Origin of the sequence: Pseudoalteromonas espejiana DSM 9414 (assembly GCF_002221525.1) — a bacterium.
In the GTDB taxonomy this organism is placed as follows: Bacteria; Pseudomonadota; Gammaproteobacteria; order Enterobacterales; family Alteromonadaceae; genus Pseudoalteromonas; species Pseudoalteromonas espejiana.
Map to the genome: position 1 here is coordinate 1403774 of NZ_CP011028.1, position 57671 is coordinate 1461444.

Sequence of the window (57671 nt, forward strand, 5' to 3'; positions counted from 1 at the left end):
ATCAAAATAAACTAGCTCAACAGCGTACCAAAGATATTTCTGACTACATGCTTAAATTTGAATATGATGAAAAAGCAAATGGTCAGCTTAACCTAGTAGTAAAATTTGAAGCGCGTAAAATTAATGAGCTTATTAAAGAGCTAAATTTACCGCTTTGGGGCGTACAGCGACCTTTAGTTGCTATTTGGCTAGGTATTGAAGATAACTGGCGTAGAGAACTTGTAACACAAGAAAGTTATCCGCAATTAGAGCAACTTATTTATGATAAAGCAGGGCGTCGCGGCCTACCCGTCGTTGTGCCTTTACTTGACCTGCAAGACCGACGATTAGTCGGGATCCCAGAAGTTTGGGGTAATTTTTCTGAGCCAGTTGAAGAGGCTTCTAGCCGCTATAGCGCAGAGCGAAGTATTACCGCAAGAATGTATCAAGAGCCTGATAGCGACACCTGGATTTTAGATTGGCGCTTTACTAACGATGACTTATTTGATTCAAACCGCTTAACAGGTGATAAACAACAAATAGTGGGTCAAATGATAGATAGCTTAGCGCTAGGGCTTGCTAACGAATATGCAATTGATCCTAACGCTTATTATGAACAAGCTGCAGCAACGCTTACTTTAAAAGGGATTCAAAGCTTTGTAGATATTGAACTTGCTAAGCGTCGTCTACAAAATTTGAGTGTGGTTACTCAAGCTACAATTACGCGTAAAACCCCAGAGTTTGTTGAGTTTAAGCTAAACCATACAGGCACTGTTACTGACCTTAAAAAAGGGTTAGGTTTAGACACTGCATTTAGAGATTATGTTGACCCGCGCGCATTTTACCATGTTGTAGATAAAAACAGCCTTGAGTACCAATGGGTTGGTGAGTAATGTTAAGTGCTGAGCCTATGCAAATGGCGCTACCGGTTACATTACCGGACGATGAAACATTTGCATCATACTTTGGTGGTGAGGACTCATTAGAGGTAAACCATTTAAAAGCAAGCTTTTCAAAACTAGCTAACACGTTTCAATACACATACCTGTGTGGCTTGGGTGACTCTGGTAAGTCTCATTTACTTTATGCGACCTGTATTCAAGCACAAGAACGCGGTTTATCTAATATGCTGCTATCGATGCGTGAAGTCATTGATTTTGGCCCCATGGTGCTCGATGGTCTTGAAGCACTTGATGTATTGTGTATAGACGATGTGCATTTGGTTGCAGGCAATGACCCATGGGAAAAAGCGCTTTTTAATTTTTTTAATCGCTTTAACGAACCGGGTAAAATGTTGGTTGTAACAGCCGACTTATTACCAGATATGCTTAATATAACGTTACCCGATTTAGAGTCTCGCCTTAAGTGGGGCACTACCTTTCAAATTCGTTCAATGAGTGATGATGATAAAGCGCAAGCATTAGTGAAACGCGCACATATGCGTGGGCTTGAATTAAGTGATGAATGTGCACGCTTTTTATTAACCCGTTTGAGTCGTGATATGCGGGCATTATTAGATGTATTAGACAAATTAGATCATGCATCAATGGCTGCACAACGAAAATTAACAATTCCCTTCATAAAATCAACGTTAAAGCTGTAGTAGGTCTAGAATCTAGACCCTGCTTTCAGTTATCATTAACCAACTAAATTGTAATCACCTTCTGTGAAAGATCAGGTATCGAATGAACTTAGAAAATATATTAGCGCAAGCACTTGAGGCGGTAGCCAGTGCCAGTGAAATCGCGCAACTAGAAGAGATCAGGGTTAATTACCTTGGTAAAAAAGGCGAAATCACTAGCTTACTAAAAACACTGGGTAAAATTGCTCCTGAAGAACGCAAAGAAGCAGGCCAAGTAATTAACCAAGCTAAGCAAGATGTGCAAGCAGCAATTAACGAAAAGCGTGAGCTTTTAGCTAGCAAGGCACTTGAAGAAAAACTAGCGGCTGAAACAATTGATGTAACCTTACCAGGTCGTGTAATGCCAAGTGGCGGTTTGCACCCAGTTACGCGCACTATTGAGCGTATTGAAAGCTTTTTCGGTGAATTAGGCTTTGAGGTTAAATCAGGACCAGAAGTTGAAGATGATTTTCATAACTTTGATGCGTTAAATATTCCTGAGCATCACCCAGCACGTGCTGATCACGATACCTTTTATTTTAATCCTAAGTTAGTACTGCGTACACAAACCAGTGGCGTACAAATTCGTACTATGGAAACCGAGCAACCGCCATTGCGTATAATTTCGCCAGGGCGTGTGTATCGTAATGACTACGACCAAACTCATACACCTATGTTCCACCAGGTTGAAGGCTTAATGGTTGATACAGACGTGAGCTTCACAGAGCTTAAAGGTATTTTGCACGACTTTTTACGTAACTTTTTTGAAGAAGATATGGAAATTCGTTTCCGTCCTTCATTTTTCCCATTCACTGAGCCTTCAGCAGAAGTAGACGTTATGGGTAAAGACGGTAAATGGCTAGAAGTATTAGGCTGTGGCATGGTCCACCCTAACGTTCTTAAGTCTGTGGGCATTGACCCAGAAAAATATACAGGGTTTGCATTTGGCATGGGCGTAGAGCGCTTAACAATGCTGCGCTACGGCGTAAACGACTTACGTGCATTTTTTGAAAATGACTTAAAATTCCTAAACCAGTTCCGTTAAGAGTGAAAATATAAAATGAAATTTAGTGAAAAGTGGTTAAGAGAGTGGGTAAACCCTGCTATTGATACGCAAGCGCTTTCGGAACAGCTTTCTATGGCTGGTTTAGAAGTTGATGGCGTAGAGCCTGCAGCAGCCAAATTTAACGGCGTAGTAGTCGGTGAAGTTGTAGAGTGTGGTCAACACCCAGATGCAGACAAACTTCGTGTAACTAAAATTAACGTAGGTGGCGATGAGCTGCTTGATATTGTTTGTGGCGCGCCAAACTGTCGCCAAGGTATTAAAGTTGCCGTAGCTACGGTTGGTGCTGTATTACCTGGCGACTTTAAAATTAAAAAAGCGAAGCTTCGTGGTCAACCATCACATGGTATGCTTTGTGCCTTTGACGAGCTTGGTATAAGCGAAGAAGGCGAAGGCATCATGGAATTACCACTTGATGCGCCTGTTGGCACTGACTTACGTGAATACTTAAGCCTTGATGACAACATTATTGATGTTGATTTAACACCAAACCGTGGTGACTGTTTAGGTATTAAAGGCCTTGCCCGTGAAGTAGGTGTGTTAAACAGCACTGATGTTAATGAGCTACAAATTCCAGCTGTTGAAGCCACACTTAATGACGAAGTATCTATTGAGTTGGTAAACGATGAAGCATGTCCTCGTTATTTAGGGCGTGTAATTAAAGGGATTAACCTACAAGCAGAAACACCGCTTTGGATGGTAGAAAAGCTTCGCCGTAGTGGCATTCGTTCTATCGATGCAGTTGTTGATGTAACTAACTATGTATTACTTGAACTTGGCCACCCAATGCACGCATTTGATTTAAATGCGATTGAGGGGGGTATTAAAGTACGTAATGCTCATGCTGGTGAAGAGCTTGTATTACTTGATGGCAATACAGCTAAATTAAACGAATCAACACTTGTGATAGCCGATCACAATAAAGCCCTAGCGATTGCGGGTATTTTTGGTGGTGAGCAATCAGGTGTAACTGAAAAAACAACTGATATTTTATTAGAAAGCGCGTTTTTCAACCCAGTTGCTATTGCTGGACAAGCACGTAGCTACGGCCTTCATACAGATGCGTCACACCGCTATGAGCGTGGTGTAGATTTTGCTCTTCAACACGATGCAATGCAGCGTGCAACCGCTTTATTGCTTGATATTGTAGGTGGTGAAGCAGGCCCTGTAGTTGAAGCTGTTGCAGCCGATAAATTACCAAAAGTGACCGAAGTACGCCTTCGCCGTGCACGTTTAGACCGTGTTATTGGCCATCACATCGATGATGCTAAAGTAACTGATATTCTGACTCGCTTAGGTCTTGATGTTAAAGTGGAAAATGGCAGCTGGAGTGCTGATATTCCAAGTTACCGTTTTGATATTCGCATCGAAGAAGACTTAATCGAAGAAGTTGCACGTGTATACGGTTACAACAGTATTCCTAATGTAGCGCCTACTGCAAAACTAAAAATGACAACGCATGACGAGTCAACTATTGCACTTAGCAAGTTTCGTAATGCATTAGTAACACGTGGCTACCAAGAAGCGATTACTTACAGCTTTGTAGACCCTAAAGCACAAGCTATTTTACACCCGCAAAGCACGCCGCTTGTATTACCGCACCCAATTTCAATTGAAATGTCGGCAATGCGTGTAAGTTTAATGCCAGGTCTTTTAGCATCAGTTGCGTATAACCAAAACCGTCAACAACCACGTATTCGTTTATTTGAGCACGGTCTTAAATTTATCAGCGATGAAAATGCAGAAAACGGCCTACAGCAAATACCTGTAATTGGCGGTGTTATTACCGGTCTTGAACATGGTGAGCATTGGGTTGAAGAAAAACGCAATGTTGATTTTTACGACTTAAAAGGTGATGTGGAAGCATTACTTGCTATCACTAACGATGTTAGCCGCTTTGAAATTAAAGCTCAGCAGTCAGATGGCTTACATCCAGGCCAGTCAGCAGTTATTTATGTTGATGGCAAAAAGGTTGGCTTTTTTGGTGCATTGCATCCTCAAGCTCAAAAGTCGTTAGATATCAACAACGCAACTTTTGTTTTTGAAATTGAAATGTCAGCAATAGAAAAAAGAAATTTACCGCAAGCTGTAGGGGTTTCAAAATTCCCTTCAAATCGCCGCGACATCGCGATTTTAGTGGCTGACAGCGTTAATTCTGGTGATATTTTAAGCGCAATAGAAAAAGTTGGCGGAAATCAATTGGTTGACCTAAACTTATTCGATGTGTATAAGGGCAAAGGTATTGAGCCAAATTATAAGAGTTTGGCGATTGCTCTAACACTGCAGGCGGTTGATAGAACACTCGAAGAGAAAGATATCAATCTGGTTGTTGATAACGTGGTGGCCGAATTGGCCGAAAAGTTTAATGCATCGTTGAGGGACTAGATATGGCGCTTACTAAAGCCGACATAGCTGAACACCTATTTGAAAAGCTCGGGATCAATAAAAAAGATGCCAAAGATTTAGTTGAAGCGTTTTTTGAAGAAATCCGCTCAGCGCTTGAAAAAGGCGAGCAGGTTAAGCTCTCTGGATTTGGTAACTTTGATCTTCGTGATAAAAAAGAAAGACCAGGCCGTAACCCGAAAACAGGAGAAGACATTCCTATTTCGGCGCGCCGCGTGGTGACCTTTAGACCAGGTCAAAAGCTTAAAACCCGCGTAGAAGTGGGCACAAGCAAAGCAAAATAAAAAAGGGCAGCGTAAGCTGCCTTTTTATTTGCCTAAAATAACTTAGCAATGCGCAATTTTTATAAATTGAACGCAATGCTAGGTGTTTTTTAAAATTCTCGCGGAGATACAAATTCACCATTTTGAATTTGCTCATAGGTTTGTTGAGCAAGGTTGTCGAGTGCGCCTAAATTTTTTCCATCACTCATTAGCTGATGCTCTATCGGTAATAAATCAATATTTTCAATCCCAGCACTTTGTGCAACTTTCGAAAAAATATAAGCATGTTTAAATTTATCGTGTTTATAAAACAGGCTTATTAAAGATGTATACACCTCAGGATTAGGGTCTTGCCCTTGTTTATTGAGTTCCAGCGTTTTATATAGCAGGTCGATAGTTTTTTCATCATCAAATTTAATATAGTAAGACGCTAAATAAAATTGCATTTCGGCACTTTTGGTTACGCTTTCATGGTTTTCTAGTGCTAACAGTTTAGTGAGTGCACTTTGTTCGTTATTACGCGACCAATGATAGTAAAGCAAACCAGGGTGGTTAGTGTTTTTAGTATCTTGATAAAGGCGCGTCATTTCTTTAATGCTAGTAAGTTGCCCTTCAATGCGCGATGTAGTTTTAGATTTTAATTTAATATGCTCTATTTTAGCGGCAAGCGTTATACATTGATTATAAGACTCAAACCCTTTAAGTAACTGGTATTTATTTTCATCAGTCGGGTCTTTATATTCTCTGTAGCGATTTAAAATAACTTCAGAGCGCTCATTTTTACAGTGGCTATCTTTATTGAGGTCGCTACAAAACCCAGGTGTTTCTTCGCACACTTGCGCAAGTGTAAGTGGCTCATCACAGCCCGTTAACGCAAGTATTGAAAGTAATACGCTTGCTCTTAAAATCATCCCTTAACCCTAAATGAATATATACATTGTTATTCTAGCGCAATCATTTGTGCTCTAACAGTAGAGAATAACTTAAGATTAACTTAGAATAGCCGTGCCTGAAGTGCATTACTCTCAAAATTAAGTGCACTTTTAAAGGCTATCCGTTCAAAATGTTAAACTTAGGTAAATAAAATGACCTCATCTCACGAATTAGAATACACAAATAGTTGGCAGGAACGCCAAGATTACGCTGAAAGCATGCAACCTATTATTGGTAAGCTTTACCGTAACCGTGGCATTGAAATCGCTGTATATGGCCGTCCTCTCGTAAATGCTAGTACAATCGATATTATTAAATCTCATAAAACTGTGGCGCAGTTTGAAGGCACTAAATTACGTCTTCGCGAAAGCTTCCCGTTTTTAGAAGCTATCAGCAAAATGGATTTAAACTCTGCCCGTATTGATATTGGTAAACTTGCATACGGCTATTTATTTAACGAAGCGGCTAAAGGCCGTTCAGTTGAAGAATATTTAAATGATGAGTTAGCCGAAATTATTAACTCTAAAGCTAAAGAGCCACGTGATGTTGTGCTTTATGGTTTTGGCCGTATTGGTCGTTTGTTGGCTCGTTTATTAATTGAAAAATCAGGCCCGTATGCAGACTTACGTTTGCGCGCCATTGTTGTACGTGGTGGTAAAGAGGGCGACCTAGAAAAACGCGCCAGCTTACTACGTCGAGATTCAATTCATGGCCCATTTAATGGTTCAATCACAATCGACACTGAGCGTAATGCCATTAAAGCTAATGGTAGCTACATCCAAGTTATTTACGCAAACTCGCCAAGCGAAGTAGACTACACCGCGTACGGTATCGAAAATGCATTGGTTGTTGATAACACCGGTATTTGGAAAGACGAAGCGGGCTTAGGTCAGCATCTTGAGTCGAAAGGGGCTGCAAAAGTATTATTAACAGCGCCTGCTAAAGGGAATATTAAAAACATTGTTTACGGTGTAAATAACCAAGATATTAAACCTGAAGACAAAATTGTGTGTGCAGCAAGCTGTACTACTAACGCAATTACACCCACCCTTAAAGCATTAAACGATAAGTTTGGTATTAATAACGGTCATGTAGAAACCGTACACTCTTACACAAACGATCAAAACCTGATTGATAACTATCACAAAGCAGAGCGCCGTGGCCGTGCTGCAGCGCTTAACATGGTAATTACCGAAACAGGCGCAGCTAAAGCGGTGTCTAAAGCACTTCCTGAGCTTGAGGGTAAATTAACTGGTAACGCTATTCGTGTACCAACACCTAATGTATCGCTAGCAATACTTAATCTTAATCTTGATAAAGGCACATCGGTTGAAGAGCTAAACGCATTTTTACGCGAAACAGCACTTCACTCAGACCTTCGCGATCAAATTGATTACACAGCATCTACCGAAATAGTATCAACAGATTTAGTTGGCAGCCGTTATGCTGGTGTAGTTGATTCGCAAGCAACAATTGTTGAAGGCAACCGCGTAGTACTTTATGTATGGTACGACAACGAATTTGGCTACAGCTGTCAGGTAGTTCGTTGTATGCGTGATATGGCCGAAGTCGCTTTCCCAAGCTTACCTCGCTAGTATAAACCGCTTTACACTTAGCCAGCTTATTGCTGGCTTTTTTAATTATAAATATAAAGTGCTATTTTGCGCAGGGTACAGAGCCTGTGATACGCTTTAATGTATAACTACGGTGTTTTATTTTATCTGTTTAACCCACCGTACATAGCTATTTTGATCAGCAAAATTAGTTTTAGCACTGTTTATTTTAAGCAGTTCAACTTATCCAACCTAAAGGTTTTTTATGAAAATCAGCAGCAATTTTGACAGTGGTAACATTAAAGTTATTGAAGCCACCGATCCGTTAAATATTCAATTAGAAATTAATAACGATCACCAGTCTGAATTTTACCAGTGGTTTCACTTTCGTCTTGAAACAACACCTTACCAATTGCATAAGTTAAATATTAATAATTTAGATAAATCTGCTTACCCAGATGGCTGGGATGGATATCAAGCTGTTGCCTCTTATGACCGCCAAACATGGTTCCGTGTACCTTCAAGCTATGAAAACGGCACTCTTACCTTTGAATTAGAGCCAGAGTGCGGTAGCGTTTATTTTGCTTACTTTGCACCATATAGCTACGAGCGCCACTTAGATTTACTATCGTGGGCACAAAGCGAAGAGCTATGCCAATTACAAACATTAGGCGAAACGCTTGATGGGCGCGACATGAGCGTTCTTAAAATTGGCCAGCCTAGTGAAGATAAAAAAACAATTTGGATCACAGCACGCCAGCACCCAGGTGAAACAATGGCTGAGTGGTTTGTTGAAGGGCTTTTACATAAGCTTTTAGATGATGAAGACCCACATGCAGCAGCGCTTTTATCTAAAGCCGTATTTTATGTAGTGCCAAATATGAACCCAGATGGCAGCGTACGCGGGCATCTTCGTACAAATGCCAAAGGTGTTAATTTAAACCGCGAATGGCAAACGCCGAGCATAGAAAACAGCCCAGAAGTTTACTTAGTGCTTAATAAAATGCGTGAAACAGGTGTAGATATGCACTTAGATATTCATGGCGACGAAGCAATTCCATATAACTTTGTTGCAGGTAGTGAAGGTATTCCAAGTTATGACGACCGCCTAAAAGATCTAGAAGATAGCTTTAAAGCTGCGCTTTTAACAATTACGCCTGAGTTTCAAGACGAGCATGGCTACCCTAAAGACGAACCAGGTGAAGCAAATTTAACAGTTGGCTCATCAGCGGTAGGTGAAGAGTTTAAAGCCTTTGCGTACACAATTGAGATGCCGTTTAAAGACAATAACGACTTACCAGACCCAGATTACGGCTGGTCAGACCGCCGATCGTATCAATTCGGTCAAGATACTTTAGCGGCAATCGTAAATGTCGTTGATAAATTAAGATAAATTAGTATAAGGTAAGGGCAACAATAAAATGTTGCCCTTTTTTATTACAAAATTTACAAATAATAAAAGTGTGCAATAACTAAATTATCGTATTACCTAGTCTCGTTTAAGTAATATTCAATCAACAGTCTCAAATAAAATAATAAGAGGTATTTAGCGTGGATGCATTCGGACAACTTTTAGATAGCCTGGATGGCATGTTAGGGGGCGCAGTATGGTTTCCTTATGTGTTATTGGGGGTAGGCTTATTTTTTACTATTTATTTAAAGTTCCCACAAATTCGTTATTTCAAACATGCTTGTAAAGTGGTTACAGGTAAGTTTGATAAAAAAGACACTGAAGGCGATACAACGCACTTTCAGGCACTAGCTACAGCGCTTTCTGGTACGGTTGGTACGGGTAACATTGGTGGTGTGGCGCTGGCTATTTCAATAGGTGGCCCGGCTGCATTATTTTGGATGTGGATGACTGCGTTTTTTGGTATGACTACCAAATTTGTAGAAGTAACACTTTCGCATAAATACCGTGAAAAAACACAAGACGGCACCATGGCGGGCGGCCCAATGTATTACATGGACAAGCGCCTTAATATGAAATGGCTTGCCATTTTATTTGCTGTTGCAACAGTTATTAGCTCATTTGGTACTGGCAGCCTGCCGCAAATTAATAATATTGCACAAGGCATGGAAGCAACTTTTGGTTTTGCACCTATAGCAACCGGTGCGGTGTTATCAATCTTATTAGCATTGGTTATTTTAGGTGGAATTAAACGCATTGCTGCAATTACTTCACGCGTAGTGCCGCTTATGGCTGTGGTTTATATTGTTGGTGCGTTAGGTGTTATTTTTTACAACATTGAAAACATTGGTCCTTCATTCGCTTCTATTTTTGTTGATGCATTTACAGGTTCTGCTGCTGCAGGTGGCTTTTTAGGGGCCTCATTTGCTTATGCATTTAACAGAGGTGTAAACCGTGGTTTGTTTTCTAATGAAGCGGGTCAAGGTTCTGCACCTATTGCTCACGCATCTGCAAAAGCAGATGAACCTGTATCAGAAGGTATGGTATCTATATTAGAGCCATTCATCGATACCATTATTATTTGTACATTAACCGGTTTAGTTATTTTATCGTCGGGAGTGTGGAACGAAAAGTTTGAAACGCACTTTGAGCGCTCGTCAATGAGTATTATTAAAGGTGATTACTCAGAAACCGACGAAGCACAGCGTCAAGAGCTATACAATTACTTAAATGGTAACGATAGCAATATCGAGCTATTTAATGGCAACATTCAAGTTGTAAATGGTGAGGCAGCAACCAATGGCTTTACCGTATTGCACTCACGCTCTATTGGTGAAGACATTCGCTTTGGTATTACCGACAAGCATAAATACACAGGTGATGTAGAAGTTAAAAACGGTATGCCAACCGATGCTAGCATTAGTTTAATTGGTAAATCGTTAGTCCACTCAGCAGAGCTCACCACTAAAGCGTTTACTCGCGGCTTTTTTGGAGACAGCGGTCAGTACATCGTTTCTATAGGCTTACTACTATTTGCCTTCTCTACAGCAATTGCTTGGTCGTACTACGGCGATAGAGCCATGATTTACTTACTAGGCCATCGTTCGGTTATGCCGTATCGTGTATTTTATGTTGCAGCGTTCTTCTGGGCATCATTTGCCGATACCACATTAGTATGGAAATTAGCCGCGGTTGCAATTGTCGTTATGACCTTGCCTAACTTATTTGGCATTATGTTATTGCGCAAAGAAATGAAACAATCAGTAGATGACTACTGGGTTAAATTCAAAAAAGACAACGAGCAATAAAACAAGTACAATAAAAGGCGCCGCAAGGCGCTTTTTTTATGCGTAGTATGGAGAGTAGTATGGCGATTATTCATTGCCCCAAATGTGCAAAATCAATTTCAGATAAACATCAGCAGTGCCCACATTGCAATAGTAACATTGGCGAGCTTAATTCTGAGCAGGTACAGCAGCTTCAGCGCGAGCAACGAATTAAAAAACAGCAAATGTTTATGAACCATTCTTTTCTGGCGCTCATATTATTCTTAGGTGGCTTTTTTTGCTTGTACTTTTTGCAACCACAAAAAGAAACACTGCAATGGTACGCCTATACCTTAGCAATTGGTGTTGGCTGTATTTGGTATTTAGTAAACCGCGTTATTTTAGTGACTCTCAAAAAGAAAAGATGATATGAATATTGACAACCTAGTAAAAAATATCACCCCAGAATTATTTGAACGTTTACAGTACGGTGCATCTACTGGCAAATGGCCAGATGGCACACCGCTATCTGATGAGCAAAAGCAGCAAACAGTACAGCTTGTTATGCTATACCAAGCAAAAATAGCGCAGTCTAATGAGCAATTTACCATTGGCGCTAATGGCGAAATGATCCAAAAAACAAAAGCACAACTACAAAAAGAATTTAACTCAGAAAACGAAATAGCTAGGTTTAGTGAACATGATCTTTAAACACCTTTTTACACCAAAGTGGAAACACCCAAAGCAACAAGTTCGTCTAGACGCAATTGAAAAACTAGATGTACAGCGCGACGCTTCAATTTTAAATACTTTAGCGCTGGAAGATAACTCAGCTGAAATTCGTCGTAAAGCACTGCAAAAAATAAACGAGTTACCACTTTGGTGGAAAGCTTATAAACAAGATCAAGCACTTAAAGATGTAGCTGAGCTACAAATCTCAAATGCGGTATTAAATAACGAAAGCGCACTGAGTGCACGAATTAAAAGCGAATACATTGACCGTTTTGCTCCAGTAAAAACATTAGAAAAGCTCGCATTTGCTGAAAAAGAATTACAGGTAAGGGTAAAGCTTTTAAAACGCTTAGCTAACCCAAAACTAATTGAAAAAGCATTCAAAGAAGGCAGCGAAGAGCTACAAGTACAACTTGTTGAGCTTATTATTACGCACCAACTTATAAAGCCACTAGTAAAGCACGCTAAAGGCGCTGCATTACAAAGTTTAGAATCGCACCTAGAAAACGAGCGTTTAGCAATAGAAATGCCTGCGCTGGTTGAAAGCGCAACACGCGTTATTTTAGCCAAATTAAATGCGCTACGTGATAAAAACGATTACGCCATTGTAAACCCACAAGCAGGCGATTTAATGGCGCAGTGGCAAGCATTAGAGCTTAAGTGGCTTAGTGAAGAACACGTAAAAACGCTTGATAAAAAGTACATTAGCATTACCGACAAGCTCGATGCCCATATTGAAACTCTTAAAGCTGAACATGAGCAAGAGCAGCAACGCTTAGCAATGCAACAGCGCCAACTGCTAGCACTGGCAACATTAGAGGCGCTAAGTGAAGAAATTGAAAACGCATTACAGTTAGGTTTAGAAACCCCTGAGCAAATTCAGCAAGATTGGTTAGATGCAAAAGTAGCGCAAGCAAAGCAAACGCTAAGCGATGCACAACATGCAGATAACGCACAAACAAAGCTTGTTGTTAACAAGCTAGAAAAGCTATTTAATCAGGTTGCTAAGCTTCCAGAGCTCACCGAGGCTATTAAGCAATACAATAGCGCCTTTAGCGAACTTAAAGAAATTAAGCCTGCCGAGCAGTTAGCTGATTACGACATAGTACTCAACACATTTAATACTATGTTTAAACAAACACGTAGCCACTTAAATGTACTTGATGGCGCCGTTGAGAAAAACTTTAAAGCGCAGTTAAACACGCATAAAAAACAATTTTTAGCGCAAATGAGTGAGCTTACAAAACCACTTGAAAAAAACCAAGGGTTAGCTAAGCGTAAAGCTCGTGATGTGAAACGCCTAATAGAAGAAGGCCGTTTTAATGTAGCATTTGGCGTTTTTAAAGGCTTTGAAGAGCTTTTTAATAAATTAACAGTGCAGTTTCAGCAACCACTTGTAAATTTAAAAGCTGATTTAGAAGCGCAGCTAGCAGATGCAAAAGATTGGCAAAAATACGCAGCCGCACCAAAACGCGAAGCATTGCTTGAAGAAGTAAGCGCATTAGTGGGTGAAGAATGTAACGACCCGCAGCAGCGTGCTGAGCAAGTTAAAACACTGCGTAAGCGTTGGAATGAGCTTGGCCGTTTAGACACAGAGCAAGAAAAACAACAGGGTGAGCAATTCGATAGCAATATTGAGCTGTTATTTGCCCCATGCCGTAGCTACTTTGCAGAGCAAGAAGTAGCAAGGGATGCAGCTAAAGCTCAACGCGAAACAATTATTAGCGATATGAATGCTCTAGGCACTCAAAATACCGAACTAGAAGGCTTTGATTGGAAACAATATGAGAGCCAATACAACCGACTAAATAAAGCATGGCGAAGTGTTGGCAAAGTGGATCCTAAAACATACCGCGTATTGAACGATCGCTATAAACAACAGCAGCAAACGGTTTTAGCCACACTTACTGCATTTCATAAATCTAATGCGGCTCAAAAAAATGCACTCGTTGAACAGGCTCAGTTATTATCACAAAGTGATGACCTAGCAGCGGCATGTCACGAGCTAAAGCAGTTACAGCAACAGTGGCAAACCATAGGTTTTGCAGGCTTAAAAGCTGAAAATGCCTTGTGGCAAAAGTTTCGTCAGTTTAATGATGAAACTTTTAGCAAGCGCAGCAACGAGTTTGAGCAGCAAAAATTAGCGCAAACCGAAACAGATAATCAAGCAGCGACAGAACTAAGCGAGCTTGAAAGCGCACTGGCGCAAGTAAATCAAAAAGCTCAGTTGCACGACCTAGAAACAAAAGTGAAAGGGTACACGCAATATAAGTCGTTGGCGCCAAAAGTAACGGCACTGTTAGCGGCTATAGATGAAAAGCTAGTATTGCTTACAAGCCAAGCACAACGCGCTAATTTTGAAGCACTTATTGATGCACTTGAAAATAACGATGTATTACCAAGTCAGTTCCAAGCGCCACTTGCAACATCGCTAAGCAGTGAGCAGCTTGTAACACGAATGGAAATTTTGGCAAATGTAAGCTCGCAAAATGCTGCGCTTAGAATGGCAGAGCAAGTTGCTATGCTAGACGATAAACACCGCGGCGAACATGCTGATTTAAACTACTATCTAAAGCAGTTGCTAGCGCTCAGTAAGGGTTCAGTTGAGCCTGACACACTGGCAAAAATTAAAACTATTTTTACAGCATAATATGTAAGTTACTTGTATTGCTACAGGTATTACATTTTAAAAGCCGCTGTTAAAGCGGCTTTTTTATTATTAACAATTACTCTAAAGGGTTCATATGAGAATTTTACTACTTATTGTAACAACACTTTTTTTGACCGCCTGTAACACAACTCAGGGCGTTTCTATTTACTCTTTTACAAGCTCCGAAGTTGAAAGCGTACTTGGCAAGCAGTTACCTAAGTTAAGTGAAAAAGTAAGCTTAATGGGTTTGCCAGTACAGTTTGATGTAAACGATTTAAGCGTAAATATTGGCCCAGATAACCGCGATGTTGTAGTGCTAGGGGCAGATTCAAGTGCGGAGATAAATGCTTTTGCTCTTAAGTATCCCGTTCGCTTAAAGCTGCAAATAGAAGGGAGCCCATTTTACGATAGTGAGAAAAAAGCCGTGTTTTTACGCAACATTAAATTATTAGATTCGAGCGTAGATGCGGGCGGCTTTAAAGGTAATCTAGGCGCACTTGATAATGAAGCCATGGACGTTATAAACGCATTTTTAGCGGTAAATCCGGTTTATACATTAAACATGGATGACCCTAAAATGATGCTATTAAGCAAATTACCTCTAGATATGAAAGTCGTTGAAGGTGCAATTAAGTTAGTACCCCGCCTTTAATTAGATCTAGCGCGGTGCTGTGTACGTATAAAATCTGACTTTCAATTGATTAGGTTTTAATTATGGCAACACCGCGCAGCGTTCCTACCTCACGGCTTTCTCGATTTGCAAAACTTGGCTCTTTAGCCGGTGGCGTTGCGGCCAATATGCTAATAGATGGTACTAAAAGTGCCATAACTGGCAAGGGCTGGGATAATAAATCTTTATTGCTACAACCTAAAAATATTGAAAAATTAGCCACACAGCTTGCTCACCTTCGCGGTGCAGCAATGAAGCTTGGGCAGCTATTATCTATGGACGCAGGAGACTTACTAAGCCCTGAGCTTGCAAAGTTGTTAGCGTTACTACGATCAGACGCCAACCCTATGCCGCATAAACAACTTGTGGCAGTGCTTAAACAGCAATGGGGGAGTGAGTGGTTATCGCGATTTTCGCATATTGAATTAAGGCCCTTTGCAGCAGCCTCTATTGGGCAAGTGCATTTGGCCTATCAAGAAAACGGTGAAAAGCTAGCTATAAAAATTCAATACCCTGGCATTGCCCAAAGCGTAGAAAGCGATGTAGATAATGTAATATCGCTTTTGCAAATAACACGGTTACTCCCCAATGAGCTTGATATAAAACCTCTCGTTAGTGAAGCTAAAGCACAATTACTGGCAGAGGCTGACTACGAACGTGAAGCTAACTACTTAAACAAATACGCTAGTTTTTTAGCTCACTCAAATACCTTTAAAGTTCCTAAAGTGTATGCGCAACATAGCACTAAACAGGTTTTAGCTATGGAATTTGTAAACGCTAAGCCCATTGAGGGCATTAATGACCTGCCGCAAGATGAGCAAAACACCGTAGCAGCTGCTTTAATCGATTTATTTTTTAAAGAAATGTTTGAATTTAAACTTGTGCAAACCGATCCTAATTTTGCAAATTTCCACTATCAAAGCGAGAGTAAAAAAATCGTACTTTTTGATTTTGGCGCTACTCGCAAAATATCCCCTAGTTTAAGCCAAGCTTATTTAGCTTTGTTTAAAGCGGGTAGTCAAGATAACCGTGCTGGTGTTTTATCTGCAGCAGTTGAAATTGGTTACTTTAAAGATGACATTGTTGATAGCTATAAAAATCATGTTATTGACTTATTTTTAATGGCTTGTGAGCCATTAAGAGTTAAAGGTGAGTTTGATTTTAAAAATAGCACTTTGGCCAATAATATTAAAAATGCAGGGCTTGAACTGAGCGCTCAATCGCAGCATTGGCACACCCCACCGGTAGATGCTTTATTTATCCATCGTAAATTAGCGGGGCTTTACTTAATTGCCGCAAAGCTTAATGCAAAAATAGATGTTAATGCATTATTTAAGCACTACATTTAGAGCTGTTATTTTAACTGTTAAATTAATAGATACATGCCATAATGCTCGCGATATTTCGCGAGGGTGGTGCAATGATTAAACAGTTTTTAAATGATCCCAAATTATTATTAAATGCCGTAGGTGAAGGCATTTACGGGTTCGACTTGTCGGGCAATGCGGTGTTTGTAAACCCAGCTGCAGAGCGCATGACAGGTTGGAAAGCCGGGGAGTTGTTAGGCAAAAAAATTCACCAATATCACCATCACAGCCATGCAGATGGCACACCTTACCCAGCAGATGAATGCCAAATATATTGCACTATGTTTGATGGTAAACGCCGAGAAGTTAAAAACGAAGTATTTTGGCGTAAAGACGGTAGCTCATTTGCAGTAGAATACACATCAACCCCAGTATATCGTAATAATGAGCTAATTGGGGCCGTAGCGGTATTTCGCGATATTTCATCGCAGCAGCAAACACAAAATGCATTAAAAGAGGCCTTAGCGCAAGTTAAGCATTTAAGTGAGCAACTACAAGATGAAAACAACTATTTAATTGCAGAGCTTAACGAAGACTGGCAAGACTCAGGGTTGGTTGGGCAGAGCCATATTTTTCAAACCATGCTTGAACAAATTAAACTCGTTAGCGAAACCGACAGCACCGTACTTATACTCGGTGAAAATGGCACGGGCAAAGAGCTGGTGGCTCGTAACTTACACCGTTTAAGCGATCGTGCTAATCAAGCCTTTATAAAAGTAAACTGTGCAGCGTTTACACCCAGCTTGTTAGAATCTGAGTTATTTGGCCACGAGAGAGGTGCTTTTACCGGTGCCAATGAGCGGCGTAAAGGGCGCTTTGAATTAGCAGACAAAGGCACTCTTTTTTTAGATGAAATAGCCGAACTTCCCCTTGAGGCGCAAAGTAAGCTCTTAAGAGTAGTGCAGGAACAAGAGTTTGAGCGCGTTGGCGGTAGCACTACATTAAAGGTAAATATTAGAGTGTTAGCGGCAACAAATCGCGATTTATGGGAAATGGTGCAAAAAGGTAGTTTTAGAATTGATTTATATTATCGCCTTAATGTGTTTCCTATTAAAGTGCCTGCACTAAGAGAGCGCAAAGAAGATATCCCTTATTTGTGTACTAATTTAATTATTCAGCTTAATAAGCGTTTGGGTAAGCAGCTAAAAGGTCTCAGTAAAAAAGCAATTAGCCAATTGCAATCCTACGACTGGCCTGGAAATATTCGCGAGCTCCAAAACGTACTTGAACGTGAAGCTATTTTATCAAAGCACGGCGTGCTTAAACTCAGCCAGCCTTTACAGGCGGGCGCAAGTAATGTGGTTAATGGATCTTTAACACTTGCTGAAGCACAAAAACACCATATTATTGCCGTGCTTGAGCTATCTAATTGGCAAATATCCGGTGATAAAGGCGCAGCAAGTAAGTTAGGGCTGCCAGAGAGCACACTGCGCTCTAAAATGCGTAAACTAGGTATTGCTAAGAATTCGTGATATTTAGCGGGTTTCGTTAAATATCGCGAATTTAATATGTGTTTAAAAGTGTATACCGTTTAATATCAATGTCTTACAGCAGGTTTTAGCTTGGTCTGAAAGTTGCAAAAGTTTACTTAATACCGTCACTATTAAGTAACTACTATGAAGTTTGATATTAAAGAAGAAGACATGATCATCAAGCCCTACAAAACAGAGGGCCCGATTTACATCCGCGAACAAAAAGGCTTTTTTCAGCGCATAAGACGCAACTTAGGTTGGTTACTTATGCTTACGTTTATAGCCATACCTTGGATACAATATAAGGGTGAGCAAGCAGTGCTACTTGATGTAGCAACGCAAAAATTTACAATTTTTGGCTTAACCTTACTTCCGCAAGACTTTATGATTTTAGCGCTGCTATTTATGGTTGGCGCATTTGCACTGTTTTTTGTAACAAACTGGCTGGGTCGAGTCTGGTGTGGTTACACATGTCCGCAAACAATATGGATGTTAATGTTTAGTTGGGTAGAGCAGCGTATAGAGGGCACACGTAATCAGCGTATTAAGTTAGATAAGTCAAAATGGACACTGAGCACTTGGCGTAAAAAAATTACTAAGCACAGCGCGTGGATTGCTATATCCGTACTTACGGCCACGTCATTTATGGCCTATTTTATACCAGCTAAAAGCTTATACATGGAAATGCTTACTTTGCAGTGGTCGGGCATTACTAGCTTTTGGGTGTTTTTATTTGCTTTTTGTACTTATGGTAACGCCGGTTTTTTACGTGAGAAAATGTGTAATGTAGCGTGCCCTTATTCACGCTTTCAATCAGTTATGTTTGATAAAGATACACTCATTGTAAGTTACGATGCTCAGCGCGGCGAAAATCGTGGTCCTAGAAAGCGCAAAGCCGATCCAAAAGCACTTAATTTAGGCGATTGCGTAGATTGTAACTTATGTGTAGAAGTCTGCCCAGCGGGCATTGATATACGTAATGGCTTGCAATATGAATGTATAAACTGCGGTTTATGTATAGATGCATGCGACGATACTATGGATAAATTTGGCTACGAAAAAGGGTTAATTAAGTACGCGAGTGAAAAACAAATGCAAGGCAAAAAAACCAACCCATTTAGGCTTAAATTAGTGGGGTATGGTGTACTTACGCTTGTGTTAATTGTTTCTATGTTTGCGTGGGTTTTACAACGTACACCTATAGAAGCATCGGTGCTGCGTGATAGAAATGCATTATATCGCGTAAACTACGAAGGTTTGGTCGAGAACCCCTACACATTAACTATTATTAATAAAACTCAGCAGCCATTACATTACACAATAGCCATTGAAGGGATGCCCGTTGCATCACTCACTGCGCCAAGCTCTATATTAGTATTACCCGGTGTAATGAAAAAAGTGCCGGTAACAGTCACAGCCGATGGCTACGATATTAGTAAAAAAGTAAGCCCAATTAGTTTTGTCGTATCAGCAAATGAAAACCCTGCTATTTCCATTACTAAAACCAGTCAATTTTATAAAAATTAATACAGTGTAGTCGACCATAAACAATGGCTTGCGCTTTAACTAGCTCAAGCCATTGTTTAATTTATCTAAAATAAAGTGCTTTGCTGACTCTAGGTTATCAAACAGGCAATCTTTAAAATAAACATCTCTTTTAGCGTTTTGCATTATTCGTTGCATTTGGCTAATAGCAATAGGGGACGTAAGCACAAAGGCGCTAATTAAACAGTTGTTTTGCTGCATGCTGTGGCTTATAGCTACCATTTCTTGCTCGGCTTGTGGAGTGGCAGCTAAAACGTTTGATGAATCGCTTATATACCCCCATTTCTCGCCTTTAACTGATTGAATGGTTTCAAATAGCGCTGTTTTAAATTTGCATAAAAGCTCAAGTTCTAAATTTCCGCTAAATTGCGCAATCACTATATTACCGTCAAGCGATAAATTAACGTGTCCGTGCTCATTTTTATATTCCATTAATGCTCCCTAAATTAGCGCTTATTATAAAGTTAGTTTAGCAGCCAAAAAGGTACAAGTGGCTGCAAACTCATTAAAGTGCCTTAATATAATCCAATGCACCTGTAATAACAGCAACTTGTGCGAGTGTGCATTGCTCATCGGTTGCACTTGGGCTATCGGGGTAAACCTCGGTTGTAGTTACATAAGGAGCGTCTGTAAAGCCCATGCATAGGCCTAACTCGCGGGCTGCGTAATTAATTACACCAAATTGCTCTTGTGGCACGCCAATTAGTTTATTATTTTCGTCGCTAGGCGCTATGTGGGTAACTTTTTCTACACTGTTTAAAATAGCCTTTTGAAATGCAGGGGCTGGTTTGTTGCTGTCGGCCACTAAATAAAACCCATCAGGGATATTCCAGTTAGTATTAATTTTGCCATCGCGTGCAGCAAGGGCTGGCCTAAATTCACTGTTATCTGTATCGGTGGTCTCGTGTAAATCAATATGGGCTATCAACGAGCTATTGAGGCTGGCTACATAATTCATAATTGCTGCTGACTCTTGCGCCGGACTATTTTTATAAAAAGAGCGGTTTGGATCAATAGCGTCTGGATTCCAGCGATTTATAGTTTCAAATCCCCATGGGCTAATACACGGTGCAATAATAAAGTTATAAGTATCTACATAATCTGCAACGGCAGTATCTACAAAAGCAAGCGCACCCATTACACCACTGGTTTCGTAGCCATGTACTCCACCGGTAACTAAAACGGTAGGGCGGCTGTTTTGCCAGTTTTTACTTTTTAATAAATACAGTGGGTAGCTAGATTGCTCGTAGTTTAACGTGCCGTATTGCTCTGCGCTTAAATGCGAATGGGTTTGCTTTATTTTGCTCAGCACTAACTGGCTATAATCACGTTTTTTTTGCTGAAGCTTTAACCACTGGGCTTTCTGCGCTGCATTCCATGGTGTGTGCGGCGTGCCAATTGGGTATGTAGTGTTGCTCATTGTGTGCCTTTATTTATTTTTTATAAAGGCGCTAGCTTATCGCCGCTCATTTAAGGCTGCAACTAGAAATGCTCGGTTACGGTATTGGTATTTTCGTATAAAGGCGCATTAACACGTTTATGTTTATCAAATAAGTACTCACGCAGTGCTTCTTTTCCATGTTCAATACTTATAATTTTTGCAGCGTAGCCTAAGTTTGTTTTACGAACTAAATCTATAAAAAGCGTGACCTTTTTATTATTAGGCAGCTTAAATGAAATGTGTTGCGCATTGGCAAGTGTATAGCGTTGATCGCGAGGTTTTAAAAGCACACCACTGCTTGAAAGCGATAGCACATAAAAGCGCTCACTTTGTAGGTTTAATTCAGAATAACGCCAGCTTCTATCCACGCCTTCAGTGTCTATAACTTCAGGTGCGCTTAATACAGGGTTAAATTGGCCATCGTCATTAAGCTTAAACTCTAATGGAAACCATAACTGGTAGTGTCCTACCTCTGCTAGCATGGTTAATTTAGCGTGAGATAGTAAGCCTTTTAGTGTATCTGGCAGTGTGGTTTTTAGGCTTAGTTGCGAGCTCTCGTTTATATTGTCCTTAGTATTACCTACAACAGACGAAATAAAACTTAACTCTTCCTTAGTTAAATTCATATTATTTCTCGTTTAATAAAAACTTCACATTAAACTAATATTGCGTTTTGTACAATATTTAAGCGTTAAGTTTAAGCGAAATTAAACACACATTTATACTTAATACGTAGCGAGTTAACTATGATAATATTTGCTTTTAGCTATAGTATATCAAGGTTTTATGGCGCAGATTATTGCCAACCCAAGCTGGTTAGGGCGTTTTTTTACCCGTATTAAATACGTGACTATTGAGCAAGCTTCGCTGGTGGTTTATTTTAAAAACAAAACCAGTTATTCATACCCAATAGGCGAGTTTACTAACTTTCCTCAACTTAAAAAAGCACTCTTTAGCAGTAAAATTACGTTAATAACTAATAAAAGCACCGTTATTAGTTTTTTAAACAAGCAACAAGCAACAAGCCTTAATGATCAATTAAACGTGTTAGTTGCAAGTTCACTAGAGCAAAAAGTGAATAAAGCAAAAACTCTCTTAAAACAATACGCAACGAGTGAATACCTACGCGATAGCAATATACCCATACTCAGTAAGTCGGTATTCTCACTTGCTCAACAATTTAGTAGCGCGCCTGCGCTATGGCAGCAGTACTTAAGCCCGGTAAACGTTAAATTTTTAACTATTTTAAATAGCGCAGCCACAACCGAGCTTGCTGTTGCTGAGCTTCGCCAGCAGTATGAGCAAAAGCAACTCGCTATTAAAGGCGACTTTTATAATAAAGTAGAGTCTAATCCACTGACTCTTGAACAGCGCTTAAGTGTTATACGCGATAACGATAAAAATTTAGTACTTGCCGCTGCGGGTACAGGTAAAACGTCAGTAATGATTGCAAAGTCATTAGATCTAATTGCACATAACACCGTAAAACCCAAGCAAATATTAATACTTGCATACAACAAAAATGCAGCTAATGAGCTAAAAGCGCGCTTTGAGCAGCGAGCTAAACATGCGGGGCTAAATATTCAAGCGCCGAGCATTTTAACTTTTCATGCACTTGGGCTTAAATTGCTACAAAGCGCTGAACAATCGCCTGTGGTTTCTAAATTTACCACTAACCCCATGTTACTTAACCAATGGCTTACTCAGTGGGTGAGTAATAAAATAAAGTCAGATCCCGCATTTTGTAAAACCTATATTGATTTACTCTACGAGCTTAAAAATATAGTAAGCCACAAACCTGAATCGCATCACACGCAAACAATTAAAAACAGCCAATATCAATCGCTAGCGGGTTATAAAGTGCAGGGGTATCAGCAGCTATTAATTTCAAACTGGTTGTATTTATACGGTATTGACCATAATTATACGCAAGGTGAAAGTACTGATTTTTATTTACCTAAATATAATATTTACTTAGTCCACTTTAATATTGATAGGCAAGGAAATCCCCTTTTTGGTATTAAAAAGGCAAGCTACAGTGAGCAAATTAAACACTTACGCAAACAGCATAAACAAAACAATACTCCTCTAATCGAAACGTTTGATTACAACTGGCAAGAGGGCAAACTTGAACAACGTTTAAAAGCACAACTGCAAAAACATAAAGTAGTGGCCAATTTTATTGGCGAGCAAAAAGTATATGAGCGCTTAACAAGTACAGGGCAACTAAAACAAAGTATAGAAAAATACTTAAGCTGCTTAAGTGCAATCCGAGTAGAGCAATTATCAGCCTCGCAACTGGTTGAGCGTATTAAGCAAAGCGGTATTAAAAACCACAAAAATTACGCTACGTTATTATCAACTATACATAGTGCATATACGCAGGAGCTTAACACCCAAGGCGCTATTGATTTTGACGACATGATTATTAAAGCCGCTAACTTAGTTAAAACGGGTAAAGCGGTTGTGCCATGGAGCCATATTTTAGTAGATGAGTTTCAGGACATTTCACGCGCTCGTATGGCGTTTTTGAATACACTAATAAAATATGGTGACAATATTCGCTTTACCGCAGTAGGAGACGACTGGCAGGCTATTTATCGTTTTTCGGGTGGTAAATTAGCATTTACAACGCGCTTTAATAATTTAGTGGGTAGCCATACGCTCACTATGTTGCAAAAAACGTTTAGGTATAACAATAGTATAAGCGAGATAGCGGGGCGTTTTGTAATGCAAAACCCCGAGCAGTACAAAAAACAAATAACAACACATACACAGGTGCAATCTCCACAAGTTATTTTGCTCGACGATATACACCAAGGCAGTAAATCGGTGGCAGAAAAAGTGCAGCAAACCATTGCCACAATAAATAAAAATAATAGTGCAGCAAGTATTGCAGTGATTGCGCGGTATCGGTTTTTGCTCAATGGCGTACAAAAACATTTAGAGCCTAAACCGGTGTCAAACCCTGTGCACTTTTGGACGCTTCATGGTTCAAAAGGGCTAGAGGCTGACTACTGTATTATTATTGGCTTTGAACAAGGTAAGTTAGGTTTTCCAGGTGAGCACCAAGGTAACAATTTAGTTGAGGCACTTTTGCCAGTACAAGATAAATACCCTCATTCAGAAGAGCGTAGATTACTGTATGTAGGTATTACTCGAGCTAAACATAAAGCGTATTTAATTGCCGACCCCCACGCGTGTTCAACATTTATTAGTGAGTTAATTAACGACAATTACCCCATACATATTGCCTCCAAGCTATTTAACAAACCACCTAGTTAAGCAATACACTTTTTAAAAGCGCTTGCATAGCTGAGCCGCAGTAGTGGCTCTATGATTTTTATAATATTTTTATACCCCCAGACTTATTGGTACACTGCGCCAATAAGTATATTAAAGTAATACAGAGCAACTATGATAACACCAATTAAAAAACCTAAGTTACACCAATATATAACCGCACTCCTTGTTATGGGGTGTTCGTGCTTTGTATCGGCTCAGCAGCAAAATCAAACCTTAGTATTGGCTGGCAGTGATTATACAAAACTTGCGCCCAACACCGCTTTGTATTTACTAAATACCAATACTATTAATGACATTGCCAGCAAATGGCCTAATAAAAACGATAAAGCAAAATCTGCCACAGTTAAAAGCTTAAACACATTACTTAAAAAAATACCCAGCGAGAGCGTTTTAAAAAGTAACTTATTATGGCAATGGCGCGACAGTAATAACGAGCAGCTAAATAGCTTAACCAAGCAAGAGTTTAATTTTGTATTCGATATGCTTGAACAGCCAAGCACAGCAAAAAATACAAAACAAAATGAGCAATTAAATAGTATTTCGCAATTTATTGTGGGCAGTTTAAAAGTTGCAAGCCCAAACCCAACTATGTTGCTGGTAAGCGCAGCACAGCGCGACCCCTATGCACAAGTGGCTGGGCTAAAGCGTTTATTACCCGCTAATGTTACTAGCCAATGGCTAGCGTTAACGCCAGCACTTGCTAAGGCAATTACTCAAAATACATGTAATGAGCTGCCAACGCTTAGGCAAACTCAAATGGCTGTATTTAACAGAGACAAAGTTTACCCTGCGCTTACCCAAGCAGAGCAAGCGCTGTGTAACAAAGGCGTACCTGCTTTAGTAAACTTAATAAAAAGTAGTACTGGTATATTATTTAGCGATGGCAATAGCGAACGCGTTCAAAAGGTACTTTTTGATAATAACAACAAGCCTTACCCATGGACTGCCGCAATTAAATCGCGCTCAGTAATTGTTGGCTTAGGGGCAGGTAGTAAAGTACAAGGTGCAAAGGTTTATAGCTCAAAAATTAATAACGTAGATGCGTTACTCAGTGACAATAAAGCAAATTCAGCGGCAATAAAAACGGGTGTAAACACCTTTAAATATGGCCTGCTCGATACGCATTTTAGTGAGCAAAATCGCACTTTTAATTTAGCGACGGCGCTTAAAAGTAATACAGTGCAAGGGTTAAATATTAAAAACGGCTTTGGGGTAGACAAAAACACGGCGCTAGTTGTGATCAAATCTAACCAAGGTGATTTAATAACCGTTATAGGTGAAAGTGGTGTAGTACATTTAAATACGACCAAGCAAGCTGATACTTACAGTTACTCTTATTGGCCTGCAGGCAGTGTAATAAATATTACCAATAATACATTTTCACTAAGTGAGCGCACCATTAGCCAAGCACTTCCTAGTGTTAAAATACCCCCTTTACCGGTTCAGCGTTTTGGTAATATTTTAACCGATACAAAACTGCGCTCACTTACCCAAGCTATGTGCCTAAGCCAAGAGCAAAGCGCCGTAGGCCAGCAAGATGAGTTTTTAATAAACCTAACAGCTACCGACAGCACGCTTTATTACCGAGTTAACGCTACACAATATGGCTGTGCAGTAAGTAACTTAAATATAAGCGTAAAAAGCTTTTAATATTAAGCAATTGTTGTAATACCTAATTGCTCGTAAGCGAGTGTTACAAGCTCGTTATTAATTGGCTGCGGCGTTAAATCAACGCCGTGCTCTAGCTGCTCTACTATTGTTTTAAGTAACTGAATGCGGGCAAACCATTTGTGGTTGCCTGCTATTAAATGCCAAGGGCTCTTTAGTGTAGAGGTGCGTTTAAACATTGCGTTAATTGCCCGCTCGTACTTTGTCCATTTTTCTCTGTTTCTAATATCTTCAGCGGTCAGCTTCCAACGTTTTACAGGGTTATTTAAGCGTTCTTTAAAGCGCTTTAATTGCTCGGCTTTATCTATGTGTATAAATAATTTGATAATTTTTACGTTATCATCGGCTAGCGTGCGTTCAAATTCATTTATTTCTTGATAGGCTCGTTGCCATTGACACTTACTAGCAATCCCTTCTACTCGCTCAACTAATACTCGACCATAATAGGAACGATCAAATATAGCCAAAGTGCCAGAGGCAGGTAATACCAATCCGCAATAATACTTAATCATTTTGCGGGGGCTAAACGTGTCGCTATCTGTGTTAAAAAATTCTTATTTAGAACAACTAAACAGCGAATTTTTTGCCTAGCTATCAACACGTTTTTCCATCCTCAAAATAGCTTACTTAATTAAGCGAATTGGTATAAGCTTTTTTTGAAAGCGATATAAATAATGCTTACTTTGCTCTTCACTCGAAGGTGCTGTAATGGGGTAAACCCGATAACCGCGTGGATCTAGTTTTTCGGTTAAGCGCCTAATAGCTCCGCCTTTGCCGCTAGCATCCCAGCCTTCTATAACAATAATTGCACGCAAACCTTGCCTAAAATAAGCCTGTTGAATATGCAGCATACGTTTTTGGAGTTGTTTTAATTGCTGCTTGTATTCTTTGCGGTTACTAATAGTTTGCGATAAATCAACCTCGGCTAAGCAGGGGCAGGACGTACTAAGCGTAATTTTTGATGGTTTAAACATAACCACTCCTTAGTGCATTTATATAAGCTAATAAAAGTAAAAGTTTATAGCTGCTTGTAACTAAGGTTAGTACTTATCAGTACAATTTTAAGCAAAAGGTTTATGTTTATATTCATGGGCTTTAAAATAGTGCCAACGTTAATTTAAATGCTGTGATTTGTGCAGCAAAGAATAAGAGCATTATTTATGAGTAACGAGCACGACATAATAGACAACCTAACAGATCTAGAAACTTTTTTAGTCATGGTAGAAAGTGGCGGTTTAGGCTTAAAAGGTGTATCGGGTGTTGGCATGGCTACTAGCAATAAAGATGGCAGCCACTTTGTCGCGGTATTTGACGACAAACAGCAGCTATTATTAGCGCGTGGCATTACTACAGAAGTGTTTGAAAATGGTAAAGACATGGTTCGAAATGGGGTAGGGCGTAAGCACTAAACTCTATAATTAAAGCGCCATAAGGCGCTTTAATAAAATCACTTAACTTAACTTTAAAGCCTACCCACTTGTTTTGACTTAATGTCGGTTACAATATTATTCTCAAATCTAATTAGCACAATATACATTCCACCAATTGATCCTTTGAGCTTATAGGTAAACTCTTCTTTTTTAACTAACTTATCACCGTTACCTATATCAACCGCATCATTTAAAACGTCTTCATAAATAGGCGTACCCACAGTCGCAATAATATCAGATTTAGTTTTTCCGACGCTCAATAGGTTTCCGTTATCAAGCCTAAAGCTACCTTTAGCAAATACAGTGCTGGAAACAAAAATAAACAAAAGGAATGTAAAAACACTAAGCTTTTTCATCTGTTACCCTCTATTACGTGGAGTTAAATGTTATGTATACAACGTAAAAAGAGAAAACAACAGTAAAAGGAGATAATAAGCGGGAGTTTAAATGGTCGGTATGGAGAGATTCGAACTCTCGACCCCTGCCACCCCATGACAGTGCGCTACCAAGCTGCGCCACATACCGAACGTTGTTTGCAATAGTACGTATATTTTATTAAAAATCAATAAGTGATTGTTTGTTTGCGTGTTTATTGCGCAAAAGGCTTGAAAAACCACAGTTGCGCACACATTATAATTTAGTCTTTATTTAACCATTGGTTGATCGATTCGTACATTTCGTCCCGTATTAGCGGCTGTGCGTCTTTGTTAGGGTGTAATTGATCTCTTTGCATTAGCTCTGGCTTACCCGCTATATTTAATACAAAAAAGTTCATTAGGTGCACGTTTGTTTTTTCACTGACTTGTGTAAAACTGTCGGTGAACATTTTGCTGTAACGGGGTCCGTAGTTTGGTGGAATGTATATTTCCATTAACGATACCATAGCATTAGCTGCTTGGCTTTTTTCGATTAGACTCGTTAAGTTTGCCTGCATTTTTGTTACCGGAAAACCACGCAAGCCATCGTTTGCACCGAGTTCGATTAGTACGTGGCTTGGCTCGTATTGCTCTAGTAAGGCATCTAGCCTTCGCAATGCGCCTCCAGTTGTTTCGCCACTAATACTGGCATTAACTAGCTCTATATTACGTTGCTCTGCATCGTATTTATCTTGTAACAATTTAACCCAGCCTTGCTCTTGTTTAAGCCCATAGGCTGCACTTAAACTGTCTCCAAGTATTAAAATCGTGTTGTCTGCTGCTGCACTAAGTGGTTTGATAACTAAAAATAAAACGAATACAAAACGTAGGATTGAATGAGTCATATGTCAGCGCTTTCTCAATTAAATATTATTCAAGTAAATGGTTTGTCTAAAGTGGTTTCTACCTTTGAAGGTGAGTTGCCCATCCTCAGCGACATCAGCTTTAATGTCAAGCACGGTGAGTCAGTCGCTATTGTTGGCACGTCGGGTTCAGGTAAATCTACGTTATTAAGTTTATTAGCGGGGCTTGATACTGCAAGCAGCGGTGAAATAACCCTAGACGGCGAACCTTTACACCAACTAGATGAAGAGCAGCGTGCGGCACTACGTGCTGAAAAAGTCGGTTTTGTATTTCAGTCTTTTATGTTGGTACAAAGTTTAACCGCGCTTGAAAACGTAATGCTACCCACTGAACTTGCCGGCGAAACCGACGCAAAAGAGCAAGCGCTCGCTTTACTTGAAAAAGTAGGCCTGAGCCACCGAGTTGATCATTACCCATCGCAGCTTTCTGGAGGCGAGCAACAACGTGTTGCAATTGCCCGTGCGTTTATAGGCACCCCTAAAATTTTATTTGCCGATGAGCCATCAGCAAATTTAGATAGTAAAAACGGTAAAATGGTTGAATCGTTATTATTTGATTTAAACCAGCAGCACGGGACCACCCTTATTTTAGTAACCCACGATGAAGCTCTCGCGCAAAAGTGCCAACACATAGTACAAATTGAAGCCGGCCAGTTAGTTAAAAACTCAAAAGAGGAAATAACGAATGTGGGCTAAGTTAGCACTTAAATTATTCGCCCGTGAATTTCGCCGTGGTGAGCTAACGGTAATAAGTGCAGCAATTGCTTTGGCTGTACTAACAGTACTTACGCTTTCTATGGTAACTGAGCGAATAGGGCAGAGCATTACGCAAAAAAGTAGTGCGTTTATAGCGGCCGACCGTGTTCTTGCGAGTGCTCATAAGCTTGATACTGCATTTATTACCAAAGCAAAAGAGATGAATCTGCAAACTGCACAAATGGTTTATTTCGATACTATGTTATTTGCCAATGACGAAATGCAATTTAGCTCTGTTAAAGCGGCCTCTAACGAATACCCGCTGAAAGGGGAGTTAAAAGTAAAGTCGTCTTTACTTGGCGAAACGGTGGTTGCTCAAGGTGGCCCAAAACCTGGTAATGTGTGGTTAAGTGAATCTGTTTTTTACAGTTTAAACATAGATATAGGAGCACAAGTAGAACTAGGCGCTGCGCTATTTAATGTTGAAAAAGTAATAGTAGAAGAACCAGACGCGCCGTTTAATGTGTTTTCGAGCAGCCGAAGAGTGCTTATAAATATTGCTGATGTAGCTAAAACAGAGGTAGTGCAGCCGGGCAGCCGTGTAAACTATCGACAATTATACGCCGGTGATGAAAGCGACATTACAAGCTTTTACGAATGGTTAAAGCCACAAATGGCTGAAAACCAACGCTGGTATGGTGTAAAAGACCGTCAATCGCCAATTTCTAATAGCCTTAACCGAGCAGAAAGCTTTTTACTATTGGCTGGCCTACTCGGTATTATTTTAGCAACCGTTGCTATAGCGGTATCGGCTAAACGTTATTGTGAGCGCCAATACGACCCAGTAGCAATGATGAAAACTCTAGGCGGCAGCCGAGCGTTAATTCGTAAAATATATTTTATGCATTTGCTGATGGTTTGTACCATGGCCGTTATTGTGGGTTTAGCTATTGGTTATGGCTTACAAGAAATAGCTACACATTACTTAGCTCAAAGCATGGATATGGAATTGCCAATGGCGGGCTTTAAACCTTGGCTGGTGGCTATAAGCACAGGTGTTATTTGCGCTGTTATGTTTTCTATTAAGCCCTTGCTTGATTTATTTGATATCCCACCACTTAGAGTACTGCGCCGAAATTTAGGTGACCGCCTAGCAGTGAGCCGTGTACATTTAGGTTTAAGCGCTTTGACCGTATTTTTATTAATGTGGCTATTTAGTAACAACATTAAAATCACGCTTATTTTATTTGTATCTACCCTTGCCCTAATTGGGGTGTTATTTGTGGTGTCTAAATTAATATTTGGTGGCGGGCGTAAGTTAGGTTTAAAACCTGGTAACAGTTGGTCATTGGCTATTGCCTCTATTCAAAAGCGCGCTAATGTAAATGCAGTTCAGCTGATCAGCTTTTCGTTAGCAATTAAGTTATTGCTGTTTTTAATTGTGCTTAAAAACGACATGATTTCTGATTGGCAATCACAACTGCCAGCCGACGCACCAAACGCATTTTTAGTAAACATTACACAAAATGAGTTAGAGCCAGTTAATAACTACTTAGCCGAAAACGATATTTTAGTGTCTGACTTTTACCCAACTATTCGTGGGCGTGTTAACGCGGTAAATGGTGAGCATGTTGCACGTAAAGTGTCGCTGCAAGACAACGAGAAAAAAGATGAAGAAGCTCGCTCAGGTATTGGCCGAGAGCTTAACCTTACATGGCTTAAAAATGTGCCTGCACAAAACGAAATTATAGAAGGGCAGTGGTTTGACGAAAACGCCATTGGTGAAGCATCGGTTGAAGAGTCAATGCTTGAACGCCTAGATGTAGAAATAGGCGACACACTAACATTTTTAATTGGCGCGCAATCTTTCGATGCCAAAATTACCAGTGTACGTAAGGTAAATTGGGCCACCCTTAAACCTAACTTCTTTATTATTTTAAGCCCCGATGTATTAAAAGACTTTCCGGCGACGTACATTTCATCAGTTCGTATTGAGCCTGAGCAAAAGCAAGCATTTAGCCAGCTATTGCGTACTTACCCAACTATTACGGCCATTGATGTAGACAACTTTGTTAAACAAATTCAATCTACAATCGAGCAGGTATCCCTAGCAATTGGTTTTGTATTAGCCATTGTCGTATTGTGTGGTGCGCTTGTACTTATATCGCAGATGCAGGCAAGCCTAGGTGAGCGCATGCAAGAAATAGTAATTTTACGAACGCTAGGTGCTAAAGGGCGCTTAATTAAAAACGCGACCTTATATGAGTTTTTACTTTTAGGTGGTTTAGCGGGTTTTGTAGCGGCACTGTTTAGCGACGTCGCATTATTAATTGTGCAGCAGCAAATGTTTGATTTAGCAGGTAAGCTTCATCCTACAATTTGGCTTGTTGGGCCTGTGTCGGGAGGCGTATTTGTAGCCGCACTTGGCTATTTTATGATTGCCCGTAAGCTTAAACAAAATACTCAAGGGTTAGTACGCGCATTAGCTTAACCTTTAACTTATAACTAAAAACGCCCGCAAACACTGCGGGCGTTTTTGTTTTTACGCGCCACTGGTAATTTATACAGTGCTCTGGCATTATTACCGCTATTGAAAAATAACAATAATGAGTGTGCTGTTTGGCCATTATTTTAGGAATAGATCCTGGTTCGCGATTAACAGGGTACGGTGTAGTTGCTCATCAAGGTGCAAAATTTACCTATTTAGGGAGCGGGTGCATAAAATTAGCCGAGCACGAATTTCCTATTCGCTTAAAAATGATTTACCAAGGGATCACACAAATAATTGAGCAATTCTCGCCAGAAACTTTTGCCATAGAAAAAGTGTTTATGGCCCATAACCCTGACGCCGCACTTAAGCTTGGTCAAGCCCGAGGCGCTGCTATTGTAGGGGCGTCTATGGCTGAGTTACCTGTATTTGAATACTCTGCACGGCAAATAAAGCAAGCCGTAGTAGGTAACGGGGGCGCTGATAAGTCTCAGGTACAGCATATGGTTAAAAATATTTTAAAATTACCCGGCACTCCACAAGCCGACGCTGCCGATGCACTTGCCATTGCTATTTGCCATGCTCACTCAGAACAAAATTTAATTAAACTAGCGGGTAGCGCAAGCAAAACCGTTAGAGGACGTTTAAGGAAATAATTATGATTGGCCGCTTAAATGGCATTTTAGTTGAAAAACAACCACCTGAAATTTTATTAGAAGTAAGTGGTGTGGGTTACGAAGTACAAATGCCAATGACCTGCTTTTATGACTTACCAAACATTGGTGAAAACGCCATAGTTTACACCCATTTTGTAGTACGCGAAGACGCGCAATTGCTATTTGGTTTTAATAATAAAACTGAGCGAGCCTTATTCAGAGAGTTGTTAAAAGCCAATGGCGTAGGGCCTAAACTCGGTTTGGCCATATTATCGGGTATGTCGGCGCAGCAATTTGTAAGCTGTGTAAATAACGAGGATGCAACCACCTTAGTTAAGCTCCCGGGTGTTGGTAAAAAAACAGCTGAGCGCTTAGTACTTGAAATGAAAGACCGATTAAAAGATTGGGGTAACGACTTATTTACGCCATTTAGTGATAATGCGGTTATAGAGCCCCCTAGTGATGCGACTATTGCTAATAATGCCGCAGACGACGCCGTATCGGCACTGGTTGCACTTGGTTATAAATTGCCACAGGCTCAAAAAGCAGTAAAATCGGTAAGTAAACCTGATATGTCTACTGAGGTTCTTATTAAAGAATCTTTAAAATCAATGTTGTGAGTAAACCATGATTGAAGCTGATCGCTTAATTGACGCGAGCGAAAAAACCAACGAAGACACCATAGACCGCGCAATAAGGCCTAAGCTTTTAGCTGACTATAAAGGTCAGCCGCACGTTAAACAACAAATGGAAATATTTATAGAGGCAGCGCGTAGCCGCGGTGAAGCGCTTGATCATTTATTAATATTTGGTCCTCCGGGCTTAGGTAAAACAACACTTGCTAACATTGTTGCCAATGAGCTTAACGTAAGCATTAAAACAACCTCAGGCCCTGTGCTTGAAAAAGCCGGCGACTTAGCAGCGCTACTCACTAACCTTGAAGAGGGTGATGTACTGTTTATTGATGAAATACACAGGCTTAGCCCACAAGTTGAAGAAATTCTTTACCCAGCAATGGAAGATTACCAACTTGATATAATGATAGGTGAAGGCCCAGCCGCACGTTCTATTAAGCTAGATTTACCCCCTTTTACATTAATAGGGGCTACAACACGTGCAGGGTCGCTAACTTCTCCGCTAAGAGACCGCTTTGGTATAGTGCAGCGCTTAGAGTTTTACTCAGTAGCTGATTTATCTCACATTGTAGGGCGCTCAGCCCATTACCTCGATTTAGAAATGTGTGACGATGGCGCTACTGAAATTGCAAAGCGCTCGCGCGGCACGCCACGTATTGCCAACCGTTTGCTACGCCGTGTTCGCGACTATACACAAGTAAAATCAGACGGTACCGTTAATGCAGCAGTTGCCGAACAAGCACTTGATATGATTGATGTAGATAAAAGTGGTTTTGATTATATGGACCGAAAATATTTACTCGCTATTATCGAAAAGTTTATGGGTGGCCCCGTTGGTCTTGATAACTTAGCCGCCGCCATAGGTGAAGAAAAAGAAACCATTGAAGATGTAATAGAGCCTTTTTTAATTCAACAAGGGTTTATACAGCGCACTCCTCGCGGGCGTATTGTGTCAGATAATGCATACCACCACTTTGGTTTACTCCCCAAGCAAGACTAACCTCTATACCCAGCCTATAGCTGCAAAGCTATAGGCAATCCTCTTATTTAATCAGGGCGTGTTGAGCTTTGATGGTTGAATTTGCAGCAGTGTGTTTGGTTTTTAGGCAAGGCGGAGCCTATGAAGTGTGGTTATTCCCAATAAATAGGCGATAACGCAGCATAAATACCAAACATGCGCTGCCCTTCGGGTTCTGCCTAGGGGCGTTAAACTCTTTGTTGCCTACATGGATGTAGGTAAGGGGCGTGAGCAGGACGCGGAAGCTTTGCTCGGTTTTTACTTAGCCCACTAGGTTACAAACCTCGCGCCGCGATTTAATCGCCCCTAGATTGAACAAATTTCAATCCGCAAAGGTCAACACGCCCTAGGGCGTGTTGATCTTTGTTGAAAAAGTAAACGGCATAGCAACAAGGTATAATTGGTTTCGCCAAAAATCAAACATACCACCGAGAACGGATGTTGCTATGCCAAGAACAATGTTAACAGATAAACGCTGGTTAAAGCTCAAAGAATTAATGCTCAATAGTGGTCGAGTTTATAATAAATTTGACCACCGAATGACGCTAGAAGGTATTTTGTATCGAATGCGCACAGGAATTCCTTGGCGAGATTTACCACCACACTTTGGGCTTTGGAGTACTGTGTTTAGGCGCTTTAACTTATGGTCTAAGAAAGGCATTTTAAATACTATTTTTAAACATTTAGCCCTCATCACTGATTCTGAATGGCTATTCATTGATGGCAGTATTGTGCGAGCACATCAACATAGTAGTGGTGCAAAGAGCGACAAAGATGAGTCGATAGGTAAAAGTCGGGGTGGCTTTTCAACTAAGATTCATCTGGCCGTTGATAGCTATGGATACCCAGTACACTTTGAATTAACAGGTGGTCAGCGAAATGACTTTGTTATGGCAGAAAGCCTAATAAAACATTCGCCTAAAAGTGACTATGTGATTGCTGATAAGGGCTACGATAGCCAATCAATTCGTGACTATGTAACTGAGCATGGAAGTGAGCCACTAATCCCTCGGCGTAAAGATAACACCAAGAAAAACAATGATATGGATTGGGATCTATACAAGTATCGACACTTAGTTGAAAATGCGTTTGCACGAATAAAGCACTTCAGAGCAGTATCAACTCGGTACGATAAATTAGAAAGGAACTATGCATCAATGGTTTCATTAGCATTCGCTATTATGTGGTTATCGATGCATACCTGACTAAAATACAAACAAAGATCAACAACCCCTAGGGCGTGTTGAACTTTGCGGATTGAAATTTGTTCAATCTAGGGGCGATTAAATCGCGGCGCGAGGTTTGTAACCTAGTGGGCTAAGTAAAAACCGAGCAACAAAGAGTTAATCGTCCCTAGAAAGGATCCAAAGGGCAGCGCATGTTTGGCATTTATGCTGCGTTATCGCCTATTTATGTGGAATAACCACACTTCATAGGCTCTGCCTTGCCTAAAAACCAAACAATCTGCTGAAAATTTAACCATAAAAAATCAACACGTCCTAGGGGTTGTTGATCTTTGTTTGTATTTTAGTCAGGTATGCATCGATAACCACATAATAGCGAATGCTAATGAAACCATTGATGCATAGTTCCTTTCTAATTTATCGTACCGAGTTGATACTGCTCTGAAGTGCTTTATTCGTGCAAACGCATTTTCAACTAAGTGTCGATACTTGTATAGATCCCAATCCATATCATTGTTTTTCTTGGTGTTATCTTTACGCCGAGGGATTAGTGGCTCACTTCCATGCTCAGTTACATAGTCACGAATTGATTGGCTATCGTAGCCCTTATCAGCAATCACATAGTCACTTTTAGGCGAATGTTTTATTAGGCTTTCTGCCATAACAAAGTCATTTCGCTGACCACCTGTTAATTCAAAGTGTACTGGGTATCCATAGCTATCAACGGCCAGATGAATCTTAGTTGAAAAGCCACCCCGACTTTTACCTATCGACTCATCTTTGTCGCTCTTTGCACCACTACTATGTTGATGTGCTCGCAACAAATATATTAGTTAGTTAACTTTCATTCAGTTTGTTGCAAATGTAATCAAAAAATTAAAATCATTTTGTAATTCACTTAACGTTAAGACTGGCGTGGCTATGCTGCGTACCAATAAAGCTATTGCGGCAAGAATTCGCTATTTTTTACTACCTTAAAAATCCGGTTATTTACATTAAACCTCAGTTAGCATGGTAGTAAAATTTAGGCAAAAAAAAGCCCGCATATAATGCGGGCAAACAACAAGTTGAAGGAAGTAATCCAGGGGAACTACGTTTTACTTAATAAGGTTTTATCCAAAAAGAGTAAAACAATGTAATACGATTTAAAAATCCTATTACTAAGAACTGGGCTTAATGAAAAAAGATTTCATTGTGTGCGCTAGCTCGGTATGGGTGAATAATACGTAAGAACCATTTTTTGTTCAAACTAGAAAATTTAAAATTTCAGATAAAAAAAACTAATCTGATGAATTTTATTGTTGTTTAAAAGTTGTTCGTTAATTTAGTGTTAACTTTATAAGTTTATGATATTTAATGAATAACTGGTCTGAGTTGTATGGCGTCAGTATTAGTTAAATTAGTTCGTTAGTTGAAGCTTAAATTACTTTTGCGTGCTTATTCACTTTTAATGAATAAACGGTGCGTTTTATTAAGTTTTCTGCGTATATTTACGCACTTTTGTAGTAATTAGTTGTTTTTTATAAAGTGTAATTGTCGTGTTTTAGAAACAAACCCGAGATTTACCGTAGATTTAACGTTTTTTGTTGCCAATTCATAGCAATATCGTTGTCAGCATTAAATTGACTCGATACACTAGATGCAACTATTGGCCGTGTTAACGGTCTTAAACAAAATAACCAATATGACGTTTTTTGAAATTATTTAGGAGTTTAACGTGGGATCAGGGCTTAATTTTTTAGATCTAATTCTAGAAGCCAGTTTGCTTGTGCAATTAGTGATGCTAGCGCTAGTGGCAATGTCTGTTATGTCGTGGGCAATAATTTTTCAGCGTAAAAAAGCAATCAACGAAGCCTTGTCTAATGCCAAAAAATTCGAACAAAAATTTTGGTCAGGTATCGATTTAAGCAAGTTATACAACGAAATTTCATCTCGCAGTGGTCAATCTCACGGTATTGAAGCACTATTTACCTCAGGCTTTAAAGAGTTTGCCCGCCATAAAAAGAATACTTTTCAAAGTGCTGGTATTGTGATGGAAGGTACGCACCGCTCTATGCGTGTGGCGCTTTCGCGTGAAATTGAAAAACTTGAATCGAGCTTATCGTTTTTAGCCACAGTGGGTTCTATTAGCCCTTACATCGGCTTATTTGGTACTGTGTGGGGTATCATGAATGCATTTATTGCACTAGGTGAAGTAAAGCAAGCAACCTTACAAATGGTAGCGCCAGGTATTGCTGAGGCACTTATTGCAACAGCAATGGGCTTATTTGCGGCTATTCCGGCAGTAATTGCTTACAACCGTTTTGCAAATAAAGTTGAAAAGCTAGAGTCGCATTATATCAACTTTATGGAAGAATTTGCCAATATATTACACCGTCAAGCAGCTACCCAAATAGAGGCTCAAGCGAATGTATCAGCGTAAGAAGCGCCGTCCGGTCGCAGAAATTAATGTAGTACCTTACATTGATGTAATGTTGGTACTGTTAATTATATTCATGGCAACAGCACCGCTTATTACTCACGGTGTAAAAGTTGATTTACCAAAAATGGAAGAGTCTGATTTAGTTGATACTAAAGACACGCCACCTATTATTGCCTCAATTGACTCTGCGGGTAAGTACTATGTAAGCGTAGGCACCGACCCAGAAGAGCCAATGGAAGCATTAGATGTGGCAGCCGTAATTAAGCTACAACTAATGAAAAACCCTGATGTGCCAGTAATGATTAAAGGCTCTGGCAAGGTTTCGTACCAAGAAGTATTGTTATTAATGGACTTTTTAAAGAATGCTGGCGTACCATCTGTGGGTTTAATGACAGAATCCTTTGAGGGGACACAGTAGTAACATGAATAGTTCTATAATCAAGTCGGTACTTTTGCATTTAGGTTTAGGGGGCTTTTTGTGGGCAACTGCAAATATTCACCCGCCTGCACCTAAAGTAATGGAAGTGACACTTAATTCGGCTATTCCTGAGCCTGACAATGCAGTATCGGCAGTAACTGTTGATCAAAAGCAAGTTGAGCAAAAAATTGCTGAATTGCAAAAAAAAGAAGATTCAAAAAAGCGTGCAGAAGACAAACGCATTCGTGACTTAGAGCGCAGAGCAGCTAATGCACGCAAACAGCGTGAAGCTGAAGCACGCAATATTAAAAAGCTAGAGCAACAGCGAAAGGCTAAAGAGAAAGAAAAAGCACAAGCTGAGGCTGAAGCTAAAAAAGCACGTGCAATTGAGCAAAAAGAGCGTGCTAAAGCTAAACAAGCCGAAAAGCAAAAGCAAGAAGCTGAAAATGCAGCAAAAGCCGCTGCAGATAAGCGCAAAGCCGAAGAAGAAGCACTTAAAAAAGCAGAAGCCGAGCGTAAAAAACGTGAAGCTGAAGCAAAAGAGCGTGCAAAAGAAGCAGAGCGTAAACGTCAGCAAGCATTGCAAGAACAAATGCTACAAGAGCAACTTGCTAAAGAACAAGCCGCTCGTAGTAAAATTCGTCAGCAACAAGTGGTGAGTGAAGTTGATAAATACCGTGCATTAATTATGGCGCGCATTCAGCAAAACTTACTTATTGACGAAAAAATGAAAAACCAACAGTGTCGAGTAAATATTCGTTTAGGGTTTAATGGTTTAGTAACGCAAGTTAAATCGTTAGGTGGTGATAAGCTTGTGTGTGAGGCGGCATTAAGAGCTGTGCGCATGGCCGATACATTACCTGTATCTAAAGACAAAGACGTATTCGAACAACTTAAGAATATTAATTTAACAATCAAGCCAGAATTTTAAAGGAATGATATGTTCAGCAAAATTAAAGTAGCCTTTTTAGTTATATTATTGGGGTTTCAAGGTGTTGCAAATGCGGCACTTGAAATTGTAATAACCGAAGGGGTAGATGGTGCACGGCCAATTGCTATTGTGCCTTTTAAATACCAAGGTGTTGGTCCAATTCCACAAAAACTAAGTGATGTAATTGCTGCCGATTTAATGCGCAGTGGTAAGTTTAAACCGGTCGATATTGCACAAATGCCGCAACAACCAAGTAAAGATGGCGAAATTGATTACGCCGCTTGGGTTAATAAAGGTGTAGAAGCCGTTGTTGTTGGTGAAGTTGAGCAGCAAACAGACGGGCGCTACTTAGTACGCTATGAGTTAGTTGATGTTATTCGCGGGCAAATCACCGGCGGACAAACAAAAATGATGACGAATGGTAAATTAGTACAAAGCCAAGACCATATTTTAGAAGCGCGTGAAAGCGTAATTGGCCAAGCTGGTTTTCGTCGTTACTCACACCGCATTAGCGACGTAGTTTATGAAAAGCTAACCGGTGAAAAGGGCGCGTTTTTAACTAAAATTGCTTATGTAATTGTGCGTGAAGACGATGCTAAACCTTACCAGTTAGTGGTTGCCGATTACGATGGCTTTAACGAGCAGGTGCTACTTCGCTCAAAAGAGCCGTTAATGTCGCCAGCATGGTCGCCAGATGGGACTAAACTTGCGTATGTAACGTTTGAAAACCGCCAAAGCCAAATTTATATCCAAGATTTATATTCAGGCAAGCGTGAACTTATCACAAGCTATCGTGGTATTAACGGTGCACCGCAGTTTTCGCCAGATGGTAAAAAGCTATTATTAGTGCTTTCAAAAGATAAAACCGGTGCTACCGAAGTTTACGTTTTAGACTTAGCTACCCGTAAAGAAACACGCCTTACACGCCACCGTAGTATAGATACTGAACCATCTTGGTATCCAAATGGTCAAGATATTGTGTTTACATCTGAAAGGGGTGGTAATGCCCAGATTTATAAGTTAAATTTAAGAACTGGTAGGTCACAAAGATTGACCTTTGACGGCGATATGAACCTAGCGGGTTCAATAACGCCAGACAGTAAAGAATTAGTGATGGTTAACCGTACCAACGGGCAGTACCATCTTGCTAAGAAAGAGCTGGCTACAGGTGCGTTCCAAGTTTTAACACGAACACGCCTTGATGAATCACCGAGCATAGCGCCAAACGGTTCGATGATCATTTATAGCACGCTTCATAACAATAAACAGGTACTCGCGCTGGTATCGATGGACGGTCGCTTTAAAGCACGCTTACCCGTGCTAGACGGACAAGTAAAGGCGCCAGCTTGGTCGCCATATTTACAGTAATATTTGCTGGTTTACTCAAAAATAGGAATCTACTCAATGCAACTTAACAAAGTACTTAAAGGCCTGCTAATCGCTGTGCCAGTAATGACATTAGCCGCTTGTAGCTCATCTTCAGATATTGATGAAGGCGCAGCTAACCAATCAAACCAAAGTGCTGTTGAGCAATCAACAAACACAGATACAGTTGAAGTAGCAACAATTTCACCTGAACAACAAGCAGAAGAGCAACTTCGTCAAAAGTATGAAGCGCTTCGTCAAGAGCAAGTAATTTACTTCGACTTCGATAAAGCCACTGTTGAGAGCAAGTACGCAGAATTACTTCGTGCACATGCTGAGTTTTTAGTTCAAAACCCATCAGTTAAAGTATTAATTGAAGGCCACGCTGATGAGCGCGGTACACCAGAGTACAACATTGCACTAGGTGAGCACCGTGGCCAAGCAGTAGAAAAATACCTACAAAGCTTAGGTGTTTCTGCAAGCCAAATGTCAGTAGTTAGCTACGGTGAAGAGAAGCCAATGGTTAAATCTCGCACTGAGTCAGCTTTCGCTAAAAACCGCCGTGCGGTACTAGTTTACTAAGATAAGAGATATTATGAAGCCGAAAATTATTTTGGCAGCCATGATATTGAGCGGGAGCACCCAAGTTTTGGCTGCTCCCGCTCCTGTTTCAGAAGCTGCAAGTTCACAGTCGAGCATAGAGAAGCGTTTAGCATCACTTGAAAACATGATGCAGTCGCGAAACTTATTACAAGTTGAATTACAGCAACAACTTAACTTACTACAAGATGAAGTAAGCCAAATCCGTGGTGTTACTGAAGAACAAAGTTACAAGCTTGAAAAAGTACTGCAACGCCAGCGTGAGCTTTATCAAGAAATAGAAAACCGTGTAAGCCAAGCTTATACACAACCTGCTGCTGCGCCTGCAACTGATTATACGCAACCAAGTGATGCACAAACCTATAGCAGTGACTTATCTGAAAACGAAGCTTACGAACGCGCTGTAGCGCTAATAATGAAAGATAAACGCTACGATCAAGCTATTCCTGAGTTTCAAACATTTTTAACTACGTATCCTAATTCAGTATATGCATCTAATGCACACTATTGGCTTGGGCAATTACTTACTATTAAAAATGACGGTGTTAAGGCAAGCGAGCACTTTAAAGTGGTTGTTAATGAGTTTCCAAATTCAAATAAACGCCCAGATGCCATGCTAAAATTAGGTACGCTTTTACAAGAGCAAGGTTTAAATCAAGACGCACAAAAAATATTGGGTGATCTAATTAACCAATATCCAAGTACAACTGCAGCAAAGCTTGCAACCGAGCGCTTAGCTAACTAGTCGATGAGCAATTGATTTAAGCAGCTATTTTGGTGCTTAAACTATATAGAAATACTCGGCGAATCTTGTATTTGCATGTAGTTTGAGCACAAACGCTTTAATTTTGCTCACCTAGACATAAAAACTTAAAAAAAGAGACATTTTCGGTTGCACTCATTTTATAAATAAGTATTATAAGCGCCCGCAGCAAACGAATGGTTACCCCACTCAAAATGCGGCAAAAAGAGCGGGTCATTAGCTCAGTTGGTAGAGCAGTGGACTTTTAATCCATTGGTCGATGGTTCAAGTCCATCATGACCCACCATTCTTTATTTGTTTAAGTAAAGCATGGTTTCTATCGGCGGATTTACGCAGTTTACTTTTAGAGTAAACAACCAGAGCGGGTCATTAGCTCAGTTGGTAGAGCAGTGGACTTTTAATCCATTGGTCGATGGTTCAAGTCCATCATGACCCACCATTCTTTATTTGTTTAAGTAAAGCATGGTTTCAATCGGCGGATTTACGCAGTTTACTTTTTAGAGTAAACAACCAGAGCGGGTCATTAGCTCAGTTGGTAGAGCAGTGGACTTTTAATCCATTGGTCGATGGTTCAAGTCCATCATGACCCACCATTCTTTATTTGTATAAGTAAAGCGTGGTTTCAATCGGCGGATTTACGCAGTTTACTTTCAGAGTAAGCAATCAGAGCGGGTCATTAGCTCAGTTGGTAGAGCAGTGGACTTTTAATCCATTGGTCGATGGTTCAAGTCCATCATGACCCACCATTCTTTATTTGCATAAGTAAAGTGTGGTTTCAATCGGCGGATTTACGCAGTTTATTTTTAGAGTAAACAACCAGAGCGGGTCATTAGCTCAGTTGGTAGAGCAGTGGACTTTTAATCCATTGGTCGATGGTTCAAGTCCATCATGACCCACCATTCTTTATTTGTTTAGATAAAGCATGGTTTCAATCGGCGGATTTACGCAGTTTACTTTTAGAGTAAATAACCAGAGCGGGTCATTAGCTCAGTTGGTAGAGCAGTGGACTTTTAATCCATTGGTCGATGGTTCAAGTCCATCATGACCCACCATTCTTTATTTAGGTAAGGTTTGGTTCAATCGGCGGATTCACGCAGTTTACTTTTAGAGTAAGCAACCAGAGCGGGTCATTAGCTCAGTTGGTAGAGCAGTGGACTTTTAATCCATTGGTCGATGGTTCAAGTCCATCATGACCCACCATTCTTTATTTGTTTAAGTAAAGTGTGGTTTCAATCGGCGGATTCACGCAACGCTTTTTCTTATAAAGCATTTAGAGCGGGTCATTAGCTCAGTTGGTAGAGCAGTGGACTTTTAATCCATTGGTCGATGGTTCAAGTCCATCATGACCCACCACTTCTAAAATCTTCTTTTTCTTCCTTATTTTATTTAATTCAGTTTCTTATTTTTATTTATAAACAGCATGCTCAGATAGCTGTTATTTAGCCCTGTATTCTCGTATAATTTGCCGTAATTAATGCACTGTAGATGAAGTGGTCGAGAACATGAGTCTAGCTCAAACTATTATGCCAGAAGGTTATATCTTTCCTCCTAAGCCAGCCCCGTTAACACAAGACGAGCAAGGCGAATATAAAGCGCGTATTAAACAATTACTGAAAGATAAAAATGCAGTACTTGTTGCGCATTATTATACTGATCCTGAAATTCAAGCACTTGCCGAAGAAACGGGTGGCTGTGTTGCCGACTCATTAGAAATGGCACGCTTTGGTGCACGTCATGATGCCGACATGATAATTGTTGCTGGCGTGCGTTTTATGGGCGAAACCGCAAAAATTTTAACGCCAAATAAAACCGTTGTTATGCCAACACTTGAAGCAACCTGTTCGTTAGACATTGGTTGCCCAATTGATGAGTTCTCTGCGTTTTGCGATCAGCACCCTGAGCGTAAAGTTGTTGTATATGCAAACACATCGACAGCGGTTAAAGCGCGTGCAGATTGGATTGTAACCTCATCGTGTGCGCTTGAAATAGTTGAACACCTTGATGAGCAAGGCGAAAAAATTATTTGGGGCCCAGATAAGCACTTAGGTAGTTACATTCAAAAAAATACCGGTGCTGATATGATCATGTGGAATGGCGCATGTATCGTACACGACGAATTCAAAACGAAAGCACTTAAAGACATGAAAGCGCTGCATCCAGATGCTGGCGTGTTAGTTCACCCAGAGTCGCCAGCTGAAATAGTTGCACTTGCAGATGCGGTAGGTTCAACAAGCCAACTAATTAAAGCGGCACAAACAATGGACAACGAAAAGTTTATTGTTGCTACTGACCGCGGTATTTTTTACAAAATGCAGCAGCTATGCCCAGAAAAAGAGTTTTTTGCAGCCCCAACTGCCGGTGAAGGCGCGTCTTGTAAAAGTTGTGCACATTGCCCATGGATGGCAATGAACGGCTTAAAAGCGATTGAAGAGGCGCTAGTAGACCCACAGGGTAAAGAAGTATTTGTAGATATGGATTTACGCGAAGGTGCACTTAAGTCACTTAACCGCATGTTAGACTTTACAGCCAACATGGCAAAGTAAATAACACGCTGTATAAAAGCGGTTAAACCAGCTGGTTTAGCCGTTTTTTTATGCCTTTTATATATTGCTGATTGATAAGTAGGCAGTTAACGGCGCAAACTTAAAAATGCCTTGCACCTATGTTACCTATTTCATACTATAACGCGCTGTTGCAATGCAACACCGTGGAGGAATGGCTGAGTGGCTGAAGGCGCACGCCTGGAAAGTGTGTTTAGGTTAATCCCTAACGAGGGTTCGAATCCCTCTTCCTCCACCATTATTTAAAAGCCCAGTATTTATACTGGGCTTTGTCGTTTTAAAATCCTACCGATTGAAGTGCTTTTATTAGCTCATGTTTTTCTATAGGCTTAGAGATATAGCCGTCAAATAGTTGAGCATACAAACGCTTTTGTTCACTCAATACATTCGCAGTCAACGCTAAGATAAGTTGTTTGCTGTTTTTATTTTTAATTATTTTACACGCTTCTAAACCGTTCATTTTAGGCATTTGAATATCCATTAAAATAATGTCGGGTTCGTGTACTTCATATAATTCAACGGCTTCAATACCATTGTTGGCAATAATAATGTTTGCACCTGTTGCCTCCATAAATGAAGATGCTACAAGCTGGTTTATTTTGTTATCTTCAGCAATCAGCACTGTTTTGTTGGTTAGGTTAGGTAATACCAGCGCAGCATCGTTTGCTTTTACAGCGCTTGCTTGGGCTTTAACCAGTGGCAGTGTCACAGTAAATTGGCTGCCACTACCTAACTGGCTACTTACGCTAATAGTGCCATTCATTAATTCGACCAATGATTGGGTGATAGCCAAACCTAGGCCTGTTCCACCATATTCACGAGTGGTTGATTTGTCTGCCTGTTCAAAGCGCTCAAATAGCCTTTCTAAGGCCTGCTGAGAAATACCTATGCCTGTGTCAGATACTTTAAAACTTAGGGTGTCTTCACCTTTTAAGCTCACCTGCATTGATACAGAGCCTTCGTTGGTGAACTTAATCGCATTAGAAATTAAATTTAAAAATATCTGCCTAAGCCTTACGGGGTCGCCAATCCAATTGTTGTGCTCAATATTATTAATAATTTCAAGATTTATGTTTTTCTCGTTGGCGGGTATTAATAAATCAGACTCTAAATGATGCATTAATTCATCTAGCTCAAAAGGTGTTTCTTCTATTGAGAGCTTTCCTGCCTCTATTTTCGAAAAGTCTAAAATATCGTTAATAATGGTTGTTAGTGAGCGAGTGGAGTAAATTGCTTTTTTTAAATAATTTCTTGCTTTATCTGGTAGGTTTTCTTCTTGAAGTAGTTGCAACGTACCAAATACACCGTTCATTGGTGTTCTTATTTCGTGGCTCATATTGGCTAAAAACTCAGATTTAGCACGCGATGCATGTTGCGCTTGCGATATCGCGTTAGCAAGGGCTTGTTGCTGTTCAATATGGCGTGTTAAATCGTACGCAATACCTAAGTAACCAACGGCTTCACCTTTATTATTTAAAAGCTTAGTAACACTTAAATTTACTTGTGTTTGTTGCTGGTGCTTGTCTACGTAAGTCCACTGGTTTGTATTTTTATTATTTAATTGTGCTTGCAGTAAAAATATATCAAAGCTTAGCGCTACCTTTTGGCCTTGCTGTTTTGTGAGATCATCAATGAGTGTTTGAATTTCACTGTCTAAATGAAATATAAATGGAGTAAATTTACCTATTACTTCACTGGCTGTGTATTTTAATAATTTTTCTGCCGCAGGATTAAACTCACTAATTAACCCGTCTTTGTCTGTTGCAATAATAGAGTAGTGTGCACTGTCTAGAATACTTCTTTGCAGGGTGGTTATTTCTTCTAATTGCTGAGTACGAGAGTGAACCTCAGACTCTAAATTTTGGTTAGCGTGTTGTAATGCACGTTTATGCTCTTTTTCCATATTTAAAATTATGCGATTTTTTTGCGCCTTTTTATAAGTAATGAGTTGCAACGCAAGCAGCGCCATCATAATTAACGCAGTAAGTAATAAGCCGCTCATTAAAGGTTGGTAGCTTTTTTTAAGGTGTGAGCTTTTTAAAAATGATTGTGATGCCTGTAGGTTTATTTTCCACTGCCTACCCATCACTTCAATTGTTTTACTACTTGCATAAGGTGTACTTAGGGATTTATCTCCTAAATTAAAAAACTCAACGGTTTGTGTATCTGTCACATCGCTAATACTTAAAAAGTTAGCACCAAACTTATCGAGTGAGCTTAAAATGTTATCAATTAATAACGGGGCGTAGGTCCATCCGCTTAATTGAGCCAGTCGCTGTTTAGGCTGCATTGCAACAGTAGCTGTATTGTAAACAGGTAAAAGCATTAAAAAACCATGCTGGGCTTTTTGATTTGCTTGAACGAGTGTTAAGGGTGCTGTGAGTGCTAGCCCGTTTGCAGTTGCTGCATTAAGTGCTGCGCTTCGGCGGTTTTTTTCAGAGCCAATGTCTAAACCAATGGCGGCTAAGTTTGGTTGCTCAGGAAATATATACTGAATTATAAAGTGTGAATTGCCATGCTCAGCTATTGTTTTTAGCGCAAATTGATGGTCGGGGCGTTCAGCTTGTGCAGCTTCGATAAAAGAAGCTAATTGGTTATCTGCTACTTTTTTAATAAAGCCTATACCACCAGCACCAGGAAACTCCTGTGCATAATTACGGCTACGTGAGTAGTTTTTTATAACGTCATAATTAATTTTATCATGAGGTAACGCACTTATAAGCCCTTTAAGCCCGCTTAAGCCATAACCATATAATTCAAGGCGCTGTGAAATACCATTTGTGATGTATTGAAGGCGTGTGTCTAGGGTTTCTTTAATTTGGCTAGTGAGCTGTTGGTCAGCTTTAAATTGATAAAATATACTGCACACAACCCCTAACAGCATAATAATAACTTGGCTGGTAATGGAGGTTTTTAACCCTTTAACTGCAGAGTGTGGCGCCGCCATTAACTAATCCTTTTATATAATACGTATTTAAGTATTCACCACTATAAAGTATTAATATAGCAGGTATCAAAAAGGAAACAATCATAAAAGTTTGTAATAGGTACGGTGTTTATACTGTTCCGTGTAAAAACAATATTAAGCCGGTATAACTAAGGGGTAACAAGTACACATAAACGATTAGCTATAAATACTCAATGAGGGCGCTTTCCCATTCTTGAATAATAATTTGGCGCTTCATCTGATCGTCTATCACCAATATTTCAATGCCTAATGGTACAGGGCGAAGCTGACCTTCAGATATATCAAGCAAATGCTTTTGTTTTACACGTACTTCGTTATTAATTGGTTCAAAGTTAGTAAAGTTAGCCATATCGGTTTGACCTTGAACTGACACTAAGTAATCAATAAAGCGCTGAGCCTCTAATACATTTTTTGCGTGTTTAGGAATGATGGCGCTGCGCATTATTACAGAGGTGTAGTCTTTAGGTTGCACCACAACAATATTAGGGTGCTGTGCTGCCCACGTGCGCGCATAAGAGCTCAGTATGTTATAGCCAATATTTAGCTCGCCCGTAGAAAGGGCCTTAAGTATGTCGGCGCTGCGCCTAAATACACGTGTACTATGATAGCCAAACGACTCAAGCATACGCCCATAACTTGAACTTTGCTCGCGGTCATGTGCCCACAGTAAATAGCCTATACCTACTTGAGTTATATCGTAAATACCAATACGGCCTTTAATTTGCTCACTTCGCCTACGTATGAGTTCTAGTAGTTCGTTACGGCTACTTGGCGCCACCTCTTTTCCTAAAAAGTCTTTGTTAAAAGCAATAACGGCGGTTTCGTAGGTAAAACCAAATACCTCATTGCGCCATTTACCCCAAGCAGGGAGTTTATTTGTATATTCAGAGCTATAGGGCTGTGCGTAGCCATCATTAACAAGTTTTACTTGTAAGTTCATGGCCGAACTTAACAGCACGTCGGGTGGGTTTTTTACATCAGCTAAAAACTCACGGTAAACACCGTAAGTGCTCAGTTCGTAATAATCAATTTGCACCTCAGGGTGGCTTTTTTGATATGCCGACAAAAAAGGGGCAATTTCCATTTTGTCAGCGCCGCCATATATTTTAAGTACTGTTTTTTGTGTGCTTTTGGCAGGAAACACCAGTGGCGTTTTTGCACTTACACATGCACAGCTCATTAAGTAAATAAGCACTAATACCTTAATTACGGGGGCTAAAAATCTCAATGTTCGTCCTCTGTCAGCATCAGCGGAAAGTTAATTTCAAAAATAAGCCCAGAAGGGGTGTTATCAAGTAGTTTTATTGCAGCGTTATGATGCTGTGCAACTTCTTTGGCAATACTAAGGCCTAGGCCACTTCCGGCGCGGGGGTCGCCTTTACTTTTATAAAACCGTTCAAACACGTGTTGTTTTTGCGCATCGGGCACACCCACACCTTGGTCTGCTACACATAAGCGGGCAATATAGCCGTGCTCAGTACTGTGTAGCTCGGTAGATACGTTTACTTCTTTATTTTGCGGGCTAAATTTAATCGCATTTTCGAGTATATTGCGCAGCATTTGGCTAAGGGCGAACGAATCCCCACTAATCATTAGGTTTTCATCACCTTGGTAGGTAATGATCACGCCGCGTTGAATAGCCGACACAGCCACATCGCGGCACACCGATTTAACCAGTTCTGGCAACGAGAGGGTTATTAACGGTTGACTATGAAAGCGATGTGCAAGCGTTGCTTGATTTAAAAGTTGTGTAACCGTGCTGTCGAGTAAATCGGTTGAATACAAAACACGGTTTAACTGCTCAGTTCTGGTTTTTTCATCACTTTCTTCAATTGCATTTTGAGCTTGGCTTTTAAGGCCCGCTAGGGGCGTTCTTATTTGATGGGCAACTTCACCAGTAAAGCGTTTTAAATGATTAAGCGATACCTCTAACTGCGAAATAAAGTGGTTAATTGTTGAGATTAAATCGGCCATTTCTTTGGGTACCGACATATCAATAGGGCGTAAATCGGTAGGAGAGCGCTTACGAATTTTTTTATTAATGCTGTAAATAGGGCGCAGTATTTGGTTTACACCTATTAATATAAGCACAATTGCAATGATAAAAGTTAGTATAACCATTTGAATTACATTTAAATTCATTTCGTAGGCAAGTTGGTCGCGCGCTTGTGTTGTTTGGCCTATTAATATATTTACATCGAACGATTCGCCAACCTCGTAAAGCTTGTCTGAGAGTAAAATAAAGCGAAAGTTTTCACCTTTATAGTCGCCTTCCCAAAATTGAATAAGGAGGTTATCGCGCGGGTCGTACTCAGCACGTTGCCATTGATCGCCAGCTTTTTGTAAAATATGCCCGTATAAGCCTTCGTAACCAGTTAAATGCTCCCCTTTATTTTGCGTAATTTGATATACCAGCCTGTCGTTGGAAGCCATAGAGAGTGTTTCAAATGTAGCGCTGGGTAAGTCCACTAATACTTCGTGGTAATCAATATTAGTGTTTTCAAAAATTTGCAGGGCAGCACTGGCAAGCAGCCGATCGTACGAAATTTTAGCCGCATTTTTACTGTAGTTATTGGCCATAAAATAAGTAATAAGGGTAATTATAACCATTAATGCAATGGTAATGGTAAGCAGCTGCCTTCTTATAGAGGGCAATGTTTTGCTATTCATTAGGCTCAGCTAATAAATACCCTAAACCACGTAGGGTTTTTATATCAACACTGCTATTTACCAGCTTTTTACGCAGCCTTGCTACATAGGTTTCTATGGCGTTGGGGCTAGGTGAGTCGTCAAACGAATATAAGTGATCGAGTAACTCGTCTTTATTAAGCACTTTACCCTGGTGAGTTAAAAATATTTCGAGCAATCTAAATTCGCGTTGTTTTAAATCAATAAGCTCTTTGGCAATGGTAACCGTGCAAGATTTACGGTCAAAGTCGAGGTTGCCATAACTAATTATATCTTTGCCTAAGCCTTGGTTTCGTCTGAGTAGGGCGCGGCAACGGGCTTCTAATTCGCCAAAATCAAAAGGTTTAGTGAGGTAATCGTCAGCGCCTAAGTCAAGTAACTCTATGCGGTGCTCTACTTGTGCTCTGGCTGTTAAAATTAACACAGGAGTATTAGAGGCGCGGGCTCTGAGCTTTTTAAGGATTTGTTCGCCGTTTAAATTAGGTAGGTTTAAGTCAAGTAAAATAAGGTCGTACTCATGGCGTTTTAGTAATGAATTAGCTACATCACCGCTGGTTACTAAGTCTATACCTTGGCCCATTTTGGTAAAGCGTTGGCAAATTGCTTCGCCTAAAACCTCATCATCTTCAACCGCTAAAATTCTCATTGAGCACACCTACAGGCAACGTTTCAAAAAGTATAACTTTAAATTACGCAAGACACTAAACAATTACTGCAAAGTTTACAACACGAAAATACCTTATTTAAGAGCAATGTAAGCTATAGTTTTAACTTACACGTTAAAAAATACAATTGCCTCAAATGTAATTATCTTGTGACAGGTTTGTGACAGGTTTACCCTGTAGATTGCAACATGAATACGCTGATACGCACTACACACAACTATAAATTTAATTAAACAAGGTAGCGGAGATAACTATGGCTCAACGGTTCTCTAAAATATTTGCAGTAACAGGCGCAATGTTAACTTGTGTTTCACTTCCTTCGTATGCATCTTTTGATGGACTTACCGAACAAGACAATTTAAACATTAAGCTTAGGTCTATTTACTTTGACCGAGATTACGACAACGACGCCAGTGACGACTCAACCTTTGCACAAGGTATAGAGCTAAATTACCAGTCGGGCTATTTTAATGACTTAATTAGCTTTGGCGTGTCTAACTATACCGTGCTCAATTACAACTCAACCGGCAGCGCGCAAAATAATATTTTACCCGCAGGGGATGAAAAAGGCGGTGTAGACGATAGCTTTTCTAAATTTGGCCAATACTTTATCGATTTTAAATTAGGCGATAAGGGGCATATAAAAGTCGGCGGACAAAAAACCAAAAGCATGCTTTTAAAAAGCTCAGGTAGCCGCGCTATTCCTAATACCTTTAGAGGTGTATTTGGTGATTACAAATTTGCTAATACCAAAGTATACGGCTTCGCATACGATAAATGGAGCCGACGTCACGATGATAAGTGGGAAGACTTTTCAACCGACCAATCAGATAAGGGCGCTATTAGTGTAATTTGGGGTGTAGGTGCAAGTTACAAAAAAGAGGCACTTAAAATTGACGCTGAATATTTAAACTCTCTCGACTACCTAAGCAAAATGGGCCTCAAAGCCAGTTATGATATTAAACTTGAGCAAAGCAAGTTAACACTTTCAAGCGGCGTGTTTACCTCAAAAGACGATGGTGACTTATTTGTAACCGGCGCAGAAGGTGGCGACTTAGATGACGAAGATGCACTCGATGCGATTTCTGGCGTTACTAAAAGCGAAAATGATGGTTTTGCATATTATTTAGATGCTAATTGGAAAAAAGATATTTGGACACTGGGTGCAGCGTTTACCAAAGTAAACGATGCATGGGTAGAAGATAACTTTAGTGGCGATCACGGTACTAACCCATTTCCTACACGCTCATTAATTGGTGCCGATTTAACAAACCAAAACGAAGCTACCTGGCAGGCACGTTTAGGTATTAACTTAAAAGCGGTAGCACCGGGTTTAACCACAAAGTTTTACTACACAAGCGGTAGTGATGCAGAAAATTCGGCCCTTGGTAAAGCAGGTGGTACAGCCGATGAAAAGTACTGGGCAATAGATACACGCTATAAAGTAGCCGCAATTAAGGGCTTAAGCCTACGCTGGTTATTTTTAGATTACACCACTGATGAAACCGGAAGCGTTGATGGCGCTAAAGGCGATAGAGCCGATCACCGCGTTTATGTAGATTACACCATTAAGTTTTAAATAACCCTTCGACAGGTTTTAGCGCGCACCATGCAAATGGTGCGCGCTTTTTAGTTTTTATAATAGTTAACCTGAGTTCTGGATAATAAATCTACCTCAAGCAGCTATTTTTAGCGCTAACTGCTTTGAATTTCCTTGCAATAGACCAGCTATTGACGCGTAAATTCGCCTTGTTTTCACCAAAAATTTCTAGCTAGAGAGAAACAGGCTTAAATACCGTTATTATTTATAGTGTTTTTAAATCTCTTAACCAGAATTCAGGTTAGTTACTTTTTTAATCAATTTTTAATTCGTGACAGGTTAGTGACAGTTTGGCTCCTTATTCTTAAAAAAAGGGCAACGTTTTTATAACGGCGTTACGTGTTTTTTTATTGCATTGATAGGGCGAAATTATGAATTCATCACTCACTACACCTCAGTTAAAACCGATCCCGAGAGCGGTTCACTTTCGTGCTAATAGCAATCAAGTGACAGCGGCTACAGGCACTACAAGTAAGACTAATTTTGCCCCTCAATCTTTGCAAAGCAAACAAGAGCAAGTGCAAGAGTGCGTGGTTATTTTAAGTAATAACTAACCCATTTCTGCTCATTTAAATTGATTTAAAAGCTGGATGATTATGACTATTCAAAAAAAAATACCTTGTGTCATTATGCGCGGCGGCACGTCTCGCGGGACTTATTTTTTAGCCAACGATTTACCTAGAGAGTGGGAAAAACGCAAAGAAATTTTAACGGCAGCAATGGGCTCAGGCGATCCGCTGCAAGTAAATGGCGTAGGCGGTGGTAATTCGCTTACCAGTAAGGCGGCTATTATTTCGCGCTCAACCGACCCTGATGCCGACATTGACTACTTATTTGCGCAGGTTTCAATTGAGCAAAATGAAGTAGATATAACACCTTCGTGCGGTAATATTTTATCCGGTGCTGCGCCTTTAGCTATTGAGTACGGTTTAGTAACAGCAAATGATGGCGAAACAAGAGTAAGAGTTAAAAACGTAAATACAAACACGCTTATTGAGGTTGTAGTACAAACGCCTAACGGCTTTGTAGAGTACGAAGGCGATGCCACTATTGATGGCGTGCCAGGATCTGGTGCCCCTATTTTACTGAAGTTTTTTGATGTGTGTGGCACCAAAACAGGCGAGCTTTTGCCTACTGGCTCTGCCCGAGACACCTTTGATGGTGTTGAAGTAAGTTGTGTTGATGCCGCTATGCCTATGGTATTAATACCGGCGCAATCGCTTGGCGTAAAAGGCTCTGAGAGTAAACAAGAGCTTGATGCAAACAGCGAGTTACTACAAAAAATTGAAAGCATTCGTTTGCAGGCTTCATTAAAAATGGGCCTAGGGGATGCCACCGGAAAAGTGATTCCAAAAGTCGGTTTACTGTCGGTTCCACAATTTGGCGGTACAATTACCTCGCGCTATTTTGTGCCGCAAAACTGCCATACCAGCCATTCGGTAACCGGTGCAATTTGTGTGAGTGTAAGCTGCATGTTGCCAGGTAGCGTGGCGTACGATTTGATCACCCCACAAACCTCAAATCAGCAAAGTATTGTGGTTGAACACCCCAGCGGTAAAATTGATTTACTCCTAGAGGGTAGCTTTGAGAACAATACACTCGATATAAAATCTGCAGGGTTAATGCGCACTGCCAGAATGTTATTTAAAGGCGAAGTACACATACCTGCAAAAGTATGGGATGAAAGTAAAATTGCTTAACTTATACCAACCTCAAAATACCTCATTTAATTAAGCTAATTGGTATAGAGCCTTAGTGAACCAACCTAAAATGCGATAACAGATTGTCTGTTATCGCATTTTTTATACCCTTAATAAAAATAATTAAATATAAATTAAAATAAAAACAGTAACTTAAAAGTTATTTAAAATTAATTAATAGTTTATTAACGATGACAGGTAGATGACAGTTTCGGCTATTAGTCTAGCTGCTGTTAACTTCTTTTAACGAAATACTTTCATCTATGTAATAGAGGCAGTGACGTTATCAGGACCTATTTAAATAATTGTAGCGAATAACAGAGGTCAAATTATGAAGATTAAATTAAGTACTTTTGCACCTAATCGATTAAAAGCAATGCTTGTTGTTTTAGCAGCAACCAGTGGTATTAGTTCAGCGTATGCAAATAACAACGAAGAAGTAAGCTTTGCTGACGAACGAGTCGAGTGGGTTGTACCATTTAAAGAAGGTGGCGGCTCTGATACATGGGCGCGCTTTTTTGGCCCGCGTTTTTCTCAGCACTTAAATGGCAAACCTGTTGTAGTAGTTAAAAACATTCCAGGTGGTGGCTCAACTAAAGGCGCTAACCGGTTTGAGCGCCGAGGTAAGGCTAATGGTTTAAATGTATTTAGTACTTCAGCGTCTACGCAAATTCCTTACTTACTAGGTGACTCACGCGTTAGATACGACGTAAAGCGTTGGAATGTCATTATGGCAACGCCAACCGGTGCCGTTGTATATGTACGCCCAGAGCTTGGTATTAAAAACGCATCAGAGCTTGCAAAATTACAAGGTCAAAAACTTAAATTTGGCAGCCAACGTGCAGCATCAATGGACTTAGTGGGTTTATTGGCCTTCGACATGCTTGATTTAGACATACACGCTATTTTTGGTATGAAAGGCCGTGGCAGCGCCCGTTTATCGTTTGAACGTGGCGAGGTTGATATCGACTTTCAAACTACCTCTGCATACTTAAAAAAAGTACAACCACTCGTTGATGAAGGCAAAGCCGTTCCACTTATGTCGTTTGGTGTACTTAATAAAGAGGGCAAAATTGTTCGCGACCCAACATTTCCTGACTTACCACACGTAGGCGAAGTATACGAAATGATCCACGGTAAAAAGCCAACGGGCGTGGAATACAACGTATGGAAAACCTTTTTTGTAGCGGGCTTTGCAGCTCAAAAAGGCCTGTTTTTACCAAAAGGCACACCTGATGACGTTATTGCATCATGGCGCAGTGCAGCTCAACGCGTAATTGATCAAGACAACTTTAAAGAAGAGTCTGAGCTAGTACTTGGCCAATACCCGCAACTTGTACACGAAGATGCGGTAAACACACTTAATTCAGCACTCACTATTTCTGAAACTGACAAGCAATGGGTAAGAAATTACCTGACAGAAAACTACAACGCGCGCTTTTAATAAGCCTTGTTGATTTGTTGTACACAAAGTGGCTCGCATTAGTGAGCCACTTTTTTAACCTAAGGAGAGCAGTATGTTAGATGCATTTTTAATTGCGCTACAAACTATTCTTACCCCAACACACTTAATGTATTTATGCGGCGGCGTTTTTTTAGGCTTGCTGATTGGTATTTTTCCGGGTTTAGGCGGCATAGCGGGTTTATCGTTATTACTGCCATTTTTATATGGTATGGACCCCATTTCAGCACTTGCCATGCTTATTGGCTTAGTCGCTGTTATTCCCACCTCTGACACATTCACCTCGGTATTAATGGGCATTCCTGGCTCAAGTGGCTCTCAGGCAACCGTGCTTGATGGCTTTCCTCTTTCTAAAAAGGGCCAAGCAGCACGCGCGCTTTCAGCGGCGTTTGCCTCATCGTTATTTGGTGGCCTTTTTGGCGCAATTATTTTAACGCTATTTGTACTTATTGCGCGCCCCGTTATTTTAGCGTTTGGTTCGGCCGAATTATTTATGCTGACTTTACTAGGTTTAAGCATGGTAGGCGTACTTGCTGGTAATAGCTTAGTAAAAGGCTTAAGCGCCTGTGGTTTAGGGTTATGTTTAGGCTCTCTTGGCGGTGCACCTGCAACAGGTGAATACCGTATGGTATTTGATAACGGTTACTTAATGGATGGTATTCCGTTAGTGGTTGTTGGTTTAGGTATTTTTGCATTACCAGAAATTATTGATTTACTGCGTCAAAACCGCTCTATTTCAGAAGCCTCTGAGCTAGGTAGTGGTTGGTTTGAAGGCGTAAAAGATGTTGTTAAAAATAAATGGTTAGCAACACGTTGTGCTGCCATTGGCTGTGTTGTTGGCGCATTACCGGGCCTTGGCGGCAGTGTAGTCGATTGGATCTCTTATGGTCATGCAGTCCAAACCTCTAAAGACACCGAAAATTTTGGTAAAGGCGATATTCGCGGTGTTATTGCGCCTGAGTCCTCTAATAATGCTAAAGAAGGCGGTGGCTTAATTCCGACCTTACTATTTGGTATTCCAGGCTCTGGCAGCATGGCTGTATTTTTAGGTGGCATGGTGCTTATTGGCCTAGAGCCTGGCCCTGCGATGATCACAACCGACCTTGATGTTACCTACACAATTGTGTGGTCACTTGCACTAGCTAATGTAATTGGCGCGGGCGCGTGTTTACTTATCTCTAAATGGGTTGCAAAAGTAACCACTATTCCTTACACGCTAATGGCACCTTTTATGGTTATGGTGATCTTTTTTGCAGCGTTTCAGGCAACACGCGATTTAGGCGATTTAGTTGCACTTATAGGCATTGGTATTTTAGGCGTATTAATGAAACGTTTTGGCTGGCCTCGCCCTGCATTTTTAATTGGTTTTGTACTAGCAAGCGGCATGGAAACTTACCTTTATCAAGCTATTCAGTTTGATGGCATTGAGTTTTTATTAAAACCGGGCGTTATTATTATTGGTGCTTTAACAGCGCTTTCTATTTTCTTTGCGGCGCGCCACTCAATCAAGGCAGTTAAAAAAGAAAAAGCCAATAAAAATACGGCTAATGCCGAGGTAAAACCAACTAACCTAAAACCACAAATTGCGTTTTCTGGCTTTGTTTGTTTGGTGTTTGCATACGGTTTGTATGACTCGTTCCAACGCTCATTTTTGGGTGGCGTATTCCCCGCAGTGGTGTGCTCGTTCATGTTAATACTCTCAGGCGTTGTGCTTATAAAGCTTTTGCTAAATAAAGTAGATGACGCAGTAAATTACGATAACGAAGTATCTGCAGGGTATGTAAACGACTCAAGTGTAACCGGCCTTTGGCATTATGTATTTTGGCTATGTGGTTTGCTCGCAGGGTGTTTTTTACTTGGCTATGTGATTTCGATAGCGCTGTTTTTTATTATCTTTTTACTGGTAAAAGCACGTATTTCGATTGTTAGAACATTAACGCTTACCACCTGCGCGTTAGCATTTTTACTGACCCTATCGCACTTTATGGTTTTAGACTTACCCACGGGCTACTTGCAAGAAGTGGCAAGCTTTACAGCGCTTTAAAGGTTGACGTGTTGGGATTAATGCTCAACACGTTTTTTAACTCAGCACCATAAAGGCTCGCTTAAGAAGGATAACGTTATGATTTCACCTAAGCTTATTTTAATGCCGCTTTCTACTAGTGGGCATGTTACAGAGCGTTTAAAAGGAGGCTTAGCTGTTGCTAAGTACTTTAATGCTCACCTTGATGTTTTTCACACGCATTTAGATCCCAAGCGCTTTTTACCAACAGGGCAGCTTGGTTTACCCTCTAAATTA

Annotated in this window: 49 protein-coding genes, 10 tRNA genes and 1 pseudogene (2 of these 60 running past the window's edge); 46 read left to right on the forward strand and 14 right to left on the reverse strand. The window is 40.3% G+C overall.

All coding sequences use genetic code 11. From position 1 onward, the window contains the following. The 5 genes from PESP_RS06500 to ihfA form a co-directional block, all read left to right on the forward strand. Positions 1-872, forward strand: the 3' portion of a protein-coding gene (locus PESP_RS06500) for a DUF2066 domain-containing protein (protein ID WP_089347294.1). Its footprint begins 184 nt before the window's first position; 872 of the gene's 1056 nt are visible here — the last part of the coding sequence; the start codon falls outside the window, past its left edge; it ends in the stop codon at positions 870-872. After that, on the forward strand, positions 872-1582 hold the full coding sequence (gene hda, locus PESP_RS06505; RefSeq protein ID WP_174694380.1) for a DnaA regulatory inactivator Hda: 711 nt from the start codon (positions 872-874) through the stop codon (positions 1580-1582). The genes PESP_RS06500 and hda overlap by 1 nt, the downstream gene beginning before the upstream one ends. 82 nt (positions 1583-1664) lie before the next feature. After that, complete coding sequence (gene pheS, locus PESP_RS06510) at positions 1665-2645, forward strand: phenylalanine--tRNA ligase subunit alpha (protein WP_089347295.1); 981 nt, start codon at positions 1665-1667, stop codon at positions 2643-2645. A gap of 15 nt (positions 2646-2660) precedes the next feature. Then, positions 2661-5048 (forward strand): phenylalanine--tRNA ligase subunit beta, encoded by a 2388-nt coding sequence (gene pheT / locus PESP_RS06515; RefSeq protein ID WP_089347296.1) that lies wholly within the window; start codon positions 2661-2663, stop codon positions 5046-5048. Between the two features lie 2 nt (positions 5049-5050). Further along, entirely contained in the window at positions 5051-5350 is a 300-nt protein-coding gene (ihfA, locus tag PESP_RS06520; protein ID WP_002960690.1) for an integration host factor subunit alpha, read from the forward strand. 89 nt (positions 5351-5439) lie between these two features. Here the strand turns inward: ihfA and PESP_RS06525 are convergent, their stop codons facing one another. Further along, positions 5440-6240 carry a DUF2989 domain-containing protein gene (locus PESP_RS06525; protein ID WP_089347297.1) on the reverse strand — a complete coding sequence of 267 codons (801 nt, stop codon included), beginning with the start codon at positions 6238-6240 and terminating at the stop codon, positions 5440-5442. Positions 6241-6414: 174 nt separating this feature from the next. Between PESP_RS06525 and PESP_RS06530 the strand changes: the two genes are divergently transcribed. From PESP_RS06530 to ccoG, 10 genes are all read left to right on the forward strand, one after another. Then, positions 6415-7857, forward strand: coding sequence for a glyceraldehyde-3-phosphate dehydrogenase (locus PESP_RS06530; protein ID WP_089347298.1), 1443 nt, complete (start codon positions 6415-6417; stop codon positions 7855-7857). Between the two features lie 223 nt (positions 7858-8080). Continuing rightward, positions 8081-9208, forward strand: a complete 1128-nt coding sequence (locus tag PESP_RS06535; protein ID WP_089347299.1) for a M14 family metallopeptidase — start codon at positions 8081-8083, stop codon at positions 9206-9208. Positions 9209-9366: 158 nt separating this feature from the next. Further along, positions 9367-11034, forward strand: coding sequence for an alanine/glycine:cation symporter family protein (locus PESP_RS06540; protein ID WP_089347300.1), 1668 nt, complete (start codon positions 9367-9369; stop codon positions 11032-11034). Between the two features lie 59 nt (positions 11035-11093). Beyond that, a complete protein-coding gene (locus PESP_RS06545) occupies positions 11094-11420 on the forward strand; it encodes a hypothetical protein (RefSeq protein ID WP_089347301.1) in 327 nt (108 codons plus the stop codon). A 1-nt stretch (position 11421) separates the two neighbouring features. Further along, complete coding sequence (locus PESP_RS06550; protein WP_089347302.1) at positions 11422-11703, forward strand: YeaC family protein; 282 nt, start codon at positions 11422-11424, stop codon at positions 11701-11703. Beyond that, positions 11693-14374, forward strand: a complete 2682-nt coding sequence (locus PESP_RS06555) for a DUF349 domain-containing protein (protein WP_089347303.1) — start codon at positions 11693-11695, stop codon at positions 14372-14374. The genes PESP_RS06550 and PESP_RS06555 overlap by 11 nt, the downstream gene beginning before the upstream one ends. A gap of 94 nt (positions 14375-14468) precedes the next feature. Then, entirely contained in the window at positions 14469-15026 is a 558-nt protein-coding gene (locus PESP_RS06560; RefSeq protein WP_089347304.1) for a YceB family lipoprotein, read from the forward strand. Positions 15027-15088: 62 nt separating this feature from the next. Then, the gene (locus tag PESP_RS06565) at positions 15089-16393 is read left to right on the forward strand and encodes an ABC1 kinase family protein (protein ID WP_089347305.1); all 1305 of its coding nucleotides are present in this window, start codon (positions 15089-15091) and stop codon (positions 16391-16393) included. A 71-nt stretch (positions 16394-16464) separates the two neighbouring features. Further along, positions 16465-17883, forward strand: a complete 1419-nt coding sequence (locus PESP_RS06570; RefSeq protein WP_089347306.1) for a sigma-54 interaction domain-containing protein — start codon at positions 16465-16467, stop codon at positions 17881-17883. A gap of 144 nt (positions 17884-18027) precedes the next feature. After that, positions 18028-19410, forward strand: a complete 1383-nt coding sequence (gene ccoG / locus PESP_RS06575; protein ID WP_089347307.1) for a cytochrome c oxidase accessory protein CcoG — start codon at positions 18028-18030, stop codon at positions 19408-19410. Positions 19411-19449: 39 nt separating this feature from the next. Here ccoG and PESP_RS06580 read toward each other — a convergent pair whose 3' ends face one another. The 3 genes from PESP_RS06580 to PESP_RS06590 all read right to left on the reverse strand — a co-directional run bounded on the left by PESP_RS06580 (position 19450) and on the right by PESP_RS06590 (position 21495). Continuing rightward, complete coding sequence (locus PESP_RS06580) at positions 19450-19860, reverse strand: hypothetical protein (protein ID WP_089347308.1); 411 nt, start codon at positions 19858-19860, stop codon at positions 19450-19452. 73 nt (positions 19861-19933) lie between these two features. Next, positions 19934-20848, reverse strand: a complete 915-nt coding sequence (locus PESP_RS06585; protein ID WP_089347309.1) for a M14 family metallopeptidase — start codon at positions 20846-20848, stop codon at positions 19934-19936. Between the two features lie 62 nt (positions 20849-20910). Next, positions 20911-21495 carry a hypothetical protein gene (locus PESP_RS06590; RefSeq protein ID WP_089347310.1) on the reverse strand — a complete coding sequence of 195 codons (585 nt, stop codon included), beginning with the start codon at positions 21493-21495 and terminating at the stop codon, positions 20911-20913. A gap of 160 nt (positions 21496-21655) precedes the next feature. Between PESP_RS06590 and PESP_RS06595 the strand changes: the two genes are divergently transcribed. Both PESP_RS06595 and PESP_RS06600 read left to right on the forward strand, forming a co-directional pair. Next, positions 21656-24154: a UvrD-helicase domain-containing protein gene (locus PESP_RS06595; RefSeq protein ID WP_089347311.1), complete on the forward strand. Its 2499-nt coding sequence runs from the start codon at positions 21656-21658 to the stop codon at positions 24152-24154. A 132-nt stretch (positions 24155-24286) separates the two neighbouring features. Then, on the forward strand, positions 24287-25825 hold the full coding sequence (locus PESP_RS06600; protein ID WP_089347312.1) for a type 1 glutamine amidotransferase family protein: 1539 nt from the start codon (positions 24287-24289) through the stop codon (positions 25823-25825). Between the two features lie 2 nt (positions 25826-25827). On the opposite strand, the gene PESP_RS06605 is transcribed toward PESP_RS06600, so the two are convergent. Continuing rightward, entirely contained in the window at positions 25828-26355 is a 528-nt protein-coding gene (locus PESP_RS06605) for a polyphosphate kinase 2 family protein (protein WP_089347313.1), read from the reverse strand. Positions 26356-26466: 111 nt separating this feature from the next. Beyond that, positions 26467-26817 (reverse strand): polyphosphate kinase 2 family protein, encoded by a 351-nt coding sequence (locus PESP_RS06610; RefSeq protein ID WP_089347314.1) that lies wholly within the window; start codon positions 26815-26817, stop codon positions 26467-26469. 186 nt (positions 26818-27003) lie between these two features. Between PESP_RS06610 and PESP_RS06615 the strand changes: the two genes are divergently transcribed. Further along, complete coding sequence (locus tag PESP_RS06615; protein WP_089347315.1) at positions 27004-27252, forward strand: hypothetical protein; 249 nt, start codon at positions 27004-27006, stop codon at positions 27250-27252. Between the two features lie 53 nt (positions 27253-27305). Here the strand turns inward: PESP_RS06615 and PESP_RS06620 are convergent, their stop codons facing one another. The 3 genes from PESP_RS06620 to PESP_RS06630 form a co-directional block, all read right to left on the reverse strand. After that, positions 27306-27629: a hypothetical protein gene (locus PESP_RS06620; RefSeq protein ID WP_089347316.1), complete on the reverse strand. Its 324-nt coding sequence runs from the start codon at positions 27627-27629 to the stop codon at positions 27306-27308. A 92-nt stretch (positions 27630-27721) separates the two neighbouring features. Next, positions 27722-27798, reverse strand: a tRNA-Pro gene (locus PESP_RS06625). A 112-nt stretch (positions 27799-27910) separates the two neighbouring features. Further along, positions 27911-28534 (reverse strand): arylesterase, encoded by a 624-nt coding sequence (locus PESP_RS06630; RefSeq protein WP_089347317.1) that lies wholly within the window; start codon positions 28532-28534, stop codon positions 27911-27913. Here PESP_RS06630 and PESP_RS06635 point away from each other — a divergent pair, their 5' ends adjacent. The 6 genes from PESP_RS06635 (at position 28535) to PESP_RS06660 (ending at position 35250) form a co-directional block, all read left to right on the forward strand. Further along, complete coding sequence (locus tag PESP_RS06635; protein WP_089347318.1) at positions 28535-29248, forward strand: ABC transporter ATP-binding protein; 714 nt, start codon at positions 28535-28537, stop codon at positions 29246-29248. Then, a complete protein-coding gene (locus tag PESP_RS06640) occupies positions 29238-31739 on the forward strand; it encodes an ABC transporter permease (RefSeq protein ID WP_089347319.1) in 2502 nt (833 codons plus the stop codon). Before PESP_RS06635 ends, PESP_RS06640 begins: the two co-directional genes overlap by 11 nt. A gap of 128 nt (positions 31740-31867) precedes the next feature. Beyond that, positions 31868-32392, forward strand: coding sequence for a crossover junction endodeoxyribonuclease RuvC (gene ruvC, locus PESP_RS06645; protein ID WP_055018724.1), 525 nt, complete (start codon positions 31868-31870; stop codon positions 32390-32392). A 2-nt stretch (positions 32393-32394) separates the two neighbouring features. Next, positions 32395-33012 carry a Holliday junction branch migration protein RuvA gene (gene ruvA, locus PESP_RS06650; RefSeq protein ID WP_089347320.1) on the forward strand — a complete coding sequence of 206 codons (618 nt, stop codon included), beginning with the start codon at positions 32395-32397 and terminating at the stop codon, positions 33010-33012. Between the two features lie 7 nt (positions 33013-33019). Continuing rightward, complete coding sequence (gene ruvB / locus PESP_RS06655) at positions 33020-34027, forward strand: Holliday junction branch migration DNA helicase RuvB (protein WP_089347321.1); 1008 nt, start codon at positions 33020-33022, stop codon at positions 34025-34027. 464 nt (positions 34028-34491) lie between these two features. After that, the gene (locus tag PESP_RS06660) at positions 34492-35250 is read left to right on the forward strand and encodes an IS5 family transposase (protein ID WP_089346266.1); all 759 of its coding nucleotides are present in this window, start codon (positions 34492-34494) and stop codon (positions 35248-35250) included. 326 nt (positions 35251-35576) lie between these two features. Here the strand turns inward: PESP_RS06660 and PESP_RS06665 are convergent. Further along, a pseudogene (locus PESP_RS06665) lies at positions 35577-36053 on the reverse strand (IS5 family transposase); the annotation flags it as partial. An 893-nt stretch (positions 36054-36946) separates the two neighbouring features. Here PESP_RS06665 and tolQ point away from each other — a divergent pair. From tolQ to PESP_RS06745, 16 genes are all read left to right on the forward strand, one after another. Further along, positions 36947-37651, forward strand: a complete 705-nt coding sequence (gene tolQ, locus PESP_RS06670; RefSeq protein ID WP_089347323.1) for a protein TolQ — start codon at positions 36947-36949, stop codon at positions 37649-37651. After that, the gene (gene tolR, locus PESP_RS06675; protein WP_089347324.1) at positions 37638-38069 is read left to right on the forward strand and encodes a protein TolR; all 432 of its coding nucleotides are present in this window, start codon (positions 37638-37640) and stop codon (positions 38067-38069) included. Before tolQ ends, tolR begins: the two co-directional genes overlap by 14 nt. Positions 38070-38073: 4 nt before the next feature. Further along, a complete protein-coding gene (tolA, locus tag PESP_RS06680; protein WP_089347325.1) occupies positions 38074-39000 on the forward strand; it encodes a cell envelope integrity protein TolA in 927 nt (308 codons plus the stop codon). Positions 39001-39009: 9 nt separating this feature from the next. Then, positions 39010-40368 (forward strand): Tol-Pal system beta propeller repeat protein TolB, encoded by a 1359-nt coding sequence (gene tolB / locus PESP_RS06685; protein ID WP_089347326.1) that lies wholly within the window; start codon positions 39010-39012, stop codon positions 40366-40368. Between the two features lie 36 nt (positions 40369-40404). Continuing rightward, positions 40405-40947, forward strand: a complete 543-nt coding sequence (gene pal / locus PESP_RS06690; RefSeq protein ID WP_089347327.1) for a peptidoglycan-associated lipoprotein Pal — start codon at positions 40405-40407, stop codon at positions 40945-40947. A gap of 13 nt (positions 40948-40960) precedes the next feature. Continuing rightward, on the forward strand, positions 40961-41710 hold the full coding sequence (gene ybgF / locus PESP_RS06695) for a tol-pal system protein YbgF (RefSeq protein WP_089347328.1): 750 nt from the start codon (positions 40961-40963) through the stop codon (positions 41708-41710). Positions 41711-41938: 228 nt separating this feature from the next. Further along, positions 41939-42014, forward strand: a tRNA-Lys gene (locus PESP_RS06700). A gap of 77 nt (positions 42015-42091) precedes the next feature. Further along, a tRNA-Lys gene (locus tag PESP_RS06705) sits at positions 42092-42167 on the forward strand. Positions 42168-42245: 78 nt separating this feature from the next. Further along, a tRNA-Lys gene (locus tag PESP_RS06710) sits at positions 42246-42321 on the forward strand. A 77-nt stretch (positions 42322-42398) separates the two neighbouring features. Then, positions 42399-42474: transfer RNA gene (locus tag PESP_RS06715), tRNA-Lys, on the forward strand. Positions 42475-42551: 77 nt separating this feature from the next. Continuing rightward, positions 42552-42627 (forward strand) — tRNA-Lys (locus tag PESP_RS06720). Between the two features lie 77 nt (positions 42628-42704). Beyond that, positions 42705-42780 (forward strand) — tRNA-Lys (locus tag PESP_RS06725). Positions 42781-42852: 72 nt separating this feature from the next. Further along, a tRNA-Lys gene (locus tag PESP_RS06730) sits at positions 42853-42928 on the forward strand. Positions 42929-43005: 77 nt separating this feature from the next. Next, positions 43006-43081, forward strand: a tRNA-Lys gene (locus PESP_RS06735). 149 nt (positions 43082-43230) lie between these two features. Next, positions 43231-44271 carry a quinolinate synthase NadA gene (nadA, locus tag PESP_RS06740; protein WP_089347329.1) on the forward strand — a complete coding sequence of 347 codons (1041 nt, stop codon included), beginning with the start codon at positions 43231-43233 and terminating at the stop codon, positions 44269-44271. A gap of 166 nt (positions 44272-44437) precedes the next feature. Next, positions 44438-44527: transfer RNA gene (locus tag PESP_RS06745), tRNA-Ser, on the forward strand. A gap of 39 nt (positions 44528-44566) precedes the next feature. Here the strand turns inward: PESP_RS06745 and PESP_RS06750 are convergent. From PESP_RS06750 to PESP_RS06765, 4 genes are all read right to left on the reverse strand, one after another. Further along, positions 44567-47236: a CHASE domain-containing protein gene (locus PESP_RS06750; protein ID WP_089347330.1), complete on the reverse strand. Its 2670-nt coding sequence runs from the start codon at positions 47234-47236 to the stop codon at positions 44567-44569. A gap of 181 nt (positions 47237-47417) precedes the next feature. Further along, complete coding sequence (locus tag PESP_RS06755; RefSeq protein WP_089347331.1) at positions 47418-48485, reverse strand: ABC transporter substrate-binding protein; 1068 nt, start codon at positions 48483-48485, stop codon at positions 47418-47420. Continuing rightward, positions 48482-49927 carry a sensor histidine kinase gene (locus tag PESP_RS06760; protein ID WP_089347332.1) on the reverse strand — a complete coding sequence of 482 codons (1446 nt, stop codon included), beginning with the start codon at positions 49925-49927 and terminating at the stop codon, positions 48482-48484. Before PESP_RS06760 ends, PESP_RS06755 begins: the two co-directional genes overlap by 4 nt. Then, complete coding sequence (locus PESP_RS06765) at positions 49920-50591, reverse strand: response regulator transcription factor (protein WP_089347333.1); 672 nt, start codon at positions 50589-50591, stop codon at positions 49920-49922. The genes PESP_RS06760 and PESP_RS06765 overlap by 8 nt, the downstream gene beginning before the upstream one ends. Positions 50592-50863: 272 nt before the next feature. Between PESP_RS06765 and PESP_RS06770 the strand changes: the two genes are divergently transcribed. The 6 genes from PESP_RS06770 to PESP_RS06795 all read left to right on the forward strand — a co-directional run. Beyond that, positions 50864-52189, forward strand: coding sequence for an OprD family outer membrane porin (locus tag PESP_RS06770; protein ID WP_089347334.1), 1326 nt, complete (start codon positions 50864-50866; stop codon positions 52187-52189). A gap of 392 nt (positions 52190-52581) precedes the next feature. Then, positions 52582-52764, forward strand: a complete 183-nt coding sequence (locus PESP_RS06775; RefSeq protein WP_089347335.1) for a hypothetical protein — start codon at positions 52582-52584, stop codon at positions 52762-52764. Positions 52765-52806: 42 nt separating this feature from the next. After that, a complete protein-coding gene (locus tag PESP_RS06780; RefSeq protein ID WP_089347336.1) occupies positions 52807-53910 on the forward strand; it encodes a 4-oxalomesaconate tautomerase in 1104 nt (367 codons plus the stop codon). A gap of 331 nt (positions 53911-54241) precedes the next feature. Further along, positions 54242-55354 carry a Bug family tripartite tricarboxylate transporter substrate binding protein gene (locus tag PESP_RS06785; RefSeq protein WP_089347337.1) on the forward strand — a complete coding sequence of 371 codons (1113 nt, stop codon included), beginning with the start codon at positions 54242-54244 and terminating at the stop codon, positions 55352-55354. A gap of 73 nt (positions 55355-55427) precedes the next feature. After that, positions 55428-57416 (forward strand): tripartite tricarboxylate transporter permease, encoded by a 1989-nt coding sequence (locus PESP_RS06790; protein ID WP_089347338.1) that lies wholly within the window; start codon positions 55428-55430, stop codon positions 57414-57416. Between the two features lie 78 nt (positions 57417-57494). Further along, positions 57495-57671, forward strand: partial view of a universal stress protein gene (locus PESP_RS06795; protein WP_089347339.1) — the beginning only. 687 nt of this gene lie beyond the right edge of the window; only the first 177 of its 864 coding nucleotides appear in the window; the start codon lies at positions 57495-57497; its stop codon lies beyond the right edge, outside the window.

Coding starts and splice junctions, on each gene's coding strand:
- hda (WP_174694380.1), top strand. CDS start 872: ATGTTAAGTGCTGAGCCTATGCAAATGGCGCTACCGGTTACATTACCG.
- pheS (WP_089347295.1), top strand. CDS start 1,665: ATGAACTTAGAAAATATATTAGCGCAAGCACTTGAGGCGGTAGCCAGT.
- pheT (WP_089347296.1), top strand. CDS start 2,661: ATGAAATTTAGTGAAAAGTGGTTAAGAGAGTGGGTAAACCCTGCTATT.
- ihfA (WP_002960690.1), top strand. CDS start 5,051: ATGGCGCTTACTAAAGCCGACATAGCTGAACACCTATTTGAAAAGCTC.
- PESP_RS06525 (WP_089347297.1), bottom strand. CDS start 6,240: ATGATTTTAAGAGCAAGCGTATTACTTTCAATACTTGCGTTAACGGGC.
- PESP_RS06530 (WP_089347298.1), top strand. CDS start 6,415: ATGACCTCATCTCACGAATTAGAATACACAAATAGTTGGCAGGAACGC.
- PESP_RS06535 (WP_089347299.1), top strand. CDS start 8,081: ATGAAAATCAGCAGCAATTTTGACAGTGGTAACATTAAAGTTATTGAA.
- PESP_RS06545 (WP_089347301.1), top strand. CDS start 11,094: ATGGCGATTATTCATTGCCCCAAATGTGCAAAATCAATTTCAGATAAA.
- PESP_RS06550 (WP_089347302.1), top strand. CDS start 11,422: ATGAATATTGACAACCTAGTAAAAAATATCACCCCAGAATTATTTGAA.
- PESP_RS06555 (WP_089347303.1), top strand. CDS start 11,693: ATGATCTTTAAACACCTTTTTACACCAAAGTGGAAACACCCAAAGCAA.
- PESP_RS06560 (WP_089347304.1), top strand. CDS start 14,469: ATGAGAATTTTACTACTTATTGTAACAACACTTTTTTTGACCGCCTGT.
- PESP_RS06565 (WP_089347305.1), top strand. CDS start 15,089: ATGGCAACACCGCGCAGCGTTCCTACCTCACGGCTTTCTCGATTTGCA.
- PESP_RS06570 (WP_089347306.1), top strand. CDS start 16,465: ATGATTAAACAGTTTTTAAATGATCCCAAATTATTATTAAATGCCGTA.
- ccoG (WP_089347307.1), top strand. CDS start 18,028: ATGAAGTTTGATATTAAAGAAGAAGACATGATCATCAAGCCCTACAAA.
- PESP_RS06580 (WP_089347308.1), bottom strand. CDS start 19,860: ATGGAATATAAAAATGAGCACGGACACGTTAATTTATCGCTTGACGGT.
- PESP_RS06585 (WP_089347309.1), bottom strand. CDS start 20,848: ATGAGCAACACTACATACCCAATTGGCACGCCGCACACACCATGGAAT.
- PESP_RS06590 (WP_089347310.1), bottom strand. CDS start 21,495: ATGAATTTAACTAAGGAAGAGTTAAGTTTTATTTCGTCTGTTGTAGGT.
- PESP_RS06595 (WP_089347311.1), top strand. CDS start 21,656: ATGGCGCAGATTATTGCCAACCCAAGCTGGTTAGGGCGTTTTTTTACC.
- PESP_RS06600 (WP_089347312.1), top strand. CDS start 24,287: ATGATAACACCAATTAAAAAACCTAAGTTACACCAATATATAACCGCA.
- PESP_RS06605 (WP_089347313.1), bottom strand. CDS start 26,355: ATGATTAAGTATTATTGCGGATTGGTATTACCTGCCTCTGGCACTTTG.
- PESP_RS06610 (WP_089347314.1), bottom strand. CDS start 26,817: ATGTTTAAACCATCAAAAATTACGCTTAGTACGTCCTGCCCCTGCTTA.
- PESP_RS06615 (WP_089347315.1), top strand. CDS start 27,004: ATGAGTAACGAGCACGACATAATAGACAACCTAACAGATCTAGAAACT.
- PESP_RS06620 (WP_089347316.1), bottom strand. CDS start 27,629: ATGAAAAAGCTTAGTGTTTTTACATTCCTTTTGTTTATTTTTGTTTCC.
- PESP_RS06630 (WP_089347317.1), bottom strand. CDS start 28,534: ATGACTCATTCAATCCTACGTTTTGTATTCGTTTTATTTTTAGTTATC.
- PESP_RS06635 (WP_089347318.1), top strand. CDS start 28,535: ATGTCAGCGCTTTCTCAATTAAATATTATTCAAGTAAATGGTTTGTCT.
- PESP_RS06640 (WP_089347319.1), top strand. CDS start 29,238: ATGTGGGCTAAGTTAGCACTTAAATTATTCGCCCGTGAATTTCGCCGT.
- ruvA (WP_089347320.1), top strand. CDS start 32,395: ATGATTGGCCGCTTAAATGGCATTTTAGTTGAAAAACAACCACCTGAA.
- ruvB (WP_089347321.1), top strand. CDS start 33,020: ATGATTGAAGCTGATCGCTTAATTGACGCGAGCGAAAAAACCAACGAA.
- PESP_RS06660 (WP_089346266.1), top strand. CDS start 34,492: ATGCCAAGAACAATGTTAACAGATAAACGCTGGTTAAAGCTCAAAGAA.
- tolR (WP_089347324.1), top strand. CDS start 37,638: ATGTATCAGCGTAAGAAGCGCCGTCCGGTCGCAGAAATTAATGTAGTA.
- tolA (WP_089347325.1), top strand. CDS start 38,074: ATGAATAGTTCTATAATCAAGTCGGTACTTTTGCATTTAGGTTTAGGG.
- tolB (WP_089347326.1), top strand. CDS start 39,010: ATGTTCAGCAAAATTAAAGTAGCCTTTTTAGTTATATTATTGGGGTTT.
- pal (WP_089347327.1), top strand. CDS start 40,405: ATGCAACTTAACAAAGTACTTAAAGGCCTGCTAATCGCTGTGCCAGTA.
- ybgF (WP_089347328.1), top strand. CDS start 40,961: ATGAAGCCGAAAATTATTTTGGCAGCCATGATATTGAGCGGGAGCACC.
- nadA (WP_089347329.1), top strand. CDS start 43,231: ATGAGTCTAGCTCAAACTATTATGCCAGAAGGTTATATCTTTCCTCCT.
- PESP_RS06750 (WP_089347330.1), bottom strand. CDS start 47,236: ATGGCGGCGCCACACTCTGCAGTTAAAGGGTTAAAAACCTCCATTACC.
- PESP_RS06760 (WP_089347332.1), bottom strand. CDS start 49,927: ATGAATAGCAAAACATTGCCCTCTATAAGAAGGCAGCTGCTTACCATT.
- PESP_RS06765 (WP_089347333.1), bottom strand. CDS start 50,591: ATGAGAATTTTAGCGGTTGAAGATGATGAGGTTTTAGGCGAAGCAATT.
- PESP_RS06770 (WP_089347334.1), top strand. CDS start 50,864: ATGGCTCAACGGTTCTCTAAAATATTTGCAGTAACAGGCGCAATGTTA.
- PESP_RS06775 (WP_089347335.1), top strand. CDS start 52,582: ATGAATTCATCACTCACTACACCTCAGTTAAAACCGATCCCGAGAGCG.
- PESP_RS06780 (WP_089347336.1), top strand. CDS start 52,807: ATGACTATTCAAAAAAAAATACCTTGTGTCATTATGCGCGGCGGCACG.
- PESP_RS06785 (WP_089347337.1), top strand. CDS start 54,242: ATGAAGATTAAATTAAGTACTTTTGCACCTAATCGATTAAAAGCAATG.
- PESP_RS06790 (WP_089347338.1), top strand. CDS start 55,428: ATGTTAGATGCATTTTTAATTGCGCTACAAACTATTCTTACCCCAACA.